This window comes from Proteus sp. fly-1013, from assembly GCF_040140245.1.
Classification (GTDB): Bacteria; Pseudomonadota; Gammaproteobacteria; order Enterobacterales; family Enterobacteriaceae; genus Proteus; species Proteus mirabilis_B.
On sequence record NZ_JBEEWD010000003.1, the window covers coordinates 346029 to 403699 of the forward strand.

The window sequence follows — 57671 nt, forward strand, 5'->3', positions numbered from 1 at the left end:
GGCACGTTCATTTGACGACCGCCAACCGCAGGGCCGTAGTTGCGACCTGTTGCATCCACAAATTTACCATTTGCAGGGCTTGTTGGATTACGCGAACTAAACAGAGGTTGTGCTGGCGCACCGCCACCCATTAAGCGACCCATCATATAACCCGCCATTAATGGCATAAAGAAGCTACCACCGGAGTTAGCTTGAGCCATTTGTGAGCTGTCTGGGCTTAAATTATTGGCATTTTCAGTACTAACAGGCTGTCCATCAATAGACGCTGTTTGAGTACATTGTGCATCACCGAATTCAGCTACGCAGTCTTCTAATGTTGCGTATTTAGGTGCGGTACGCTGTGCTTCTTGCAATGCAGTGCGATAAGAGTCTTCACACTGTGCTGCTTGTGACGGATTCGCTTGAGCACATTCTTGTGCGTTCATATACAGTGAAACTGTCTCATCGCTCTCTTCACATCCTGAAAGCGCGAATACAGCAGTGATGGCGATTGCAACAGGCGCCAGACGATAAGGACGAAATGCTTTACGGAAAGCATCACGATTAATCGATTTGGTACGTTTCATTGGCATATTGATAAGATCCATAAAAGGTAAAACGTTCAAAATAAAAGCTAGGATAGGTTAAATAGTCTAGAAAATAAATAAGAAACGCCTAATCATCAGGGATAACCAGAAATTTGTGATCTTTATAAGGTTAAGGGTAATGAAATTAGGTAAATCCTCTCTTTTTAACCTAATTGTAATTAAGGTATTTGTTAATACAAGAATATAGATATTGTCGAGATCTTAATTTAATCCATAACACAATATCTTATGTGAAGAGAAAGCATAAAAAAAACCGCTTATCAGTTTATCGCTGAAAGCGGTTTTTTATAAGTGGCTAACTTCTTAATTCAGGATTAAGGCGCAACGTTAAGAGCAGGGCTTGTTAACGGGCGGATAATGCTGTCTGGTGAAGTGGAAATTTCTGCACCTAATGCATTATTTAACTGAATTAAATCATTTTCATTTAAGGTACCACGAGCATATTCAATATTTAATTGGTTAATTAAATAGTCATAACGCGCGTTAGATAATTTCTGTTTTGCATCGTAAAGCGTTGTTGTGGCATTCAGCACATCAACAATAGTACGAGTACCCACTTGATAACCCGCTTCAGTTGCATCTAATGAACTTTGCGCAGAAACAACGACTTGTTGGTACGCTTTAATGCTACTGATCGACGCAGAAATATTGTTATAAGAAGAACGAGCGATTTGGACAATCGAACGATAAACCGATTCTAATTGTTCGCTTGCACTAGTAAAACCATATTGTGCTTGTTCAACTTGTGAGCTTGTTCTGCCACCGGTATATAGAGGGATGCTAACAGACAGACCAATACTATTTTGACCATTGTAACTATTGCGACTATTACCCGCTGTTGCTGGAGGTAATGCGCTACCGTGACTATGGCTATTTGATACGCCAGTTGATGCATTTAAATCTACTGTTGGTAAGTGACCTGATTGCGCTAAACGAATATTTTCGCGCGCTAAATCTTGACCTAAACGTGCACTTAATAAACTTAAGTTACGCTCTTCAGCATCTTTTAGCAGTTTCTCAATAGAGTCTGGTGAAGTTGTTGAAAAACGACCAATATTGAGTGAGGCAAGATTAATGTAATAGATACCACTGACTTGGCGTAGTTTTTCTAATGCATTATCTAATTGATTTCGACCAGCCACTTCTTGTGCCAGTACGCTATCGTAATTTGCACGCGCATTTTGTACGTCAGTAATTGCCACTAAACCTACGTTAAAACGCTGAGTTGTTTGATCTAACTGACGGTAAACTTGTTCTTTTTGCGCTTCAATAAATGACAGTGAATCGATAGCACGCAAAACATCAAAGTAAGCGGTCGCGGTGTCTAAAATCAGTTTTTGCTGACTTGTTTGGTAAGTCACATCGCTCATGCCCGCTGTTTTTTCTTGAATGTTTAATTGGCGCCATAAAGCCATGTTAAACACACTTTGAGTCAGCGTTAAACTTGCACCAATAGAATTAGATTCGGTATCTCTTGCATCACGGTAGCCGCTTTTATAATCTGCAGATGCACCTAATCCTAATTGTGGTAATAATGAGCCACGAGCTTCATTAATTTTTTCAAAAGCTTGATTTCGTTCAGCTAATGATTTGCGTAACTCAGGGTTACTGTCCTTTGCTTTTTGATAAACTTGAAGCAGATCCTCAGCCTGACTTGCAGTGCTGAATCCTGCCAAACTCATCGTGACCAAAAGAGAGAGCAGTTTTTTCATTTTAATTCCTTGTTGCAACAGTTTCGCTGAGTTGCCTCTGTTAATCTTGATTGGGGATAATTCTAGCAGATTGTTTCCCTAAGTAGGGGTAGCCATTTGTGCCATATCCTTTTATTTTAGATTAACTTTACATGAATTGTTGGCAAATTTCTTTAAATCTGTATTAAACGTAAGCAATAAAAAGACTCTTAAATGTAACTTAAGGAACATTGTATGAAGAAAAGGGAAAATACACCATTTTTATACGGTCGTGAAGATGTGAAATTGCTCAATCAGAGAGATTTATATAAAGGCTTTTTTCGCATGACCGAATATCGCTTTAAACATCGCCTTTTTGAAGGAGGATGGAGTGAAGAGGTTAAACGTGAGGTTTTTGAACGAGGCAATGCTGGTGTTTTGCTCGCTTATGATCCCAAACGTGATGAAGTGGTGTTAATTGAGCAAATTCGTATTCCTGCGTATGAAACCAGCGAGACACCTTGGTTGCTTGAAGTGGTTGCGGGTATGGTCGAACAAGGGGAAAGCCCTGAAGATGTTGTTAGACGTGAAGCCCAAGAAGAAGCGGGAGTTGTTGTTGGACGATGCGAACCTATTGTGAGTTATCTTTCAAGCCCTGGCGGTACAAGTGAAAGAATGCATGTCTATGTTGGCGAAGTGGATGCAACAACGGCAAAAGGTATTCATGGGTTAGCGTGTGAGAACGAAGATATTCGTGTTCATGTCGTGAGCCGAGAACAAGCCTATTGTTGGGTTGAAGAGGGCGTTATTGATAATGCAGCATCTGTTATTGCTCTGCAATGGTTACAACTTCATCATATTGCACTAAGAGAGCGTTGGTCAGTAATTTAATACACTAATCAATCTTTAAAGGATGTTTTTAGTAATATTATCAAGTAGAGTAACTATCTCTAAGTATACGATATCAAATGAATTAAATTGTAAAATGAAGTGAAAAAAACGTGATTGAAAGCGAGAATATTTCTCACTAATCTTTTGAAATGTGTATTGGTTGGCAGATCTTTACTACGAAAATACGTTAACATAACGGCTAATGAGAGTGAAACAAGGAAACCTTTTGGAAAGCCAGCTTGAATTATCGGTGAAACACAAAAACACCGTAAGAATATTACAAATCACAGACACCCACCTCTTTGCTAATGTGGAAGATACTCTGCTGGGTATAAATACCTATCGTAGCTACCATGCGGTATTAAATGCGATTAGAGAGCAGGGTCTTGATGTTGACTTGATTGTTGCGACAGGTGATTTAGTTCAAGATCAAACCTTTGAAGCTTATCAGCATTTTGCTGATGGTATTGCGACGCTAACACCTCCTTGTGTTTGGTTGCCGGGTAATCATGACTATCAACCTGCGATGATTGATGCTTTAAATCAGGCAGGAATTTTGTCAGCAAAACAAGTGTTGATTGGTGATAATTGGCAAATGCTATTATTAGATAGCCAAATTCAAGGCGTTCCTCATGGTGAGTTATCAGATTGTCAGTTAGATTGGCTAACGCGCTGTCTTGAAAGCCAAAAGCACAGAGATACGATTATCTTGTTACATCATCACCCTATGCCTTCAGGGTGTACATGGTTAGATCAACACAGTTTAAGAAATTCTCAAGAATTGGCTGAGCGTTTAAAAGATCACTCTCAAGTAAAAATGATGCTTTGTGGCCATATTCACCAAGAAATGGATGAAATGTGGAATGGTATTCGTTTGTTGGCGACACCTTCTACGTGCATTCAGTTTCGCCCTCATTGTACAAATTTTACATTAGATACAGTTTCTCCGGGCTGGCGCTATTTGGAAATGTCACTTTCATCTGATGAGAAGGGCAAAATTGACACACACGTTTATCGTTTAGCGGGTACTGAGTTTTGTCCTGATCTTGATGCGGATGGCTATTAAGTTATGCCTCGTATTCTTTACTTACATGGCTTTAATAGCTCACCTAAATCAGCAAAGGCGCAGGCTTTTCGCCAATGGCTTGAAGTGACTCATCCTGAAATTGAATTGTTAGTTCCTCAATTGCCACCCTACCCTCAAGAAGCCGCTCAGTTAATTGAAACGTTAGTTAAAGAGAGTGCCGATGACAAACTTGGATTAATTGGCTCATCATTAGGAGGCTATTTATCTATTTGGTTATCTCAACGTTTTAACTTACCTGCGGTTGTTGTTAATCCTGCGATACGACCGTTCGATCTTTTGCAAGACTTTTTGGGGGAGAACGAAAATCCTTATACACATCAAAAATATAAGCTAGAACCTCATCATATGGATGAGCTGCTTGCTTTGCGTATTCCCACAATCACATCACCTGAACTTATTTGGTTGCTTCAACAAACTGGAGATGAAATACTTGATTATCGTCAAGCTGTCTCATATCTTGGCGCGTGTAGGCAAACCATAGAATCGGATGGAAACCATGCTTTTGTGGGTTTTGAACGTTTTTTTCCGAAAATTATTCAATTTTTAAAGATAATTTAGCCTTTCGGTCGATTAACCTGTAAAACGTAGGTTGATGTATCTAGCCGAAAATTAATATCATATTGCCGCCAACACCTGTTATTATAAACAGTATTTTTCTAACAGCGAACCGCAGATTAAAACAATGACTCAATCAAGTTATAACGCAAAGGATATTGAGGTTCTTAATGGTCTAGAGCCTGTACGTCGCCGTCCGGGGATGTATACAGATACAACAAGACCGAACCATTTGGCACAGGAAGTGATAGATAATAGCGTGGACGAGGCGCTTGCGGGACACGCATCGAAGGTCGATGTCATTTTATATGAAGATCAATCTATCGAAGTTATCGATAACGGGCGAGGAATGCCGGTCGATATTCACCCTGAACTTAAAGTCTCTGCTATCGAGTTAATCCTAGCTCACCTCCACGCCGGAGGAAAATTCTCTAATAAAAACTATCAATTTTCTGGCGGGTTGCATGGTGTGGGGATCTCGGTTGTTAACGCCCTCTCAAAGCGTATTGAAGTAACTGTTCGTCGTGATGGTAAAATTTACCAAATTGCTTTTGAAAATGGCGATAAAGTTGAAGAGTTACACGAAATTGGCACCTGTGCAAAACGAGACACAGGAACGAGTGTACATTTTTGGCCTGATGGCTCTTATTTTGATGTTCCTCGTTTTTCTTCTAAAAGTTTATCTCACGTATTGAAAGCCAAAGCGGTACTGTGCCCAGGTGTTAATGTTTCTTTTGTTGATAAAGTAAATAACACCCAAGAGAACTGGTGCTACGCTGATGGTTTAACCGATTATTTAAGTGAAGCTGTTGCTGAATTTGTTCGCCTTCCTGAAGAGCCATTTACTGGCAAATTTGAAGGTGATAATGAAGCCGTTGAGTGGTCTATGTTATGGCTGCCTGAAGGTGGCGATCTACTCACTGAAAGCTATGTTAACTTAATTCCAACGGTACAAGGTGGTACACACGTAAATGGTTTACGCCAAGGCGTGTTAGATGCCATGCGTGAATTTTGTGAATTCCGTAATTTACTACCAAGAGGCCTTAAGTTAACTGCCGATGATACATGGGAGCGTTGTGCTTATGTATTATCAGTGAAAATGCAAGATCCTCAATTTGCAGGGCAGACTAAAGAGCGACTCTCCTCAAGACAAACCAGTGCGTTTGTTGCAAATGCAGTAAAAAATGCTTTTAGCTTATGGCTAAATCAGAATGTTCAAATCGGTGAATTACTTGCTGAAATGGCAATTAGTAGTGCCCAACGTCGTATGCGAGCCGCTAAAAAAGTAGTGAGAAAGAAACTCACTTCAGGGCCTGCATTGCCGGGTAAATTGGCTGATTGTACTTCTCAAGATTTACGTTATACCGAACTGTTTTTAGTTGAAGGGGACTCTGCAGGAGGCTCAGCTAAACAAGCGCGAGATCGTGAATATCAAGCGATTATGCCTCTGCGCGGTAAGATCTTAAATACATGGGAAGTTTCTTCAGATGAAGTGCTAGCGTCACAAGAAGTCCATGATATTTCCGTAGCGATTGGTATGGACCCTGATAGTGATGACTTAAGCCAATTACGTTACGGTAAAGTTTGTATCCTTGCGGATGCTGACTCAGATGGTTTACATATCGCAACCTTACTGTGTGCTTTATTTGTGCGCCATTTCCCTGCTCTTGTTAAGGAAGGGCACGTTTATATGGCGATGCCACCACTTTACCGTATCGATTTAGGTAAAGAAGTTCATTATGCCCTTGACGAATCAGAAAAAAATGCCATTTTACAACGACTAAGCCGTAAAAAAGGAAAACCTAACGTACAGCGCTTCAAAGGATTGGGTGAGATGAACCCACTTCAACTGCGTGAAACAACGCTTGATCCTAATACGCGTCGTTTAGTGCAATTGGTGATTGATGATGAAAACTATCAAGAAACCCTAGGCATGATGGATATGTTGTTAGCGAAGAAACGCTCTGAAGATCGCCGAAATTGGTTACAAGAAAAAGGCGATGAAGTTGACATCGAAGTGTAATGGATACCACAAGAGTCTGAGGAAAAAATTGAATGAGTGAATTGACTCATGATGGTGTAGAGCGCCAACCGCTCCACTTATTTACAGAAAATGCCTATCTCAACTACTCCATGTACGTCATTATGGATCGTGCATTGCCTTTTATTGGAGATGGGCTAAAACCCGTGCAACGTCGTATCGTTTATGCGATGTCAGAGCTTGGTTTAAGTAATAACGCAAAATTTAAAAAGTCAGCCCGTACAGTTGGTGACGTGCTAGGTAAATATCACCCACATGGTGATGGTGCATGTTATGAAGCTATGGTGCTTATGGCTCAACCATTCTCTTACCGTTATCCGTTAATTGATGGACAAGGTAACTGGGGGGCACCAGATGATCCGAAATCTTTCGCCGCGATGCGTTATACCGAATCACGCCTTTCTAAATATTCACAAACATTATTGAGTGAATTAGGACATGGTACGGTAGATTGGATACCTAACTTTGACGGCACGATGCAAGAGCCGAAAATGTTGCCAGCACGCTTACCTAATATTGTGCTTAATGGTACAACCGGTATTGCAGTTGGGATGGCAACGGATATTCCACCGCACAATGCGCGTGAAATAGGACAAGCTTTAGTGATGCTTTTAGATAATCCTGATGCAGGGTTATCTGACGTGATGCAATATGTTCAAGGCCCTGATTATCCGACTGAAGCTGAAATTATTACTGCTCACGATGATATCAAAAAGATTTATAAAACAGGACGTGGCTCTGTCAGAATGAGGGCTGTGTGGCAGAAAGAAGAAGGATGTGCGGTGATCACTGCATTACCTCATCAAGTTTCTGGTGCCAAAGTTCTTGAGCAAATTGCCGCATTAATGCGTGCTAAAAAACTACCTTTAGTTGAAGATTTACGTGATGAATCTGATCATGAAAATCCAACTAGACTTGTTATTGTTCCTCGTAGTAATCGCGTCGATTTAGAACAAGTGATGTACTACTTGTTTGTGAATACTGATTTAGAGAAAAGTTATCGCGTTAACCTAAATATGATTGGGTTAGATAACCGCCCGGCAGTAAAAGGATTACTGACTATTTTAAACGAATGGTTAGTTTATCGTCGCCAAACAGTCACAAACCGCTTAAATCACCGTTTAGAAAAGGTTTTACGTCGCTTAGAAATTCTCAAAGGTTTATTAATTGCTTATCTCAATATTGATGAAGTGATTGAAATTATTCGTCATGAAGATGAGCCAAAAGCAGAATTAATGCGTCGCTTTGAGTTATCCGATATTCAAGCCGAAGCTATTTTAGAGTTACGTTTACGTCATTTAGCCAAACTTGAAGAGATGGAACTAAAAGGCGAAAGTGATGAGCTTGAAAAAGAACGCGATAGCATTGAGAAGTTGTTAAGTTCACCACGTCGTTTAAATACTTTACTGAAAAAAGAGATTGAAGCCGACGCAAAAGAATTTGGTGATGATCGTCGTTCGCCAATCCGTCCTCAAGAAGAGGCGAAAGTGGTAAATGAACAAGATATGTTGCCATCAGAGCCTGTCACCATTGTATTGTCTGAAATGGGTTGGGTACGTAATGCGAAAGGACATGATATTGATCCTAGTGGCATGAGTTATCGTGCAGGGGATAGTTATCACAGCGCAGTACGTGGTATGAGTAATCAGCCTGTTTTATTCCTTGATTCTACGGGACGTAGTTATACCTTAAGTCCAAATGATATGCCTTCAGGGCGTAGTCAAGGCGAACCATTAACAGGCAAGTTAACTTTCCCACCTGATGCCAGCGTGAAATACATGTTAGCGGGAAGTGCGGGGCAAGAGTATTTACTGGCGACAAAAGAAGGTTATGGTTCTGTTCTCTCTTACGATGAGATGGAGACGAAGAATAAGACAGGTAAAGGGCTACTAACAGTTTCTGAAGAGACTGAATTATTAGCTCCGTTCTTAGTTGATCCTCAAAAGAAAAATGAGCAGTACTGGTTTATTATCATTACCGATAAAACACGTATTCTAGCCATTTCAGCAGAACAGCTAAATGAAATGAATAAAAAAGGGCGTGGTACACGTCTTGTTGCTTTAGGGAAAGAGCAAGGTGATGTGATTGAACAAATGCTGTTCGCACCTAAAGATGAAGCATTAATCTTTACTGTTGATGGTCAGCAAGAAGTACTTAAAGCAGAAGAGATCAACTATTTTAGCGGTAATGCGGGTGATGAACCTATTCCGTTAAAACATCTACATCCTGAAGCTGTTACCGTTATTATGTCTGAAAAAGGGCTTATTCGTTGCCAGAAAGGACATAATATTGATGCTAAATCGGCTGGCTTTAAAGCCGGTGATGATTATTTTGATGCTGTTGAAGGTATGAGTAATCAACCGGTACACTTGATTGATACAACAGGTCAAAGCTATACCGTTGATGTTGATGCATTACCTTCTGGTCGTAGCAAAGGCGATGCGCTAACTGAACGATTAAAAGTTCAGAAAGGTGCACAATTACGCCATGTTGTTATGGGCGAAAGTACTGATAAGATCTTAATGGCATCTGATGCCGGTTATGGTTTTATGTGTCAGGTTGATGATTTAACTTCTAAAAATAAAGCAGGTAAATCACTACTGACTTTACCTGAAAATGCATTACCATTACCGCCACAACGCTTGAATAATGAGCTCACCGATCTCATTATGATCATTACTAAAGGCGGTAGAATGCTGATTTTTGAAGCCGCAGAATTACCAACGATGGTAAAAGGAAAAGGAAATCAGATGGTTTCTATTCCAGCCTCACAAGCAGCAAGTGGTGAGGATAACGTTGCTTGGTTACGAGTATTACCTGAAAATGCCTCTGTGACACTGCATTTCGGTAAACGTAAAATGACAATGTCGATGAATGAGCTAGTTAGCTTTAAAGCAAAACGTGGACGCCGAGGAACCTCTTTACCTCGCGGTGCTCAAGTTATCGATCATATTGATATTGAAACAAATTAAATCTAATACTTCATTGTTATTGAGTGGGTCTGTTGACCCACTTCTATTTAGGACGCTAAAACTTATGTTAGCCATTATTCGAGGCATTATTGTCATTCTTTACACCATTATTGTGGTGACGTTTGGAATGATTTATTGCATGTTTTCACCAAGAAATCCAAAACATGTAATGACTTACGGACGAGCATTTGGCAAGTTATCTCGTGTTTTTGGGATTAAGCTTGTTGAGCGTTTTCCAAAAGAAGCGGAAAGCTATGGCCCAAGTATTTATATCGGAAACCATCAAAACAATTTTGATATGGTGACGATGTCAAATGCAGTACAACCTAATACCGTGACAGTGGGTAAAAAAAGCTTAATTTTTATTCCTTTTTTTGGTCAGTTGTATTGGATAACGGGTAATATTTTGATCGATAGAGCAAACCGCTCTAAAGCACACGGGACTATTTCACAAGTTGCTGATCAGATTAAATCGAAGAAGATTTCTGTGTGGATGTTCCCTGAAGGAACGCGTAGCCGTGGTCGTGGCCTTTTACCATTTAAAACAGGTGCATTCCATGCCGCAATTCAAGCAGGTGTGCCTATTATTCCGGTTTGTGTCTCTACAACGCAGGATAAAATTAAGTTAAACCGTTGGAATAATGGCTACGTTATTGTTGAAATGTTGCCTCCAATTGATGTTTCAAAATACACCAAAGATCAAGTTCGAGAATTAGCAGAAGATTGTCGTCAAATTATGAAAGCGAAAATCGAAGAGCTAGATAAAGAAGTTGAAGAAATGAATAAGCGTGATTTTCCCGGTAAATTAAATTAACGTTTACGCATTATCTAAATAATACAATATAAGCCTAATTTTCAGGCTTATATTGTTATACTCGTCATACTTCAAGTTGCAGCGCTGTTGGCTGCATTCATTCGCACTAGTCACATACTTATGATACTCGTCATACTTCAAGTTGCAGCGTTGTTGGTTGCGTTTATTCGCACTAGTCACATACTTATGATACTCGTCATACTTCAAGTTGCAGCGTTGTTGACTGCGTTTATTCGCACTAGTCACATACTTATGATACTCGTCATACTTCAAGTTGCAGCGTTGTTGACTGCGTTCATTCGCACTAGTCACATACTTATGTATGCTCCTAGCGACTTATTCACTTGTCGCCTAGCTGCATCTTGAATTATTTAGAGTATATATTTGATAGGGCATTTGTTGTGTGTATGCTTTATTTGAATTATTTAAAACATAGATTATCAACTATTTTTAGGATTTATGTCACATCCGCGCTATTATGCTCCCGTAATTTCATTTAAGTCCTTTTGTCTTTAAATCACAGCAGCTTTTTTCCTGTCACGGCATTTTTGATTATGCGATAGGAATATTTGTATTTTGTTGCGGAGAAAGTATGTCATTTAGTCGTCGCCAGTTTATTCAGGCTTCAGGCTTAGCGGTATGTCTGGGCTCAATATCTTCTTCTGTTCGTGCTGAATCAGTCAATGATAAACAATTACCTATACCGCCATTGTTGGAATCTCGCCGTGGTCAGCCTCTTTTTCTGACTTTGCAAAATGTACATTGGGCATTTAATGGCACACAAAAAGCGGAAGTTTGGGGGATCAATGGCTCAACACCGGGACCGACAATCAAAGTCAAAAGTGGCGATGATATAAAACTTATTTATAGCAACCGTCTTAATGAAGCAGTATCAATGACGGTGAGCGGTTTATTAGTTCCGGGGACTCAAGTCGGTGGTGCAGCAAGATTAATGTCACCCGGTGCTTATTGGTCGCCGGTATTGCCTATTCGCCAGAAAGCAGCAACATGTTGGTATCACGCCAATACTCCCTTTAAAATGGCACCTCATGTTTATAATGGATTGGTGGGAATGTGGATTGTGGAAGATGAAGAGAGCAAATCCCTTCCTTTACCAAAACATTATGGTGTGAATGATTTTCCTATCATTATTCAAGATAAACGTATCGATAATTTTGGTACGCCACAATACGATAAAGAAGCTGCTAGTGATGGTTTTTATGGCGATACATTATTAGTCAATGGACGTGAAGATCCTTATATTGAAGTCTCAAGAGGATGGGTCCGCTTACGTTTAGTTAATGCATCTAATGCTCGTCGTTATGAACTAACCGCAAATGATGGTCGCTCACTTTACCTTATCGCTTCTGATCAAGGGCTATTAACATCTCCCGTAGAGCTGAAATCAATTCCGATGGCTCCGGGTGAGCGACGTGAAATATTGGTTGATATGTCCGAAGGTGGAGAAGTGACAATTACCGCAGGGCAAAGTGCTGGCTTTATGGATAGGCTCCGTGGTATTTTTGAACCTTCAGATTTACTACGTAACGCCAATGTATTAACCATTAAACCAACCGGATTAATGTCATTAATGACAGACAAAGCACCTGCACAATTAGCAGTAGATGACACACAAATCACCACCTCTATTCAGCCTAGAACCATCCAACTGCATAACAGTCCTCCGGGAATAAATAATGCTCGTTGGGAGCTTTCAAGAATTGATTTAGTAGGCAAGCAAAATGGGTGGGAACGTTGGCTTGTAACAGTACCGACACCACAGCCATTCCATATTGAAGGTGCCCGTTTTAAAGTGATTAACCATAATGGTCAGAAGCCTGCACCTGCGGATTTTGGTTGGAAAGATACTGTTTGGATCGAAAACCAAAGTGAATTGCTGGTGGAATTAAAACAGCCTTCTTATTCACATTTCCCTTTCCTGTATTATAGCCAGTTATTAGAAAATGCAGACAAAGGTATGGTAGGACAAATGGAAGTCACACCTTTGGAATAAAAACTGAGTATTAGCACTAATTTAAATTAAAAGAAAAACAGTATTTTTAAAATAAAGATACTGTTTTTTTTATATTAAAAATAATGTGGATTATATTTTTTAGACTAAAATTAAATAGAGAAAAATATTCTCAAAAACAAATTGTTAATCAATTTGATATTTTTGTTTATTTATTTAAGTTCTCTTTATTAAGTTTATTTAAATATTGTTATTAATGAGGTTAATATTGAAAGAGGTTAATTTTGACTGTTTGTAATATAATAACAAGTGATCTAATTTTGTTTAATTTATCTGTTAATTTGTGATTCCGTAGTCAATCTATCTATTTTTCTGGCATGAAATCATATTTTTGAGATGCCCTTCAAGTAATTATTTCTCTAGAAACTAGAGAATCTTCGCGTCTTTTATTTTTGATCCTTAATTAATGTTATTAAATTTTAATATAACTGAAGGTACAGAATGAACAAAGAAATAGCTTTAAGTCACCATCACAAAATGAATAAAAAAAATAAAATAAATAATAATATATTTCAACTTTCCATTGTTGCATCAGCACTGCTTTTTTCTGGATATTCCGTAGCATATTCAGAAGCTGGGCAATTAGGCGATACCAAAAGTTGGGAAAGCCAAGAGTATCAAAAAGACTGGGGGCTAGCTGCTATGAATGCCTCTAGTGCTTATGCACTTGGTTTTCATGGGCAAGGTGCCAAAATCGGTGTAATGGACTCCGGTGCTTTATTATCACATCCAGAATTGAATGATGCTCGTTTTCATGCCGTGAAAGCCAAAGGTCAATATGGCACAACGGGTATGCGTTATCCTCAAGAATTGGGTGGGCATTATGAAAAAGGTCAAGCTTTTGATGTTGATGGAGGCTGGATCAAAGGTGTGAATGATACACACGGAACACACGTTACAGGCACGGTAGGTGCAAACCGTGACGGTAATGGTATGCATGGGGTGGCATGGGGTGCTGATGTTTATTTAGGAAATACAGGCGCAACAGACAGCAATAACTACGGTCCTTATCAAGATTACACCTACTTCTATACTGGCTGGAAAGCCATGGTCGATGCAGGGGCTCAAGTCATTAATAATAGCTGGGGAACCAACCCTCGTATTATTAACGCAGATAAAACACTTGGCCCTGATGGTGGTAATACAACTGTTCATATGCCAGTAGATACCACTGCGCAAACGGAATACGAATATTTCTACTTTAAAAAAGTCTATGGCGATAAACCATCCTTTGTTGATGCGGCTTATGATGCAGTAAAAGGCACTAATGTTGTTCAAGTTTTTACAACGGGCAACCGTGACTTTGCTCAGCCTTATTATCGTCCTCTTTATCCTTACTTTAATCCTGAAGCAGAAAAACATTGGATTGCGGTTGCGGGTCTGAAAGAAAATGCAGATCAATCAGGCTATGAGCTGGTGAAAGTCTTTAATGAAGCCGGTAATGCGAAGTGGTGGACAGTAGTTGCTCCAGGTTGGGGCGTTTATTCGTCAGTTGTTGATGAAGAGGGAAATGCAGGTTGGGATACCTTCAGTGGTACATCAATGGCGGCACCTCACGTTACAGGCGCAATGGGTGTATTGATGTCGCGTTACGAGTCAATGAATGCGATGCAAGTTCGTGATGTGATGTTTACAACTGCTAATCATCGTAATCCAGATGGCTCTTTATATGATAGCTGGACTGCTGCTGAAGGTACGCCGGATGTGCGTTATGGTTGGGGTACCCCAGATTTAGATAAAGGGATGTATGGTCCGGGTCAATTCTTAGGTAAATTTGAATATAACTTAAGTATGACACCGCTTGATGTCTGGACAAATGATATTTCACAAACTGCGTTAGATCTTCGTGAACAAGAAGATTTAGCATGGCTGAAAGACTATCAAGAGAAGGGGATTGCGGCTGGTGGTGATTACAATCTAGGAACGGATTTTGTTGTCAATGATGGTAATCCAGACCCAACTTCCCATATTGTTAGCAAAGAAGATGCTGAAAAATGGCGTAAAGAGTATTACCAAAAACGTGCTGATGCTATTCAAGCCAAAATTGATGCTGGTTTGTATGATGGTGCTTTAATTAAGAAAGGCGAAGGCACATTGGTTATGACTGGCGATAATACTTATCGTGGTGGCACAACAGTCGAACAAGGAACGTTATACGGCTTTACCGAATCATTTGGCACTGAAGCTGTTAATGTCAACGGTGGTAAATTAAGTGTTATTGATCGCTATAACGATACTTTCACACAAAAAGGCCAATTAGCATCGAATGAGAGCCATAAAGCTAACATTAATATCAACGATAAGGGGACGTATTTAGTTACCGTTGGACATGATGTTAATGTCGGTGATATGGCATTAAATAAAGGTGCAAGTTTAGATGTTGGTGCTGATAGTGAAGGTCAATTAAAAGATATCTATCTTAATAATACTGTCGCGACAGGAACCGTTAATGCGGACAATTTAGTTGATAATCGTACTAAAACTAAAATGTTAGCAAATAACAATCCAAATAGTGATTATGCATTATTTGATAAAAATGTTTCTGTAAAAGACAACACAATTACAGGTACATTAAGTAAGAAAGAAAATACCTCTTTAGCCACATTTGCTAACAATGAAAATGGCCGCTCTATTGCGAATACATTGGATAGCACAGGTCGTGGCGATTTATTCAATGCAGTATTACCAATGAATGAAAGAGATCTGAGCAAGACTTATAATTCATTGGGCAGCGATATGTACCTTAATGCTAACAGTGCAAGTGTAGTGAATGTGTTAGGTTTAACTCGCACAGTGAAAGATCAAGCAATGGGTATTGGTCAAGGCCGTTATGCTAAATTGGATAATAGCAATGCACGTATTTGGATGACTGGTATTGGCCAATGGGGCAGTGCTGATTATGGTCATAGCAATATGGATGTTGATTTCTATGTTGGCTTATTAGGTGCAGAAATTGATGTGACCGAGAATACCAAAGCAGGTTTATTCTTTGGTGCGGGTTCAACCAAATATAAAGGTAATGAACACGGTAAAATAGACAGTAACGATATCCATATTGGTGCTTATGGTGTGTCTAATCTGTATGACGTGGCTTCATTAAACTATGGTTTCACACATACTAACCAAGATAGAGATGCAAAAAGAACACTTTGGATAGGACAAAATGCAGGTTATAACTCTACAAGTTATGATGCAAAAATTACTCAAATTTTCTTAGAAGGTGCTTATACTCAATTTAATACAAATCAGTACTCTATTGAGCCATATGCCGGATTCAGCTGGTTGCGTGTATCAACTGATGATATCAACGAAAATGTCGGTAATATGAAATTTATCACTAAGACTGATTCACAAGATATTCAAGTCGGTACTATTGGTTTACGTGGTGGATATCCATTTATGGCTGGCAACGTTAATATGGCTTTAAAAGGCGATATTTCTGCAAGTCATTTATTTGGTGATAACCGTCCTGAATCACGCCTCTTCTTATCAAACTCTGGTGATGCAACATTACGTGGCGGCAAACTGGATAATCTATTTGGTGTTGGCTTAGGTGTTGATGCGCAATTAAGCAAATCAACAACTTTCGGACTTTCTTACCAAGGTCAATATAATAGTGATGTAAGCTCAAGTGGTATCAATGCAACACTGAAAGTTAATTTCTAAATCTTATTTGTTGTTTTTTGATATTTAAAGCCCTTAGTAATAAGGGCTTTTTTTTGTATTAAAATGTAGATAAATAAGGGATTGTTTTACTATGAGATAAGGAGTCATCATGAAAATAAACAATACTCGTTTTCAAATTAACTTAATAAAATATACCGATATAAATAAAAAAGAAAATCATAAAATAAAAAATGAAATTAATAGTGTTTTAAATAACTTCAATAATTTTTATGTGGGAGGGAAGAGTAAAACTTTTTTATCTAAGTTGTCTTTTTTTATAAAGAAAATATTTAATTTAAAGACTGATTTGACTTTTTTATTAGATAAAGGACAACATGCTAAGATAAATAATTTATCCACTCTTTTTGACAGAGATGTGAAAATAAAAATTAATAAATGTAGACTAATAAAATCTGACTTTGTTAGTTTTAAGAAAGAGACATTAGAATCATTCTTTTTAAGTTTAAATATAGCAGTGAAAAATGATTCTTATGATATGGCTAAAAAAATAATACAAAAATATCTTTATGAAAAATCCAAAACGAAAGAAGACTTCATTACTATAATGAGTATCTCTTTAGATGTGATTAATAATTATGAAAAAGAAAAATTTGAACAATTGAATATACATAATCCAGAATGCGCTAGTATGTTAAATTATATTAACTTTAATTATAGGCAATGTATTGACTCTGCAATAGATTATGCTTGTAAAGAGCTTGATAGAAAAACATCACATAAAATGAGTAATTCAATAATGTATTTAGTTAATACAATGCATGATATTTACTCGATGGAAATGGAGAAAAATCTAATTATAAATATAACTAAATTTTTTATTGATAAAGCAAAAAAGTGTAATGTTGGAAATTATAATAATGATGGTTTTATAAAATCAATATTAAATCTCTTGGAAAATAAATTGAAAAATAATGAGGGCGTAAAAGAATTTGTGGATAGTATGCTTGAGTCAGGATTATTAGAGTCCAATGATATTACTAAATCGGAAGAAAAAACAGCAGGGGATGAATATTTTATATCTGAGTTTAATCGAAAAATGAAAAGTTTCTTTAGTAAGAATAACAATGGTGATGAAATAAAAAATAATATTGCCAATGTTATTAGAGATAATTATGAAACAATTTTAGATAAAATGAGAAATAAATCTAATCGTCTTGAGAATGAAATGGTTTTGCTGGATGTTATTGATTATTTAAAGAGTGATAATGATTTAAGTTTAAATTTACTATAAATAAGTTATTCCTCTTTAATAAATTTTATTAAAGAGGTTTTTTATTTAACTCAACGCGACTTTAATACCTAAACCAATCAGTACAACACCTAACACTTTATCAATTCCTTTTTGGATTTTATTAAGCACTTTTCTGACAGGCGCGCTTTGAATTAATAAAACCAATAAAGGCCAGTAAACTACGGCTAAGCCCCAAATAATAAAGGCATACCACAATTTTTCACCAATGCTTGAATCGACACTTAACACCTGAGTGAAAACGGCAAGAAAGAACAAGGTGGCTTTAGGATTAAGTAAATTACAGAGGAAACCTTGCATAAAGGCTTTCTTAAAGCTGATTTGCGAATGTTTATCTGAGTTTTCATCAATCGAATGATTAGATTTTGAGAGCAAACTCTGAAAACCAATCCAGAGTAAATACGCGGCTCCGGCATATTTTAAAATGGAAAAAAGCCAAGGTGTTGTTGTGATAAGAACGGCAATACCTGCAACACAATATGACATATGCACAAGTAATGCTGCCACAATTCCCATTGCAGTCATCATTGCTGCAGATCGTTGATAACGCGCCGCATTTTTTACAACGAGAAAAAAGTCAGGACCTGGTGAGATCATACCGAGTAAAGCAATTGTAAAAACAACTAAAGAAGTTTCAAGCATAATAGCGCCTTGTATATAACAATATTATAATGATTGAATCTTATATGATTAAGTTAACACTTCGAGTATAAAGCAATTATTTATTATCAAGGAAGCATAATTTGTATCGACTCAGGTTTTAGCTTTACGTATAGTGTGAACAGTTTTTTCCCATCTTTACCCGTAGGTGTGTAAATGAATATTAGTTTAATCGCAGCATTAGCGATGGATCGCATTATTGGTATGGAAAAGGCAATGCCTTGGACATTACCGGGTGACCTCGCATGGTTTAAAAAGAATACGCTAAATAAACCCGTTATTATGGGCCGGGTGACTTATGAGTCTATTGGACGTCCTTTACCGAATCGTCTTAATATTGTTTTAAGTAGCCAGCCAGGAACAGATAGCGATGTTGTTTGGGTTAAATCTGTAGAAGAAGCTTTGCAAGCTGCTGAAAATCATGAAGAAATCATGGTGATAGGTGGTGGTAAAGTGTATGAGCAATTCCTGCCTATGGCAAATACACTCTATCTAACCCACATCGATGCTGAAGTTATCGGTGATACAACATTCCCAGATTATGAGCCTGATGAGTGGGATTCTACCTTTATGGAATACCATGAAGCAGATGAAAATAACTCACATAACTACTGCTTCGAAATATTAAAAAGAAGAAAATAACAAGAATTAAATAAAAAGGGAGATTAAATATCTCCCTTTTTATTATTCCTATTTTATTAATATAAAAATAATAAAAAGTAAGATTTATTATTCTACTTAAATATTCCTTTTTATAAAAAGAGCATTATTTTAAACCAATCATTATTTATATTTTAATAAACTCATTTTATAAGAATAATATATGAGATATTAATCAATATAGAGATTTTTTATTTTCAATATCGTGTTTTTTTATACTTATTTTGCCGTGAAAAAAAATAACATATTGATTATTAATGATTAAATTTATAGTTATTTTTAGGTGTTCGTTTTTGTATATAAAATGTTCTCTTTAGAAGAAAAAAGAGAAATTTAGGTAATATGTGAGGATAAAATCAACATAGCGCAAAAGGCAATGTCGCCATTTTTGCGCTTGAAGCAGGGAGGGGATAATAAGTGAGTTATTTGGGAGCAGATAGACTAGGTTGAGTGAAATACTGTTTGTCTTCCCAACGTAAGCAAGTGAGATTTCCACCCCAACAACATCCTGTATCTAACGCATAAACATTATCAGGAGTACCTTTCCCTTCAAGAGAGGCCCAATGTCCAAATATAATGCTATAACCTTCAGGTAATTGGCTTGGTAAATCGAACCAAGGCTTTAATGGTGCGGGCGCTTCTTGTGGTTTATCTTTGCAAATCATATCAAGCTGACCATTAGGAAAGCAGTAACGCATACGAGTGAGCGCATTAGTGCTAAAGCGCAATCTCGCTAGACCTGAAAGCTCTGGTGACCAGTTGTTTGGTAAATCGCCATACATTGAGTTAATAAACAAAGGGTAGCTATCACTACTTAAAATAGCTTCAACTTCACGAGCGCACATTTTGGCTGTTTCTAAATCCCATTGTGGCGTGATCCCTGCGTGAGCCATGATGATTTTCTTGTCTTCATCAACTTGCAGTACGGGTTGGCGTCTTAGCCAATTAATTAATTCATCTGCATCTGGCGCATTGAGCAAGTCATTCAGCTTATCTCTTGGTTTATTGCGGCTAATTTTTGCAAATACACCTAAAAGATGAAGATCATGATTACCCAAGACGAGTTTAAGTGAAGTACCTAAGCTTTTTACAAAGCGCAAGACTTCAAGCGAGTCAGGGCCTCGTGCAACAAGATCACCCGTTAACCACAATGTGTCTTGTGTAGGATCAAAACTGACTTTATCAAGAAGGTGGCGCAGTTCATGGTAACAGCCATGAATATCACCAATTAAATAAGTTGCCATAATTAGTTTATCAATGTTGGAAGTGCAAGGCGGAAAACGGGGATCTCTATTTGAAATAATCGACCATCAGTGTCAATCATTTCATAATGACCTTCCATTGTTCCCATCGGTGTTTCAAGAACGGCACCACTGGTATAGCGGTATTGTGTGCCGGGCTCAATAAGCGGCTGTTCGCCGACAACACCTTCACCACGAACTTCAGTGGTATTACCTTGTGCATTGGTGATCAACCAATAGCGGCGCAGGAGGCGAATTGCACATTTATTCAAATTATGAATTGATATGGTATAAGCAAAAACATATCGTTCATCTTCAGGGGAAGATTGGCTTTCAATGTAAACGCTTTGTACCTGTATCGCCACTTTTGATGAGGTGAACATAGTGCCTCCTGTCTCTGGCTTTATCTTATGCTTGTGAGTCTTGCTTTTGTGATAACCAGTTTGCCACTTTGCAGTATTGCTCAACAGAAATATTTTCTGCTCTTGCAGTTGGGTCGATATCAAGTGCTATCATATCTTCTGCTGTGAGTAATCCGCCTAAGCTATTACGTAGTGTTTTACGGCGTTGATTGAATGCTTGAGCGGTAATACGGCTAAGCATTGCAATATCCGTTACTGGGTATGGCTTTTCTTTGTAAGGGATCAAGCGAACAACCGCAGAATCAACTTTAGGTGCTGGTTTAAATGAAGTTGGTGGAACTTCAAGTACAGGGATGATTTGGCAATAATATTGCGCCATCACACTTAAGCGACCATAAGTTTTACTACCGTGACCAGCAACAAGGCGATTAACCACTTCTTTTTGCAACATAAATGTCATATCAGAAATTGCGTCAGCAAAACTGAATAAGTGGAACATGAGTGGAGTAGAAATGTTATAAGGCAAGTTACCAAAAACACGCAGAGGCTGCTGACGCTCTTTTGCTAATTGTGCAAAATCGATTGTCATTGCATCTTGCTGAATAATGGTCAGCTTGTCTTTTAATGTAGGATGAACTTCTAAACGAGCGGCTAAATCACGGTCAATCTCTACAACCGTCATTTTATCCATTCTTGCGCCTACTGGCTCTGTAATTGCACCTAAACCAGGACCAATTTCAACAATGGCTTCACCGGGTTGAGGATAAATGGATTCAACAATACTTTCAATAATATAGCTGTCTGTTAAAAAGTTCTGCCCGAAGCGTTTGCGGGCAAAGTGCCCCTGATGGACTCTATTATTCATTACAATTCTGTATCATATTAATGGCTAAATTTAATGCGGTGCAAAAACTGCCAGCATCTGCGCTTTTCGTACCTGCAAGCTCAAGGGCGGTGCCATGATCAACAGAAGTACGGATAAAAGGAAGGCCAAGAGTTATATTCACGGCGCGACCGAAACCCTCATATTTTAGCACAGGTAATCCCTGATCGTGATACATCGCAAGCACCGCATCAGCATGTGTTAAATATTTAGGTTGGAATAAGGTATCAGCAGGATAAGGTCCATGAAGATGAACTCCTTGCTGACGTAATTGTGTTAATGCAGGCTCAATAATATCAATTTCTTCACGTCCCATATGACCGCTTTCTCCTGCATGAGGATTAAGGCCACAAACGTAAATTTGAGGTTCTGCTATACCAAATTTGGTTTTTAAATCGTGGTTTAAAATGGTGATAATTTCATGCAGAAGCTCACCTGTAATTGCATCCGCCACATCTCGTAGTGGTAAATGTGTGGTTGCCAATGCGACTCTTAATGTATCTGTCGCCAGCATCATGACAACACGTTCACAATGGCTACGATCAGCAAAAAACTCAGTGTGCCCTGTAAAATGCACACCCGCATCATTGATAATACCTTTATGAACCGGTCCTGTCACAAGTGCTGAAAATTCGCCATTTAGGCAGCCATCACAAGCACGAGCTAATGTTTCTACAACGTATAATCCATTGCGCGTATCTAATGTACTTGGAATGACATTAGTGTGCAGTGCGATTGGGAGTACACAAATTTGACTTGGTGTGTGCGCTTGAGGTGGCGTGGCAGGATCGTATTCAACTAATGAAAGAGGCAGGTTTAACAATTCTGCTCTTGTTTTAAGTAATTGAGGATCAGCACAAACAACCCAAGGTAAATCCCAACTCATTTGTGCTAATGAGATAATAAGGTCAGGACCAACCCCGGCTGGTTCGCCGGGGGTGATAACAAGTGGTTTTATTTGCTTAGTTTGCATTATTCTCGTTCATTATTTTCACATAAGCCCCAACTCGTAGCTCTTGCATCCAGTTTTGTACTTCTTCATTAAATTTACGGTTGAAGAGTAAACGGTATGCTTGTTCTTTATTTGCGGCATCTGTTTTATCAACACTACGTGTGTCTTCTAATTCAATTAAATGCCAGCCAAAGTTTGAGCGAACAGGTTGGCTTAATTCATTTTTATTTAAGCGCATTAACGCATCACGGAATGCCGGATCGTAAACATCAGGCATTGACCATCCTAACTCACCGCCACGTAATGCTGAACCTGGATCTTCAGAGTACTCTTTTGCTGCATCAGCAAAGGTCATTTTACCACTGCGAATATCGGCAGAGATCTGCTGTAACTTGGCATAGGCTTGCTCATCATTCATGATTGGTGAGCTTTTTAGCAGAATATGACGGCTTTTAACTTCTGTAACGGAAAGGGTATTAGTTCCACCACGAATATCGTTTACTTTGATAATGTGTAAGCCAACACCAGAGTGAAGAGGTCCTACGATTTGGCCTTTTTGCGCATTTGCTAATTCTTTAGCAAACAGAGTTGGTAATTCATCAATAGATGCCCAACCCATATTACCGCCATTTAAAGCTTGTGGATCAGCAGAATAAGTCGCAGCTAATTTGCCGAAATCTGCACCATTTTTAAGCTGATTCATAATGCGAGTAATGACTTGTTTCGCTTTTTCCATTTCTGCTGGTGCAGGGTTTTCTGATAATGGAATTAAGATATGGCTCAGGTTTAGATCAATACTTTGACTTGCTTGGCCTTCGATTTGCTTAGCAAGAGAATCAACTTCTTGAGGTAAAATAGTAATACGACGACGCACTTCATTGTTACGAACTTCTGCTAACATCATCTCTTTACGAATATCTTGGCGATAATCGTTGTAAGAAATACCATCGGCTGCGAGGCGCTTTTTCATTTGATCAAGTGAAATGTTATTTTCAGCAGCAATGCCTTGAATGGTAGATTCTACCGCAGCATCAGGAATATCAATTTGCATTTGCTGTGCCATTTGCAAAATGATGTTATCCATGACCAAACGCTCTAGAATTTGTTGGCGAAGAACTTGCTCATCAGGCATTTCCTGACCCGCGCTTTTCGCGTTCATTTTGACCGTCTGTAACATTCTATTGACGTCACTTTCTAGAACGACACCGTTATTGACGATAGCCGATACACGGTTTAATTCTTGTGCAGCAAATGTTGTTGAGCTGGTAGCTGCACCGACCGTGATCATTAAGCCGATAAACAGCGTTTTCCAATTTTTCATAAGTTTCCCATTATGTATTTTCCGCATCTTATTGCGGGGTGACATATTCATTCAGCCAATTCCGTAGTCTGATTAAATCAGAATGCTCTTTGATAAGGTAAGATACCGCGTTCAAGCATTTTCTGGCTACCCAAACTATGATTGTTACTTAGGCCTCTGAGTTCCACATTGACAGACCATTTATTATCAATATCGCTGTGGTCAACTTTCCAGCCAACAATTTTTCGTTCATAACCCACATTCACAGCCCAGCAACAGGTATTGTATTGTAGACCAACCATTTGGCTAACAGGTTCTGATTCTTTGGTATCAAAGTAATAAGCACCGACAAGTCCCCAACGCTCTGCTAATGGCCAACTTCCTACGACACCGACTTGTGAAATGCCTTTTTGGTATTCAGGAAGTTTATTAATACCACCATCATAAGGGCGAACACGTGTTGCTTGGATATAGTCACGATCAACATAACGATAGCTTAACTGTAGAAGGTGATCGCTATCTGCGCGATATTCCATAACGGCATCGCCCATTGAGACGCTACCTAAGCGACGGTCATATTGTAAACCACCACGCATACCCACAGTATCCGTGATCCGCCAGTAGGCATCACCCGCCCATACCATTGAACCTGTTTCATCTGTGCTATTGATAATTTCGTTACCAATAGAAGATGGGCCTGTTCTTGGACGCTCAAAGAAGTAGATTTGACCTACAGAAACGTTAAAACGTTCAACTAATTCGCTATCATAAAAACGCGAAGTTACACCAGTGGTTAATTGGTTTGCAGAAGCAATGCGGTCTAAACCACCATACATTCTATCGCGGAAAAGTCCGCCATAGTTGGATTGTAATAATGCAGAGTCAAAGTTATTGATATTTGACTGATCTTTATAAGGAACATAAAGATACTGCACTCGCGGTTCAAGGGTTTGCGTAATATCGTTTGTTTGGTATTGACGCTCAAAAACCACTTTCATATCAGATTTAAACTGCGGCAGTACACGATTAACACTGTCATCTAATTTCTGGTTAGCGTACTTTTTCTTATAAGCGTCAGGAATATCTTGATCGTAATGAGTTGCCATTACCTTCAATTCATTATTAAAGCTTGCCCAACCCGTAGATGCAGGGAGTGAAATCGTTGGCTCAATATGGAAACGATTTGCTTCAGGCGTGTTATCTCCGACACTGGTAAAGCGAACAAATTGAGCGTAAGTACGGAAATCAAACGGCCCCATATCATTCTTGTAATAATTGAGATCAAGCTGTGGCTCTGCACGATAAGCTCTTGCATCTTTATTATCAGAGAAGACTTGGAACTGTTTAGTGGTTAATGTGGCATTCCAGTTCTGTTGTGCATAACCCGTACTAAATTTCTGAGTTGCATAACCATCTGTAGTGTTACCATATTGAGAGGTGAAATCAGTGAAGTATTTGTTATCACTGACTTTTGTGTAGTCGATATTAAATCGCCACACATTATTCATGACTCCACTGTGTCCCCAGTAGAATAACCAGCGATTTGCTGTATCACGAGGAAGATAGCCCGCTTTATTTTCGTCTTTATCTTTATTGTATTGGCTATCGTGATTAATCCAATCAACAGCAATGGTACCGCGTCCCGGAGTGGTTAAATAACGGAATTCGTTATCTAATTTTAAACCACGACGACTGATATAGTTGGTACTGATGGTCGCATCATAATTAGGGGCGATATTCCAGTAATAAGGCAGTAAGAAATCAAAGCCTGAACTACGGGAATAGCTTCCGTTAGGAATTAAGAAACCAGAACGGCGTTTATCACCAATCGGTAATTGAAGATAAGGGCTATAAAAGATAGGCACATTGGCTACACGAAAACGTGCATTCCAGATTTCAGCGACTTGTTCTTCACGGTCTAAAATAACCTCTGAGCCGACAACGCTCCAGCTACTATCTCCCGGTAAACAAGACGTGAACATGCCTTTGTCCATAATGGTATAGCGGTTTTCGCCACGCATTTGCATTTTATCAGCGTAACCACGGCCTTGACGGCCAACCATTTGGTAATCACCTTGTTCGATGTCCGTATCTTTATTATTAAGATTAGACCAAGCACGAGGGCCTTTTAAGATGATTTGAGGATCATCATAAGACACATTTCCCGTTGCTGTGACCATTCTTAATGGCGTTTCTCCTTCAGTTTGTGTCAGTTCAACACTGTCGGCACTTAAGGTTTGGTTTCCCTGTTTAATATCAACATTACCTTTATATTTGACCATGCGAGGATATTCACCTTGCATATCATTTGCGGTAATGGTGACAGGCAAGCTGTTAGGATCGCCTTGTACTAATGGTTTGTTATAAACAGGAACTCCCAGTAAACATTGGGAGGCAAGATCAGCATAAGCAGGCTGACCGTATATTGTGGCCCAAACTAGGGTGGCCAGCAGTGTGGGATAACTTTTTTTCATAAGTATTTATGTGCTTCCGTCATCAGTGGCTTCGTGCTGATAAACAGCTAGAAACTAACGCAGGGAGTTATGCGACACCAGCCCAACGTTCTGAACATTGTTCTAACGGTAACCGAAAAATAGGCGTAAGCCTCATTTTTTCGATGTTTCTGTGTTGAAATAGGGTTATAGCCTTATTAAAAACAAAAAAACACCGCGCTGATGCGGTATTTCGTGCTGTATAACAACGCTAAAGTTATTCGTTTGGTCACTCATTTTACTTTAACACAATTTAAACGAAAACAGCATTACCTCTGTCCAAAGAGAAACAGTAAATCGCTTCATTTTAAGAAAAAGTCTATTTAGAGGTTGCTTGGTGTTAGGTGTGCAAGCAAATGAATAGTATGATAATGCAAAATTGCTGTCAGAGCATTGAAGATTTGAGGAGTCTATGCGCTATTGGGGAAAATTATTAGGCCTTACCATTGGTAGTTTTGCAGGAATAGGCTTTTGGGGCATTGTTATTGGTGTTTTTCTTGGACACCTCTATGACATGCAACGAAGTAAATTAGGAAGTGGTAGGCGCTATACGCGTGATAGACAAGCTTTTTTCTTTGCTGCAACCTTTCAAGTTTTAGGACACCTGACTAAATCAAAAGGGCGAGTGACTCAAACTGATATTTCTCTTGCCAACGAATTAATGGATCGCATGAATTTGCATGGTGTGGGTCGCCAAGCTGCGCAACAAGCTTTTAGAGAAGGTAAATCACCTGATTTTCCATTAAGAGCCACATTGCAACGTGTTCGACAAATTTGTGTGGGACGTCGCGACTTACTTCAGATGTTTCTGGAAATCCAATTACAAGCTGCTTTTGCGGATGGTCAACTGCATCCAAATGAAAGGAAAATGCTGTTTATCATTATCGATGAGTTAGGTTTTTCGCGTGCACATTTTGAACATATATTAGCAATGATGCAGGCTGGTCAGAATTTCCATTATCAAAATGGACAGGGTTATCAGCCTCAACCTCAAGGCCCAACGCTCTCTGATGCGTGTAAGGTACTTGGTGTTGATGAGAATGATGATGTTAAAACCATAAAGAGAGCTTATCGAAAATTAATGGGTGAACATCATCCGGATAAACTTGTCGCGAAAGGTTTACCGCCAGAAATGATGGAAATTGCAAAACAAAAAGCACAGTCTATACAAGTTGCTTACGATTTGATTAAAAAAGAAAAAGGATTTCGTTAACATCTTGTAAAAGAAGATGAGAAAAGAGAGAATTATTCCGTGATAGAGATAACTTAGGTTGAGTTGAGTTTATTATTTATCACGGTAAAATATAAGTGAAATTTAATTATTTCATTCTCTCTTCTCTTAAAAAAGGAACTATATCCATGTCAAACGTCCGTGTTCTTGTTGGGGTTATGGGATTAGCGCTTTGCCTGCTCCTTGCTTCATTGAGTTCAGTGACTGTTTTAGTGTCATAAGACACTAAAAATCGGCAAGGCATTCAAAATGTATCGGGGATCGGAAAGCAGGATGCGTAATAAATAATTCCTGAGCATGTAACTGCAGGCGAGGTGCCATCGCTCTTGCCTGCGGGTGTGCATAAAAGCGATCCCCTAAAATAGGATGCCCCAACGCTAGCATATGTACCCGCAATTGATGTGAACGCCCAGTAATGGGTGAGAGTTTCACTCTTGTTGCATTCTCTTCATATTCCAACACTTCATAAAAAGTTTGCGCCGCTTTCCCTGTTTCATGACAGACTTTCTGTTTTGGTCGATTAGGCCAATCACAAATCAAAGGTAAATCAACTAATCCTTCTTCTTTTTCGACATGTCCCCAAACGCGAGCAATATAGGTTTTTTTCGGCTCACGTTCGCGAAACTGGCGCTTTAGTTCGCGCTCTGCTTCTTTATTGAGTGCAACAACGATAACGCCACTGGTTGCCATATCAAGGCGATGTACACACTCAGCATTAGGAAATTCTGCTTTAATACGCGACATAATACTGTCGTTATGCTCTGGCGCTTTGCCCGGTACTGACAATAATCCGCTGGGTTTATTGACGGCAATAATATGCTCATCTTGATATAAAACATGTAACCAAGGATCAGTCGGCGGGTTATACACTTCCATCATGGTGGATATCTCATCAAAACAACGGGGAGTAAAATACTCCCCGCTTTAACGGTAATTATTGGTGGGTAACGACAATTAAGCGAATTGAGTCTAAACGCCACGTTGCTTCATCTAAATGATTAAGAATATGAGCACGTTCATTTTCAATTGCTTCGACTTCATCATCACGAATATTTGGGTTTACGGCGCGTAAAGCTTCTAAGCGCGATAATTCATGAGTCAACACGCGATCTGCTTCTTCTTTCGCTTTTTGGATAAGTCCTTTCGCTTCGACTTCCATTAAAGGTTCAGAGGCTTTAAGTACATGGTGGACTTCACTTTGTACTGCATTGACCAATTTGCTCGAAGTATGACGATTAACGGCATTTAATTGGCGGTTAAAGCTTTCAAACTCAACTTGAGATGCAAGGTTATTACCTTTCAGATCAAGTAATAAGCGAACTGGTGTTGCAGGTAAGAAACGACTTAAATGAAGATGTTTAGGCGCTTGTGCTTCTACGACATAAATCAGTTCAACTAACAGCGTTCCCACAGGCAATGCTTTATTTTTTAATAAGGAAACGGCACAACTTCCTGTATCACCAGATAAAATTAAATCTAAGCCATTACGGATAATTGGGTGTTCCCAACTGATAAATTGGGTATCTTCACGAGATAGCGCTTGCTCTCTATCAAAGGTGATAGTGCAACCATCTTGCGGTAATCCAGGGAAATCGGGCACTAACATGTGATCAGATGGCGTTAAAATAATTAAGCTATCACTACGATCTTCTTGATTAATACCGACGATATCAAACAAATTCAGTGCAAAGTTCACTAATTCAGGATCGTTATCTTGTGCTGCAATTTCACCCGCTAACTCAACACCGACTTCACCACCGTTAGAGTGCATTTCTAATAGGCGGTCGCGGCCTTGCTCAAGTTTGAGCTTCATTTCATCATGCTGTTTACGACAAGCGACAATAAACTCATCAAAATCAGCTAACTCATTAGGCTGTGCAAGGTAATTAACGAGAGCATCATATTTGCTGTCATAAATAGTACGACCGGTTGGGCAAGTATGCTCAAAGGCATTTAAGCCTTCATGATACCAGCGTAATAATACGGATTGAGCAGTCCCTTCAAGATAAGGAATGCTAATATCAATGTCGCGATTTTGACCAATACGATCGAGACGACCAATACGTTGTTCGAGTAAATCAGGGTTAAATGGCAAATCAAACATAACCAGTTGATTAGCAAACTGGAAGTTACGTCCTTCAGAGCCTATTTCTGAACATAGTAGAACTTGTGCGCCTTCTTCCTCAGAAGCAAAATAAGCAGCAGCACGATCGCGTTCAAGTAATGACATACCTTCGTGGAAGACTGCCGCACGAATACCTTCACGCTCACGTAAAACTTGCTCTAATTGCAACGCGGTTGCTGCTTGAGCACAAATTACCAGTACTTTTTCATTGCGATTTGCAGTTAAGAAACCCAGTAGCCATTCAACACGAGGGTCGAAGTTCCACCACGTTGCGTTTTCACCTTCAAATTCTTGGTAAATACGTTCAGGATAAAGCATCTCTTTTGCGCGAACTTCAAGACTTTTTTTAGCTGCCATAATCTCAGCCACTTTAATCGCAGTTTGGTATTGCGTTGGTAGTGGCATTTTGATCGCATGAAGTAAGCGATTAGGGAAACCTTTAACACCAGAACGTGTGTTACGGAATAACAAACGACCCGTTCCATGTCTGTCCATTAACATATGGATGAGTTCTTGGCGAGATTTAGTACGTTCTTCACCTTGTGTATTTGCCGCTTTCAGTAATGGCTCAACATCTTGCTCGCTGATCATTTCACTGATGATATTTTGTTGTTCGGTATTTAAATCATCTTCTGATAGCAAAATAGTGACAGCATCGGCAACAGGGCGATATTTTTGTTGCTCATTAATAAATTCGTTGTAGTCATGGAAACGACTTGGATCAAGGAGACGTAAACGTGCAAAGTGGCTTTCTTGACCTAACTGCTCTGGGGTTGCAGTTAATAGCAATACAGAAGGAATAGATTCAGCTAACTCTTCAATTACTTGATATTCACGGCTTGGCGCATCTTCGCTCCAAACAAGGTGATGAGCTTCATCGACAACTAACATATCCCATGTTGCTTCGACTAAGTGTTCAAAACGTTGCTTGTTTTTACGTACAAAATCTAAAGAACAAATGATCATCTGTTCTGTTTCAAATGGATTATCGCTATCTAATAAAGATTCGCTATAACGGCTATCATCAAACAGAGAGAAACGTAGATTGAAACGGCGTAACATTTCAACTAACCACTGATGTTGTAAGCTTTCAGGTACAATAATCAACACTCGCTCAGCACGACCATCCATTAATTGCTGGTGGATGATCATACCTGCTTCAATTGTTTTACCTAAACCAACTTCATCAGCTAATAATACGCGGGGGTTATGACGTTTACCCACTTCATTGGCGATATAAAGCTGATGAGGGATAAGACTTGCACGAATACCACGTAAACCACTTTGTGCTTGCTTAAACTGCTCGCTCATAAACTTACGTGCGCGGTAGCGTAATGCAAAGCGATCCATGCGGTCGATTTGACCTGCAAAGAGGCGGTCTTGCGGCTTATTAAAAGTGAGTTTGTTATCTAAGAACACTTCACGTAATTGTGCAGGCTCTTCAGTGTCTAAACGTACACCATGGTAGATAAGTAGGCCGTTATCTTCTACAACGTTATCGATGGCGAGCTTCCAGCCTTCGTGACTGGTGACGGTATCTCCTGCATTGAACATCACCCGCGTTATTGGTGCATCATGACGGGAGTAAAGGCGGTTTTCGCCACAGGCAGGAAAAAGTAAGGTGACCATACGGGCATCAACTGCCACAACAGTACCCAGTCCAAGCTCGCTTTCAGTATCGCTAATCCAACGTTGACCAAGAGTAAAAGGCATATATATAAACTCAGCTCTCAAATATATAATTTAGGAATTATTAATGAATGCAGTATTGCGGTGTTGTCATTAAAATCTGCGGGATAAAAAGGGCTTACTCTTTGAACAAAGAAAAGCTAATTATCACCAAAGGGGCGTTATGTTAATAGATGCAAAGCAAACCGTCACCTGCAAAATGACACAACTTAAAATGAGAGTGTCATTTGCCCATTTAACAAGGTTGAAAAATCATCTTGTATAAAAGGTAGGATGGCATCTGCAATAGGCATTAACTGCTTGTTGATATAGTGCTCGTAATCAGGTGCAGCGGTAATGTGCTCTAATGGTTCAGGCCCCAAGAGGGTAATTATATAACTAATCCAACCGCCTTGCTGATATTGTTGAGGTCTATTTTTGGATAAATTATATTCGTCAGCTTTACGTGCTGCTTTGACATGAGGGGGGACGTGGTGCTGATATTCTGATAATTTTCGACGTAACCGTTTACGATACACTAATCTCTCATCATATTTTCCCGCAAGCGTATCTGCGACATAATCACGAATAAACTGCTGATAAGGTTGCTGATGAAAAATGCGCGTATAAAGCTCTTGTTGAAATTTTTGAGCGAGGGGCGTCCAATCTGTTCTGACGGTTTCTAATCCTTTAAACACCATCTTATCATTGCTGAGTCCGGCGTAGCGTTTCTTGCTACCTGTTTCCATACCTCGAATAGTGGGCATTAAAAAGCGACGATAATGGGTTTCGTATTCTAGTTCTAATTTGCAATCTAGTTGGTAGTTTTCAAAAAGATGTGTTTTCCACCACTGGTTAACATCTTGTACTAATTGAGACCCAATCTGTTGTGCTTGTTGTTCTGTGTGAGGTGATTTCAGCCAAACAAAGGTTGAATCCGTATCGCCATAAATAACTTGATAACCTTTGACTTCAATTAATTCTCGTGTTTTTTTCATAATTTCATGACCTCGTAGCGTAATAGAAGACGCTAAACGAGGATCAAAAAAGCGACAACCCACAGAGCCTAAAACACCATAAAAAGCGTTCATAATAATTTTGAGAGCTTGAGAGAGTGGGGCATTTTTATGTAATTTCGCGTTATCTCTTTCATGCCAAATTTGCGACACAATAGCGGGTAAACAGTGTAACTCTCGCGAAAATCGTGCCTGACGAAATCCAGAAATAGAAAATTTTTCATCAGGTTGGTGCATTCCTTCAATCATGCCTACGGGATCGATTAAAAAAGTACGAATAATAGAGGGATAAAGGCTTTTGTAATCAAGCACAACAACAGAATCATACAATCCGGGAGCCGAATCCATAACAAAACCACCGGGGCTATGCTCTTCTGGTTTTTCACCTTGATTAGGCGCAACATACCCAATGCGATGCATTGAGGGGAGATAGAGATGGGTAAACGCAGCCACAGAGCCGCCACTTCTATCAACGGAAAGCCCCGTAACACAAGCTCTCTCCAATAAGAATGCCATAAGAGATGTCGCATCAAAGATACGGTTCACTAAGACACAGTCTTGCCAATTATAATAAGCCAGTGCGGGCTTATCTTCTTTAAAGCGTCGATTAATTTCGTCCATTCTGGCATAAGGTGTATCGATGGCTTTGCCTTCACCTAATAGTGTTTGAGCAACAGATTCGAGGCTAAAAGAGGGGAAATTCCATGTCGCCATTTTCAAAGCATCGATACCATCGATAATTAAACGACCTTGAGCAGAAGCAAAAAAATGGCCTTTTTTAAATCCATGCTCTCGCCATTCTAACGGACTGTTTTGGCGACCTAATAATAAACTGACGCCATAACGTTGGGCATGTGTGTACAAAATACGCAGATCAAACTGAATTAAATTCCAACCGATAATCGCATCAGGATCGTAATGTTGCATCCACTCATTTAACTTTTCAATTAAACGCAATCGGCTACTGACATAACATAAGCGATAGCCTTCCGGTTGCTGACTTTCACTCTCTATGGGCAACTCATCAGTAAGCATAAACACTACATCATCACCACAACCGGCAAGCCCAATAGAGTAAAGCTCACCAAACTCACTGGTTTCGATATCTAAAGAGACCGTTCGAAGCGCAGGTCGATAATCGGGGGCTGGTTTTAATGTAGTAATATTATTTTGCTGATAACGAAACCAAACTGGTGCGGTGATAAAGCGCTCCATCATATAACGTTCATGAGGGCGGATATCCGCTTCATAAAGGCGAATATGGTGCTCTTTAAGTTGTTGCTCAAGTTGGACAAGTTGGCGATATTGTTTGCAATAAACACCAAAAACGGGCTGTCTTTCGAAATCTTTTAAATCGAGAGGGCGAATTTCAATATCAGGATTTTTATTAACGAGAGAACGCAAAACAGTTTCATGTTGGCGGGCAACAAAGCCAATTGCGCGTTGCATAGGAACAGTAATTTTACGCGGGCCATTATCCGTAGCCAGCCAATAAGAGACGACAATACCTTTCGGTGTGTCGCTCCAGTGGCGAGTAAGAATAAAGCCTTGTTCCGTATGACCAATCATGAGCACCTAATAAATACCAATAATTCACTAAAGATGTGTTTATTATAGTCAATATAGTGGTTATTTATACAGTTAATTTTGGCTGGGATTAATTAAACGGAATACCTAAAATAAGTGATTGATCCACTTCACCATTTATTAGTGATTGTGTATTTCCATCATACACAATCATACCATTATCTATCACAATCGCTCTTGAGGCGATTTTCGCTGCATCTTCTAAGCTATGAGAAACCATCAATAAGGTTAACGCTTTTTCACGGCAAAGTTGCTCGAGTAGTGCCAACATCTCAATGCGTAAAGCGGGATCGAGTGCAGAAAAAGGCTCATCAAGTAACAAAATAGGTTGTTCACGAACAAGGCAACGAGCAATGGCAACACGTTGACGTTGACCACCTGATAATTGAGAAGGTAAACGTTCAAGATATTCACTAAGAGCCACTTGCTCAGCTCGACTCTCTAATAGGGCTTTTTGATCTTCAGATAGCTTTAATCCTGGATTTAATCCTAAGCCAATATTTTGCCTTACGGTCAAATGAGGGAATAAATTATTATCTTGAAATAACATAGAAATAGGGCGTTTTGCCGGTACTGTTTTTGTATGATCTTGCCCGTTAAGAAACAGGCTTCCCTTTTCTGATGGCAAAAAACCAGCAATTAAACTGAGTAATGTACTTTTACCTGCACCACTTGGACCTAATACAGCAATGCGTTCTCCTGCATTAACCGTTAGATTAAATAAGAGATGTTGGTGTTCATAGGTGTAAGCAAGGTGCTCTAATTTAATCATGAGATTTTCCAGCTAATCGTTCTATTAGGCTAAAAAGAGAGAAGCAAAGTAGCAATAAGATCATGGCCGTTACTGCACCATCTTGTGTGTGGTAAGCGCCAATTTGCTGATAAAGATAGAAAGGCAATGTTCTAAATGTTTCATTACCAAATAGGGCAACAATACCAAAATCACCAATAGAAATAACACAAGCAAAGGCAAGCGCTTGTGAGATTGGTTTTTTTAATGCACGTAGTTCTATCCAACGAAGCCGGTTTATTCCTTGCAAATTCAGTGACTGACATAAAAGACCATAACGCGAAGCGATATCATTCATCGGATTTTCCAGCACTTTTAAAGCATAAGGTATGGCAATTAATGCATTGGTTAAAATCACTAAAATATAAGGTGATTCAGGTAATCCAATTGTATTGTTTAATAACAGAAAAAATCCTGTTGCCAACACAATGCCCGGCATCGCCAGAATAATCAAACCACTCATTTCCATGGTTTGTCCGGCTTTTTTAAAATGGCGTAAGCGAAGCTCTCGGCTACTCCATAGCAACATCATTGTTAATACAACGCAGACAATACCCGCACCAACGGCAATAATCAGTGAAGTTGTAAAAGCTTGCCAAAGTATAGGTTGTTGTATAACACGTAGAAATTGGCTATTAAGACCATCAGTGATCACGGCCAAAATGGGTGGCACTAAAAAGAGGATCGCAAGGATGATAATCAAACCATCGGTTATTTTGCTAAATATTGGATCATAGGGATCACGCCAATGCAGTTTTTGACTGCTTCCCACAAAAAGAGTGCCTTTTAGCTTTTGGCTGATAAGCACTAACCCTAAGCAACAAAAAAGCTGGATCAGGGCTAAAAGCGCAGCACGATGTAAATCGTAGTCATAACTTAATGCTTGATAAATAGCGAGTTCAACCGTTGTGGCTGCGGGGCCTCCGCCTAAAGCCAACACCGTAGCGAAGCTTGCAAAGCAGAGCATAAAAATTAGTGACGCTGTGGGGAGCATTTGTCGCCATAAATAAGGAAATTCCAGAAAGCGAAAACGTTGCCAGCCATTCATGCCTAATTGTGAGGCTAATTGGCGTTGCTCTGATGAGATGCTTTCAAGTGCTTGCAATAGCATTCTGGTTGCTAATGGCATATTAAAAAAGATGTGAGCTAATAAAATGCCTTGCAAACCATAAGGCGTAAATTGGTAGTCGATCCCTAGCCATTCACAAATTTGAGCAATCCATCCTACTCTGCCATAAACCGTTAAAATGCCAAAAAGGGCGACTAAAACAGGTAACACAAGGCTCATTGCACATAGGCGTAAAAAGAGTGTTCGCCCTTTAAATTGGCGTCGATAGAGTGCTTTGGCGAGCCAAATAGCAGGTAATATTGAAAATAGTGCAGATAAAAAGGCTTGCCAGAAAGTAAAGCGAACGACATGCCATAAGTATTCATCAGCAAAAATAGAGGACAGTTCACCACTTGGTGCATTAAACCACAATGCGCCAAATGACAATAACGCCACAATAAGCAGTAAACCCGAGGCACATAGCCCCGGGATAAGCCATCTTCCCATTAGCGACTGACCGCAGATTGCCAATTACGAGTCCATGTCTGGCGCTCTTTTGCGACAATTTCAGCATCAAATTGCAATGATTTTTCAGGTTTAGGCATCAAAGAATAGACTTCAGGTAATGGCATATCTATAACAGGATACATCCAATTGGTAGTAGGTATCGTTTCTTGGAATGCAGGGGTTAACATGAACTGCATAAATTGCTGTGCTAATTCAGGTTGTTTGCTCGATTTGAGTTTCGCGGCAACTTCGACTTGTAAGTAGTGTCCTTCATCAAAAATCGCTGCGGCATAGTTATCTTTTTTATCCGCTAGAATGTGATAACCCGGGGATGATGTGTAACTAAGCACAAAATCACCTTCACCTTTTAAGAATAAGCCATAAGACTCACTCCAACCCTTAGTGACTGTCAGTGTTTTCTCTGACAATTTTTTCCATTCAGTAGCGGTGTTTTCAGGATAAAGCGACTGCATCCATAGCATTAAACCTAAACCTGGAGTACTGGTACGAGGATCTTGATAGAGGATCTTCCATTGTTCTTTGCTGTTTAGCAGTTCAGCCATGCTTTTTGGCGGATTTTGGACACGGTTTTTATCATAAATAAAAGCAAAGTAGCCGTAGTCATAAGGCACAAAAGTATCGTCAGTCCATTTTTCAGGTAAAGTCAGTTTGGATGTATCGATATTACTTGGTGCAAAAAGTCCGGTTTCTTTTGCTGCGTGGATCAAATTGTTATCTAATCCTAAAATAATATCCGCCTTACTTTTATCACCTTCCATACGTAAGCGATTAAGTAGAGATACGCCATCAGACAGAGCAACCAGTTTTAATTCACAATCACATTGCTGTTCAAACGCTTTTTTTATTGCAGGTCCCGGACCCCAATCTGCGGTAAATGAATCATAGGTGTAAACCGTGAGTGTGGGTTTTTGTGCTAAGGCTTGAGTCGAAAAAGTGCTCATAATGCCCAGTGCGCCGAGCAGGAAAGTAAAGCGAAGCGATTTAGTTAACACGTTTAGTTCCTCAGTAAAAGTCAGGTAGGATCTGAGGAGTGAGGATGGCAAACCATTGAATATTGCAACATCCTGACTCAAATCCCTACGCCAGTATTAGCTGGATCAGGTTCCACGAGTTTTTCTCAGCCTAGAAAGGCACCCCGTTGAGACTTTCCCATTGTAGATAAATACGCGCGTCATGCAAAGTCTGTTGATAGAGGTTTACCGTCTGTGAGTAGTATGAAACAATGAGTTATCTTTCAAATTTGGTTATTGAGGTAGTCTAGTGATCGATGATGATGGCTACCGCCCGAATGTAGGGATTGTAATTTGTAATCGGCAAGGGCAAGTGCTTTGGGCTCGTCGCTATGGGCAACATTCATGGCAGTTTCCTCAAGGAGGAATTAACCCTGGAGAATCGCCAGAGCAGGCAATGTACCGAGAGTTGTTCGAAGAAGTTGGGTTAAGTCGCAAGGATGTCAAAATTCTTGCCTCCACACGTAACTGGTTACGTTACAAGTTACCTAAGCGTTTGGTGCGTTGGGACACAAAACCTGTTTGTATTGGACAAAAACAGCGTTGGTTCCTTTTGCAGTTAACAAGTAATGATAAAGACATCAATGTTCAACAAAGCAAAACGCCAGAATTTGATGGCTGGCGTTGGGTGAGTTATTGGTATCCAGTTCGACAAGTCGTCTCTTTTAAACGCGATGTTTATCGACGTGTAATGAAAGAGTTCGCACCAGTAGTCATGCCATTGCAAGAACAAGTGTCTTTACCACGTCCATCGTATGGATATCGGCGTAAAAGGTATTAGATAACACTATGCTGACACGTTTGCGAGAAATTGTAGAAAAAGTGGCTATGGCAGCAGGGCTTCCAGAAGCGCTTGAACTCTTAGTCAAGGAAACGTGTCAGGCAATGCACACGGATGTGTGTTCTATTTATCTTGCCGATAAACAACGTAGTTGTTTTTATCTTATGGCGACCAAAGGGTTAAAAAAACCTAGAGGGCGAGCCGTTAGCCTTTCATTTGATGAAGGCGTTGTTGGTGAAGTGGGCCGTCTTTCAGAACTTATCAACCTCGCTGATGTTCGTGAACATCCTAGTTTTAAATACCTTCCTCAAGTTAAAGAAGACGATCTCCGCGCTTTCCTTGGCGTTCCTATCGTTTATCGTCGCCAACTCCTTGGTGTATTAGTCGTTCAGCAAAAAGAGCGTCGCTTATTTAATGAGAGCGAAGAATCTTTTATGGTGACGCTGGCGACCCAGCTTGGTGCCACATTATCGCAAGTACAAACTAAAGGACTTTTTGGGCAATATCGTCAAAGTCGTATTAAAGCACTTTCAGTTTCTACTGGCGTGGTTATGGCTTATGGCTGGCAAGAAGTTTCTCAACCTATTCTTGAAAATGTTTTTAAAGCCAGTGCCCTTGATATAAAAGCAGAATTAAATCGACTTACGGTGGCTTTAGAAGATGCGACCGCAGAATGTCGCCGTTTTAGTAAGCGCTTTATGGCGAATGCACAAAAAGAGAGCGCTGCTATTTTTGATCTCTACTCGCATTTACTTAACGATCCTCAGCTCAAACATAAAATGACTGCAATCATTACACAAGGATATGTTGCGGAATGGGCTGTCAAAGTAGTGGTTGAGAAAGTCGCCGCTCAATTTTCTAGCCTGAAAGATGGTTATATGCGAGAGCGAGCTTCTGATCTTAAAGCATTAGGGCGTCGGTTATTATTCCATTTAGATGATGATCTAAGCTCAACCAATATTTGGCCAGAACGTTTTATTTTGGTGGCTGATGAGTTAAGTGCAAGTTTATTGGCAGAACTACCAGAACAGCAACTTGCTGGTGTAATTGTTCGAGATGGTGCAACTCATTCGCATTCTGCCATTCTTGTTAGAGCAATGGGCATACCCGCAATTATGGGGGCGGATATCCAGCCTGAGCTTTTACATAATCGAATGCTTATTCTTGATGGTTATCGTGGTGAGATTTTTATCGAGCCCGAGCCTTTTATTACTCAAGAATATAAACAAATTATTGATGAAGAGAGCGTATTAAGCCAAATTGCAGAAGAGCAGCTTGAACAGCAAGCGGTTTTAAAAAATGGTGAGGCAGTTAGCGTTCAACTGAATGCGGGATTAAATATAAAATATGAACAACGCATTAGTGTTGGAATCGATGGCGTTGGTTTATATCGAACAGAAATCCCTTTTATGCTACAAAGTGGTTTTCCTTCAGAAGATGAACAGAAAAATCGCTACCGTGAGATCCTCTCTTTTTTCCCTGATAAACCCGTTGTATTACGTGCTCTAGATATTGGTGCTGATAAGCAACTTCCTTATATGCCAATTAATGAGGAAAACCCCTGCTTAGGTTGGAGAGGAATAAGAATATTGCTCGATCAACCAGAAATCTTCCTTATTCAGCTACGCGCAATGCTAAAAGCAAACCTCGAATTTAAAAATTTGAAAATATTGTTGCCGATGGTGACAAGTATTGATGAAATTGACGAAGCTAGAACATTACTGCTACGAGCATGTGATGAAGTGAGTCGAGAGCTAAAATGTGAATGTGCTCCACCTCCGTTGGGTATTATGCTTGAAGTGCCTTCATTGGTATTTATGCTGTCACAACTAGCCAATCGGGTTGATTTTATCTCTGTTGGAACAAATGATTTGACTCAATACTTACTTGCAGTCGATCGTAATAATACCCATGTAGCATTACTCTATGATAATTTGCATCCTGCGTTATTGCGTTCACTGAATTTGATTGCAACACAATGCCAATATTATCAGTTGCCAGTGAGTGTTTGTGGTGAAATGGCGGGTACGCCAATAGGGGCATTGCTGTTAATAGGGCTCGGTTTTAGGCAGTTAAGCATGAGTGGTCGTAGTTTACCTAGGGTAAAATACTTATTGCGCCATCTTGATCCTGTGATGTTACAGCCTTTTATGCAACAGGTGTTGCAAGCTGAAACAGCAACAGAAATTAAAAAATTGTCTTCTGAATTTATGGAACGGCAAGGATTAGGTGGATTAATTCGCGGAGGTATCTAGTAAGCCTTCGTATAAGCCTTTTCTATGTTGGTAATAAATGACCAGCACAGAAATTATTGATTAAGTGAAGTAGGGAATAATGAGTATAAGCTACCTTAAATTTCCAGAGATCGATCCTGTTATGTTTTCTATCGGGCCTGTGTCATTACACTGGTACGGTATGATGTATTTGGTTGGGTTTGTCTTTGCCTTATGGCTTGCAAACCGTCGAGCTGCAAAACCGAATAGTGGTTGGACTAAAAATGAAGTTGAAACATTACTTTATGTTGGTTTTGTGGGTGTGTTTATCGGTGGTCGTTTAGGTTATGTTTTATTCTATAACCTACCTGTCTTTTTAAATGATCCTCTTTACCTCTTTAAAGTGTGGGATGGCGGTATGTCATTCCATGGCGGCTTAATTGGGGTAATTTGTGCCATGATTTGGTTTGCTAAACGTACTAAACGTAAATTCTTCCAAGTAGCAGACTTTGTTGCACCATTAATTCCATTTGGCTTAGGGTTAGGTCGTGTTGGTAACTTTATTAACGGTGAATTATGGGGACGCGTCACATTCGATACACCTTGGGCTTTCTTATTCCCAACCTCGCGTTCTGCAGATCTCCAGCTTGTTGCCCAAGATCCAGCAACACTACTGCCAATCATTCAAGAATATGGGGTTTTACCTCGTCACCCCTCACAGCTCTATGAAATGCTGTTAGAAGGTGTGGTGTTATTTATTATTTTGAATATCTTTGTACGCAAAAACCGCCCAGTAGGCAGTGTGTCAGGTTTATTCCTTATTGGTTATGGCGCATTCCGTATTATTGTTGAATTCTTCCGTCAACCAGACGCACAACTAGGATTATTTGGTGGTGTGAGTATGGGACAAATTCTTTCAATTCCAATGATTTTGTTGGGTATTATTTTTATGGTATGGGCTTATCGTCAAGATAAAAAAACACCACAAAATCCAACACCTGCTCACAAATAGTGTGAGATAAATTTTTTATTATTAGCTAATTACAAGAGAGACAACATGAAGCAGTATCTGGCATTGTGTCAACGCATTATCGATGAAGGGCAATGGATTGATAATAAACGGACAGGAACCCGTTGTTTAACGGTGATTAATGCTGATCTGGAATATGATGTTGCAAATAACCAATTTCCGTTGATAACGACACGTAAAAGCTTCTATAAAGCTGCAATTGCAGAGTTGTTAGGGTATTTACGCGGTTACGACAACGCAGCGCAATTTCGTGAAATTGGTTGTAATACATGGAATGCAAACGCTAATGAAAATGGGGCATGGTTAAATAACCCTCATCGTAAAGGTGAAGACGATATGGGGCGTGTTTATGGCGTTCAAGGACGTCAGTGGCAACGCCCAGATGGTTCCCATTTTGATCAACTACGTAAAGTGATAGATAACTTGACTAAGGGTATAGATGATCGTGGCGAAATCGTAACGTTCTATAACCCGGGTGAAACTGAGCTAGGTTGTTTGCGTCCTTGTATGCATACACACACATTTTCATTAGTGGGTGATACGCTTTATTTAACCTCTTATCAACGTAGCTGCGATGTGCCATTAGGTTTGAATTTCAACCAAATACAGTGCTTTGTGTTATTAGCGCTGGTGGCTCAAATTACAGGGCATAAGCCAGGTAAAGCATTTCATAAGATAATCAATGCACATATCTATGAAAATCAATTACCACTGATGCGAGATGTACAACTAAAAAGAGAGCCATTGCCGCTACCAACATTACATATCAATCCAAAAATTAAAACGTTGGAAGATATTGAAACGTGGGTAACAACAGATGATTTTACCGTTGAAGGTTATCAATGCCATGAAGCGATAAAATATCCATTTACGGTTTAATTTTTCCTTTACATTTAAAGCCTCTGTTCAGTGATAAACAGGGGCTTTTTTATTTCTATCATTAACTTTAAATACAATAAACGAAAGTTAGCTCAATCTAACTGAAAATCATTTTTTGTATTTGTTCTGAAAATATTGTTACTGCGTCATTGTTCGAAAAAAACACTCTCTTTTATTTACCTTACAAAGGTTTAGCTGCATTCTCAATTGCAGGATCTAAAGGAGAAAAAATGAACAGTAACATGGAAATAAACCTAAATAGAAAACTTGAACAAGAGAGTGAATTTGGGATAAGCCTGTTTGAAATGCTTATTGTCATGATGATCACTTCTATTCTAAGTTACTTATCAATCACGACTTATCAGCAATTTACTCATCAACGTCAATTGATACATAGTGTGCGAGAAACCATCGCCTTTCTTTCTTATCAGCGACAACAAGCGCTACTGTTTAATATAAAAATTAGAATATCACTTCATTTATCACCCAGTAATAAAGTCGTCGCTATTCCTTTTCCTCTTCGACATTCACCTGAAAAACAAATAATTTTTCAATTAGCGTCTGGTATTCAACTTAAACAATCCACAGTTTCAAATTTTACGTTTGGGGGGCTCCGTCAAACCTTAAGACCAATGAGTTTTGTGCTTCAAAGTTCAGAAGGTGAAGTGAGCATTGTTATTTCATCTTTAGGCAGAATAAGAGCATGTAGCCAGAAAATTAAGGTATTTTCGCCATGTTAAAGCGATCAATATTTTCATTTTCATCTGGCATGATGCTGATGGAGTGTCTTTTTGCCATGGCAATTAGTGGTGTTCTATTTCTTTGTATTAGCCGAGCTTATCCTCAAATAATGAACACACTGATCTATTGTTACCAACAATACCAGTTAGATATTTTTTTAAGAGAACGGTTATTGGTACTAGAAACACAACTAAGGCGCACTGGGTATTGCAACGGTGATTGTACCCATGCATTGAAGTCAAAGAAGTTTCACACTTCACCCTTAAAAATAGGGCAGTATTCTTATCAAGCAAAAAACTCCTGCGTTATTTTCGCTTATGACGTAAACGGTAATGGTCGATGGGATGCGCCTTCTTCAAAAGAGAGTGATTATTTTGGTTATCGGCTTAAAAACGGGCAATTGGAGCAATTAAGAGGAGTACAAGATTGTACTTCTTCAGGATGGCAACGATTTTTTGAAAGTCATGAGATTGAAGTGACAGAGTTTATTTTACGCCCTTATTCAAGGCAACATCTTATTAAAGAGAAACGACTTTTTTATCTTTCAGTTTCTTTGAAATTTCATTTAAAACAATCACCTGCGGTGAAGTTACATTATCAGAATGACATTCGGTTAAGGAATATAGCCACGTTATGAGTATTGATTCAATTCACAATAAAAGTGAACAAGGATTTGCAAGTTTACTCGTGGTAATGGGGTTTATTGTTATGAGCTTATCGGCACTTGGAAGTTTTGCTTATTATTACAGACAGTCTCAACAAATAGTGATGCAAGAGCTACAAGCACGACAAGCTTTTTTATTTGCTGAATCCGCATTAGTGTGGGGAATAAAGCTGAATTGGGAAATTTCGTCGTTACAGTTAAATAAATGGCAATGCCGTCATTTTCATGCAGACCCTAAAATAAAAAGCTGTTTATTTTTGCTCTCTTTGGAAAAGGGCTTATTACAAGGGCAATCAGAAAGCTTAAAGAGTTATAAAATATATCATTATCAATGGATTGGTTTTTTGAAGGACAAAAATAAATCTATTGTTGCACATCCAAATGGATGGCTAGATTATTGCCCATTAGTGCATAAGGAGTGTGCGTTATAGATAACAGTCAAAATAAATCAGAAAATGGCTCTATTTTACTTAATACAATGTTTATATTACTGTTTTTTAATATTAGTTTTGTCGCTATTATAGGGTATAGTCAATCATTAAAAGCTGATTTTCAGCAGTTAATTCAAATTCAGCAGGTAGGGCAGGAACTTTTTGTTTTATTTGAACAAATGTCTGATAAATCACCTGACTATTTCGCATCTAACCGAAAAATAATGACACGCTCACTTTTACACTCTGAAGGTTGTCAGCAGATAGAAGGTTATGTTGCCAATCATGTATTACCTGCAATAAGGCTGTATTACTGGTCATGCTATTAATAAGATGAGGATCTGATGTTTCATATATATCACTCAAATCAGTTGTCATTACTAAAGTCACTTATGGTGCACTTTATGCAGACCAGACCACTTTCTTCTCCTTTTGAACAAGAAGTGATCCTTGTACAAAGTCCCGGAATGTCTCAGTGGTTACAAATTCAGCTTGCCGAAAGTTTGGGTATTGCTGCTAATATCCATTATCCATTACCAGCGACCTTTATTTGGGAAATGTTTACTCGGGTATTATCAGGTATACCTAAAGAAAGCGCTTTTTCTAAAGATGCCATGACATGGAAATTAATGGCATTGCTTCCTGAATTTTTATCTCATGAAGAATTTAAACCTTTATTGCATTATTTAAATGATGATGAAGATAAACGTAAGCTTCACCAGTTAGCGGGGCGTGTGGCTGATTTATTTGACCAATATTTAGTTTATCGTTCAGATTGGCTAGCTTCGTGGGAAAAAGATGAGTTAATCGAAGGGCTGAGTGAAAATCAACGCTGGCAAAAAATATTGTGGGTAGCATTACAGCAATACACAAAAGATCTTAATCAGCCTCAATGGCATCGTTCTAATCTTTATCAACAATTTATCTCTACATTAAATAATGCAGAAGAAGGGCAGCTTCAGCACTGTTTTCCACCTCGTATTTTTATTTGTGGAATTTCAGCGTTACCTCAAGTTTACTTGCAGGCGTTACAGGCTATTGGACGTCATACCGAGATCTATTTACTTTTTACCAACCCTTGCCGTTACTATTGGGGAGATATCCAAGATCCTAAATTTCTCGCTCGTCTTAATAGTAGAAAACCACGCCATTATAAACAATTACATGAATCCCCTTGGTTTAAAGATGAAATAAATGCTTCTTCGTTATTTAATGACGAAGGTGAGCAAAATATTGGTAATCCGCTATTAGCATCATGGGGAAAATTAGGTAAAGATAATCTTTATTTCCTCTCTGAACTTGAATACACCGATGTGTTGGATGCGTTTGTTGAGATCCCAAGAGACAATTTACTTCATCAATTGCAAGCCGATATCCTTGATTTAGAAGATTTTTCACAATTAGGTACAACACTTGAAACTTATGAGTGTAGTGAAAATAAACGTGTGATTTCGCCAGATGATTATTCACTGACTTTTCATGCTAGCCATAGTCCACAGCGCGAAGTGGAAGTGCTACAAGATCAATTACTGCATTTGTTAGAGCAAGATCCTGAATTACTGCCGCGTGATATTATTGTGATGGTTGCGGATATTGATAGCTATACACCTTATATTCAAGCTGTGTTTGGTAATGCGCCTTCAGAACGTTATCTTCCTTTTGCTATTTCAGATAGAAAAGCACGTCAAGCACACCCTGTATTACAAGCTTTTATTACGTTATTAGAGCTTCCTCAAAGCCGTTTTACTGCCGAACAAGTATTGGCACTACTCGAAGTTCCTGCTTTAGCTGGGCATTTCTCTATTTTTGAAAATGAATTAAAACTACTGCGTCGTTGGGTTGATGAGTCAGGTATACGCTGGGGATTAGACGATGAGAATGTGGCTTCATTCTTATTACCTATTACGGGTAAAAATACGTGGGAGTTTGGCTTACTGCGAATGTTGCTTGGCTATGCGATGGAAAGTGAAAATGGTCCTTGGAAAGGCGTTCTTCCTTACGATGAATCCAGTGGATTAGTCGCTGAACTTGCAGGGCATCTCGCTGATTTTCTTTATACATTAAGCGATTGGCGTACACGTTTGAGTGAAACTCGTTCATTAGAAGCTTGGCTAGAAGTTGGACAACAATTAGTTGATGCCTTTTTTGAGTCTGATGAAGAAACGGAATTAGTCTTAGCGCTTATTATCCAACAATGGCAAAAAGTGATTGAAAACGGATTGAAAGCGCAATATCAAAATGAAATTCCGCTAGTTCTTATTCGTGATGAATTAACAGTGCGGTTCGATGATGAAAAAATCAGTCAACGCTTTTTGGCTGGTAGTATTAATTTCTGTACATTAATGCCTATGCGCTCTATTCCCTTTAAAGCGGTGTGTTTATTAGGCATGAACGATGGTATTTATCCTCGTAATATTCAGCCGCTAGGGTTTGATTTAATGGCGGAAAAGCGCCGTCGTGGTGATAGAAAACGCCGTGATGATGACCGCTATTTGTTCCTTGAAGCGCTTAGCTCAGCTGAAAAATACCTTTATATCAGCTATATTGGAAAATCGATACGTGACGATCGAGAATGTAATCCATCCGTCTTAATCAAAGAATTACAAGATTATATTGGGCAAAATTTCCGTCTACCAGAGGATGGTGGACTTAATGTCGATGACAGTGCGGCTCGTGTAAATCAGCGTTTATTAACACAACATAGCCGTGTTCCTTTTGCTCAAGAAAATTTCCGCATAGGCGCTTCCTTTCGTTCTTATGCCTCTGAATGGCTACCTGCTGCTAGTGGGCAAGGAGAGGTTCATCAAAGTTTTACTGAGCCACTTAATGATGATGACACAATAGATAACGTCTCTGTTGATGCTCTGGCTCGTTTTTATCGTCATCCTATTCGTGCTTTCTTCCAACAAAGATTAAAAACAAATTTCGTTATTGAAGAAACAGAATTACCCGAAGAAGAGCCATTTGTGATAAATGCGCTTCAACGTTATCTATTGAATCAATGGTTATTAAAAGCATTGATTGATCAAACCTCAACAGAAGCACTGTTTGAGCGAATCAAAGCAGCAGGGCAACTTCCAGCAAGTGCTTTTGGTCAAATCTATTGGGAGCAACAAATAGAAGAATTACTTCCTTTAGCTGAAAAGATAAGAAGTGAACGATTAGCCACACATTCTGTCACATTAGAGCAAAGCTTTAGTGCAATGCCATTGATTGGTCGTTTAAATGAGGTACAAGCTGATGGTTTATTACGTTGGCGACCTGCCAGCTTAACCGCTAATGACTTATTGCAACTTTGGATTGAGCACCTAGTGTATTGCTTGAAAGGGGGAACTGGAGAGAGTCGTTTTTACGGTAGAAAAGAGACTCAATGGTGTTTATTACCCGTTGATCCTGAGTTTGCCTATGCAACATTAGATAAGTTAATCAGTGACTATAAACAAGGGTTAAACAGCCCATTAGCGTTATTTGCGAAAAGTGGCTGGGCTTGGTTACAAGCTTGCTATGATAAAAAATCACAAGAGTTTTTACTTGATGATGAAGAGACACTTGAAAAAGCAGAATTAGTACTGATGCAACATTTAACGGATAGCTATAATCGAGATGGTGAAATGAGTGACATGTATGTTCAGCGTGCTTTCTCTCAATTAGACGAGCTTTTTTTACAAACAGTCAAACAAACGGCATTAACACTATTTAAACCAATAATTCCATTTCTGAAAAAATAAGGGAGCTCATATCAGATGAGAAAATACTTCTCGCAACTATGGATCATGTTGCTATTGATGCTAGTGAGTATCAACAGCTTTGCTGCTGATCCTCTCTGGCAAGTATTGCCTGATAGCATTGAAAAAAGTGAGAGCGATCCACGGCAATATCAAGCGATTAAACTACCTAATGAAATGACTGTATTACTGGTTTCTGATGAAAAAGCAGTTAAATCATTAACGGCTGTTGCATTACCTGTTGGAGCATTAGAAGATCCAGATAGTCAGCAAGGTCTTGCGCACTATTTAGAGCATATGGTGCTAATGGGATCGGTGAAATATCCTCAATCAGGCAGTATGTCTGAATTCCTACAAAAGAATGGTGGCTCTCATAATGCGAGTACAACGACTTACCGTACTGCGTTCTATTTAGAAGTAGAAAACAGTGCCATTAATGAAGCGGTAGATCGCCTTGCTGATGCTTTAGCTGAACCTTTACTTGATCCTAAAAATGCAGATCGTGAACGTAATGCAGTTAATGCTGAATTAACAATGGCGCGGGCACGCGATGGCATGCGTTTTTGGCAAGTCAGAGCAGAAACTTTAAACCCAGCACATCCAAGTTCTCGCTTTATGGGGGGGAATCTAGAGACATTAAGTGATAAACCAAATAGTAAGCTTCAAGATGAATTGATTAAATTCTATCAGACACACTATTCTGGCAATTTAATGAATGGTGTTATTTATAGTAATAAATCACTTGATGAATTATCTAAATTAGCCGCAGAGACTTTTGCTCGTATCCCGAATAAAAAGGCTGACGTACCTGTTACAACAGTACCTGCTATGACGGATAAAGAAAAAGGGTTAATGATCCATCTTGTACCTGCTTTGCCGCAAAAAACCTTACAGATTGAATTTGGTATTGATAATAATGTTGCCGATTTTCGTAGTAAATCTGATGAATATATTGGTTATTTAATCGGTAATCGTAGCGCGGGCACATTGGCAACATGGCTACAAGATCAAGGCTTGGCTGAAAGTATTAGTGCCTCTTCAGAGCCTTATATTGATCGTAACCAAGGCTCATTTACGATTTATGTCGCGTTGACAGATAAAGGTTTAGCGCAAAAAGACAAAGTGATTTCTGCTATCTTTTCATATATTCGTTTAATTCAAACAGAAGGCATCAGTCAGCGGTACTTTAATGAAATTGCGAATGTATTAGATCTCTCATTCCGTTATGGCTCTATTGTAAGAGATATGAATTACATAGAAGGTATTTCGGATATGATGCTGCGTTATCCAATCAAAAATATCCTAGATGCAGACTATATTGCTGATAATTATGACCCTTCAGCTATCCTTTCTCGTCTTGATTCTCTTACACCAGAGAAGGCTCGTATTTGGGTAATTAGTCCTAATGAACCTTCTAACAAACAAGCCTATTTTGTTAATGCGCCTTATCAGGTTGATAAAATCACAGATAAGCAATTAAAAACATGGCAAGCATTATCAGACGATATTTCATTATCACTGCCAGCACTTAACCCTTACATTCCTGATAATCTTTCACTGATTGATGCGGACAGCAAAATCATCAAACCACAATTGTTGTGGCAAGATAAAAGCGCTCGCTTGTTTTATATGCCATCGCACTATTTTTCTGATGAGCCTAAAGCCAGTGTGACATTAAGTTTAGTGAATAAGAAATCAGACATTACTGTTAAGCAGCAAGTGACGCAAACCTTAACTGACTATCTTGCTGGTTTAGCATTAAGTGAATTATCTTACCAAGCTTCTGTTGCGGGAATGAATATCTCATCCTCATCAGGGCAAGGCATTGATTTTTCAATGAATGGGTATACACAACATTTACCAGAATTAGTTAATGCGACACTGAAAAGCTATATGAGTTTTGAATCAACTCAAGAAGAACTAGATCAGGCTAAATCTTGGTATCGTGAACAGCTTGAAGTGACTCATAACTTAAAAGCATTTGAAGCCGCTATGCTGCCAGCTCGTCGATTAAATACGATCCCGTATTATGAAGAAGCTGAAAAAATCAAAGCATTAGAGTCAATTACGCTACAAGATATTATTGATAATCGCCGTGAAGTCATTAAAAACGCGGCACTTCAAGCGCTGATTATTGGTAACTTAACGCCAGAGCAAAGCCGCGATATTGCTAAATCTGCACACGAATTATTAGGTAATCAAGGTACAGAATATTGGATCGGTGAAACATTAGTATTCAATAAATTAAATGCGGTTGAATTCCAAAATAAATCGAAGAGCACTGATAATGCATTAGGTGAGCTTTATATCCCAACAGGTTATAGCCGTCTTGAAGGTCAGGCAATTTCTTCAGTGTTAGCCTCTGTTATCAAACCTTGGTTCTATGATCAATTAAGAACAGAAGAGCAACTAGGTTATGCTGTATTTGCTTATCAAGGCACTATGGGTGAGCAATCAGGTATCGGCTTTTTACTACAAAGTAATGCAAAACCGCCTGTCTACTTAAATGAGCGCTATAACGCATTTTATCAACAAGCTTACGAACGTTTGAAAAAAATGAACGAGGCTGATTTTAATCAGTATAAGCAAGCGATTATTACTGAAGTTAAACAGCCACCTCAAACATTCTATGAAGAAGTTTCTCTTTATCGAAATGACTTCCATCGTAATAACTTAAAATATGATGGACGTGAAAAATTCTTAGCTGAGCTTAATAAAGTTACATTAAAACAAGCTATTGAATTTTATGAAAAAGCAATTATAAAACCTAACGGATTTATTTTTGTTTCTCAAGTTATTGGTAAAGATGGCAAAGATGCTGATTACGCAGAAAATAAACAATGGAAGCGTTACACCACAGTGAGTGAATTACAAAAAACCTTACCTGTTGAGGAAATTAAAGAGTGAGTGAAGTGATACAGGCACAGCCATTAAACCCGTATACGCTTCCTCTGTACCAAAGACGCCTCATTGAGGCGTCTGCTGGAACAGGAAAAACTTATACAATAGGGTTATTGTATTTACGGTTGCTTCTTGGATTAGGCGGAGAATCTGCATTCTACCGCCCTCTCAGTGTTGAAGAGATTTTAGTTGTGACATTTACGGATGCGGCGACAGATGAATTACGAGCACGTATTCGTAAAAATATCCATGAACTAAGACTTGCCTGTATCCGTCACGATGTTGAAAGTAGTGATAATACTTACCATGAGTTACTCAAACAGATACCTAATAAAGAGCTAGCTGCACAGTGGTTGCTAGAAGCTGAACGTCAAATGGACGAAGCGGCTATTTACACCATTCATGGCTTTTGTCAGCGTATGTTGGCAAACAATGCATTTGAATCAGGAGTCTTGTTTGAACAAGTCTTGATCCAAGATGAATATGAGCTCAAAAAACGGGTATGTGCTGACTTCTGGCGTCGTCATTGTTATCCACTTTCTTATGATGTTGCTAATGCAGTAAGCCAGATTTGGTCTGGTCCAGAACAACTGCTTTATGAAATACAGCCTTATTTACAAGGTGAAATGCCTGAAATCGAAGGTGTGGCATTAGATAGCGAAAATGAATCAGTAAAAGAGCGTCATCAAGCGGTTATTGAAGCAATTAATAATGTTAAAACTCGTTGGAATGAACATCATCATGAAGTTGAAGCATGGATAACCACTTCAGGAGTTGATAAGCGTAGTTACAGCAGTCGTTTCTTACCTAAATGGATTGAAGAAATCACTCTGTGGGCGTCAACACTAGAAACTAAAAGCTATCAATTACCTGATTGTTTAGTTCGTTTTTCTCAAGAAACATTGAATGAGAAGTCGACTAAAGGTCCAGCGCCAGAGCATATTCTGTTCGTTGAAATTGAACGATTAACAAAGCAGAGTTTGACTTTGCGTGATGTTATTTTGGTCAACGCGATCCCTGAAATACGCCAAGGTATTGAAAATGAAAAAATGCGTCGTGGCGAAATGGGATTCGATGATTTATTAACACGTTTAGATAGAGCATTGAAACGTGAAGGTGGTGAAGCTTTAGCGCAAGCCATTCGTGAACGCTATCCAGTTGCAATGATTGATGAATTTCAAGATACAGATCCTCAACAGTATCGTATTTTTGATGCGATTTATGGTGAGTATGAAAACAGCGGTTTGTTGTTTATCGGTGATCCTAAACAGGCAATTTATGCTTTCCGTGGTGCGGATATTTTTACTTATATTCAAGCTAGAAAGCAGACATCTCATCACTACACATTAAACACTAACTGGCGCTCTGCACCGGGTATGGTGAATGCAGTTAACAAACTTTTTATGCGTTCGAATGCTCCATTTTTATTTGAGCATATCCCTTTTATTGAAGTAAGTTCAGCTGAAAAAAACCAAGACATGGCTTTTATTTACCATGATAAACCGATTTCTCCTTTTAATTTTTGGCTTGCTGAAGGTGAAAGCGTTTCTACGGGAAATTATGAACAAATCATGGCGGCACAATGTGCTGCACAAATTCGTGATTGGTTATCAGCTGGGGATCAGCAACAAGCTTGGCTGATTGAACAAGATACAAAAAAATCGGTTACATCTGCTGATATTATGGTGTTAGTGCGTAGCCGTAGAGAAGCCGTACTTATTCGTGACGCACTGAATTTACTTTCGATACAATCGGTGTTTTTATCCAATCGTGAAAGTGTATTTGAAACCAATGAAGCTAAAGATCTACTTTGGTTATTACAAGCAGTTGTAACGCCGGAGAAAGAGCGAGTTTTAAGGGCATCTTTAGCTAGCCGATTATTTGGTTTTAGCGCGAAGCAAATTGATGATTTGAACCGCAGTGAGGCGCGCTGGAATAGCTACGTAGAGAAATTTGCTGATTATTATATACTATGGCAAAAGCGTGGTGTTTTACCGATGTTGCGTAAAATCATGATGGATAATCAGATTGCGGAAAACTTGCTCGCAAGCATTGATGGTGAGCGTCGGCTTACAGATATCATGCATATCGGTGAACTATTACAAGAAACATCATTACAACTTGATAGTGAACACGCCCTTATTCGTTGGTTAGCACAACAGATTTCTCATCCCGATGCGCAGTCTGAAAGCCAACAAATGCGTTTGGAAAGTGACCGAAATCTTGTACGGATTTGTACTATCCATAAATCTAAAGGCCTTGAATATCCTATCGTTTGTTTACCTTTTGCTTGTAATTATCAAGAGCAGAAAGGGGCGCTTTATCATGATAGAGAGAAATTTTACGCAAAATTAGATATTTTTAGCCGACCTGAAAGTTTGCGTTTAGCAGATGAAGAGCGCTTAGCTGAAGATTTACGCTTACTTTATGTCGCATTAACACGATCTAAATTCTGCTGTTATGTTGGTGTTGCTCCTCTTGTTAAGGGGACTAAACGTAAGTCAGGGCTTACCGATCTGCATAAAAATGCTTTAGGGTATTTATTGCAACAAGGCGAAGAAGGTAATAGTGAATTATTACATCAATCAATCCATGCCTTATTAGATGAGAATATCAGTGTAACAACGCTTGATAATATGTCTGCACATCGTTATCAGCCTCAATTATTGGCTGAAACAAAACTTGAGGTCGCTATATTTAAACGCCAGATCCACGATAATTGGCGTATAACGAGCTATTCAGGGTTAACCTATCAGCATTCAAATCGCAGTTATCATTTCGATTTAGGTGATATTGAGGCTTTGGTGCAATCTATCGCACCAGGGCTTGATACAGATGCTAAAGGTGAAAAGCAACAAGGAGAGGTTGATGAAAATTCGATTCATCATTTCCCTCGTGGTGCAGTAGCAGGAACGTTCTTACACAGTTTGCTGGAAGTATTAGATTTTTCACAACCTATTGATGAACTGTGGATGCAAGGACAATTGACTGCTCAAGGTTTTGATGAAAAGTGGGCTCCTCTTTTAGTTTCATGGATGGAAACGCTATTTCATACACCTCTTAATACTCAAGGATTGTGTCTTGCTGATATCCCAAAATCACAACAACTTGATGAATTACAATTCTATTTGCCTATTGAAAAAGAGGTATCATCAACCCAGTTGACTCAATTAATTAGCCAGTTTGATCCACTATCAAAACGTTGTCCAGCTTTGCAATTTCAACAAGTAGAAGGAATGCTCAAAGGCTTTATCGACTTAGTCTTTTCTTGGGAAGGTAAATACTATGTTGTGGATTATAAATCGAATTGGTTAGGTGAATCGAGTGAGGATTACACACAAGAAGCGATGATGAATGCAATGATGGATCATCGCTACGACTTGCAGTATCAACTCTATACCTTAGCGTTACATCGTTTTTTACAACAGCGCATCCCTGATTATGATTACCAAAGCCACTTTGGCGGAATTTATTACCTCTTCTTACGAGGTATAGACAAAGCGCATCCCGGAAATGGAGTTTATGCTTATTTACCTGATGAGGCTTTTGTTTTGGCTCTAGATTCACTATTTACAGGTAAAAGTAGCAAACTTGATGTAGTCGGTGAGAAATAAAAATGATCAAACTATTAGAACAAGCGATTACACAAAACTTATTACGGCCTTTAGATCTTCGATTTGCACAAATGCTGGTGGAAGATGAAAACCCTATTTTACTGTTTATATTTGCTTATTTGAGTGCTCAAACTGGAGCGGGTCATGTTTGTTTACCATTGAGTATTATTCAAAAAGATCAACTGTTTGATGGTAGACAAAAGGAGTTTGCACAAGAAATTTGGCAAAAAATGGGTAAGCCTTCTGCTAAAAAAATAGTAGAAGAATTGACTCATTGTCATTGTGTTAATCAAAGTGGCGATGATTCTCCCTCACCCATTATTTTAGATAATGAACTTCTTTATCTACAAAGAATGTGGAGCTATGAAGAGAAAGTTGCTCGTTTTTTTAGGCAAGAGCATGCCATTGTTGATATTGATGAGAATGAATTAATTAAAGTACTCGACCAACTTTTTCCAACAACGAAAGAAAGCCAAGAAACAAATTGGCAAAAAGTGGCTGCGAGTGTTGCTATTACAAGCCCTACCTCTATTATTTCTGGGGGACCTGGAACAGGGAAAACGACAACAGTTGCTAAAATTTTAGCGGCTTTTGTGATGCTTACATCGAATGAAAAGCCGATTATTCAATTAGCGGCTCCTACCGGTAAAGCCGCTGCGAGATTAACGGAGTCTTTAGGTAACGCTTTGGCACAACTTAATTTAAGCGAAGAAGAAAATAAGTGGATGCCAAAACAGGCACAAACTATTCATCGTTTATTAGGCGCTCAGCCTGAAAGCCAGCAAGTGCGTTACCATAAAGATAATCCATTACAGCTTGATATTTTAGTTGTTGATGAAGCATCGATGGTTGATTTACCTATGATGGCGCGTTTGATTGATGCACTTCCACCAAAATGCCACGTTATTTTCTTAGGTGATAAAGACCAACTAGCTTCTGTTGAGGCGGGCGCTGTATTAGGTGATATTTGCCGTTTTTCTGAAGATGGTTTTAGTCAAAAAAGATTTGATCAAATTAATCATTTGACCCAAGGTGAACTGGCTAAATCTACCGACATTATTCCTGTCTCTCAAACACCCGTTTCTGTCGTCAGTGATTCTCTGTGTCTGCTACGAAAAAGCTACCGCTTTGGTGAGGATTCAGGGATAGGGCAACTTGCTTTCGCGGTTAATAAAGGACAGACCAAAACAGCCATTGCGTTGTTGAAAAAAGCAGAGGTTAGCCCACAACAGCTTGAAATCGCATTAGAGCCTCAAGATGTGAGCTTTATTGCTTTAGAGTCAAAAGAGAGTTATTTACTGATGATCCAAGATGCTGTTAATGCCTATCGAGAGTATCTCACTTTAGTTTCTCAAAAAGCATCACCTGATATTATTCTTAATGCATTTAACCAATACCGTCTATTGTGCGCGCGAAGAGAAGGCCCTTTCGGTGTAAGTGGTCTAAATGACAGAATTGAAATGTTATTGCATCGTCAGCGATTGATCCGCCGTCCTACAAATAGTTATCAAAGTGATTATATTGGACGCCCCATTATGATCCAACGAAATGACAGTACGTTAGGTCTGTTTAATGGTGATATTGGTATTATGCTCAATAATGATGAAGGTGAAATGAAAGCTTTTTTCCAACTACCTGATGGAAAATTGAAAGCGATCCAACCTAGCCGATTACCACAACATGAAACTGCGTATGTAATGACAGTGCATAAATCACAAGGTTCGGAATTTACCCATACAGCGTTAGTACTGCCCGATAAATTTTCACCTGTTGTTAGTCGTGAATTATTGTATACCGCATTAACACGGGCTAAACAGAAGCTTTCTCTTTATGCCTCAGAGTTGATGGTGAAAATGGCAATACAAACACGTATTCAACGTCGAAGTGGATTAATTGATAAGTTACGTTATTAGTCGTTAGTTAATAATGAAAATAATAAAAGACAGGCATTGAGAGGGATACCTGTCTTTTTTTTATATTTGGCAATTACTCTTTATGTAAATCTAAAATCAAAATTTTAGAACGACGTTGGTAATTATAAAGTGCTTGTTTTTCAATCGGTAGCTTATCAATTTCAGCTGGTTCAAATCCTTTTTCTTGAAACCAGTGTATGCTGCGAGTTGTCAAAACAAACAGCTTTTCTAACCCTAATTGCTTAGCATGTGCTGAAATACGTTGTAGCAAAACTTCACCACGACAAGAGCTGCGATAATCAGGGTGTACTGCAACACAAGCCATTTCACCAATTTTTTCTGATGGGTAAGGATAGAGTGCGGCACATGCAATAGTCATATTATCGCGTTCAATTATGGTGAATTGGTCAATTTCAATTTCCAATTGCTCTCTTGAACGTCTGACTAAAATACCTTGTTGTTCTAATGGGCGAATAAGTTCGAGTATGCCACCAATATCATTAATATTCGCTCTACGAACTTTTTCTGCACTCTCCATGACGATTTGAGTACCAATACCATCACGAGAGAATAATTCTTGAATAAGAGCACCATCAGATTGATAACTTAGTAAGTGGCTGCGCTCTACACCACGACGGCAGGCTTTAACTGCTCCCCGTAAGAATCTCACTGTACCTGAATGGTAATCACCTTCCGTTTGTAGCTCTCGAATTTTATCTTCAGCTTGGTTAGGCAATAGTTCAGAAACAATGTGTCCTTCTTCATCGACAACACCTTGGAATGAGCAAAAACCAATTATTTTTTGTGCTTTAAGCTTTATCGCAAGTTGTGTTGCTACTTCTTCTGAAGTGAGATTAAAGCTTTCTCCCGTCACAGATACCGCAACTGGGCCAATTAATACAATGGCATTACTGTCTAATTGGCGATGAATAGCTTCTTCATCGATACGACGAATTTTTCCGCTATGACAATAATCAACACCATCATCAACCCCTAATGGTTGTGCGATAACAAAGTTACCACTAACAACATTAATATGTGCACCTTGTAATGGCGTATTGCTTAAACTCATTGATAGGCGAGCCGTAATATCAAGTTGCAATGTACCTGCAGCTTGTTTAACGATTTCCAAGGTTTTGCTATCTGTGATGCGTGTATATTTATGATAAATTGGAGATACTTTTTGCACTTCAAGAGCTGTATCTATTTGTGGGCGAGCACCATAAACAACCACTAAACGAATGCCTAGGCTGTGCAACAACCCAATATCGTTAATGATAGATGGGAAGTTTTCGTGAGCAATGGCTTCGCCACCCAGCATAATGACAAATGTTTTGCCTCTATGTGCATTAATATACGGAACCGAGTGGCGGAATCCATCGACCAATTCGGTGCTACGCTCTTTCATAAAACCCTCTCAAGTGAATTTTTATTCGCATTTAATGTATTTTTATTCTTTTTGGAGAGGAATGGCAAGTAAAATCCTATCTTATTGTTTTCCCTGAAGGCAGAATATTCGTGTAAAAGTGAGTAATTGTGCTGTTTTTAAGTGACAGTGAAGTGTGGATTGGGTAAAGTTTTTCGTTCTTAACTTTTTTTATCTCTTTTTAGAGTTTATTGACGTTAATCGTTTTTTTGGAA

The 57671-nt window shown here is 39.1% G+C and carries 40 protein-coding genes, 1 pseudogene and 1 riboswitch (1 of these 42 only partly in view); of the genes and pseudogenes, 25 read left to right on the forward strand and 16 right to left on the reverse strand.

Annotated elements, in window-relative coordinates:
• Window positions 1-572, reverse strand: the 5' portion of a protein-coding gene (locus tag ABN236_RS08215) for a DUF1190 family protein (protein ID WP_072070058.1). It extends 157 nt beyond the left edge of the window; only the first 572 of its 729 coding nucleotides appear in the window; the start codon lies at window positions 570-572; its stop codon lies beyond the left edge, outside the window.
• Window positions 573-901: 329 nt separating this feature from the next.
• Window positions 902-2299 (reverse strand): outer membrane channel protein TolC, encoded by a 1398-nt coding sequence (tolC, locus tag ABN236_RS08220; RefSeq protein ID WP_088494649.1) that lies wholly within the window; start codon window positions 2297-2299, stop codon window positions 902-904.
• Window positions 2300-2512: 213 nt separating this feature from the next.
• On the opposite strand from tolC, the gene nudF reads away from it, so the two are divergent.
• From nudF to ABN236_RS08265, 10 genes and pseudogenes are all read left to right on the forward strand, one after another.
• The gene (gene nudF / locus ABN236_RS08225; protein WP_088494650.1) at window positions 2513-3148 is read left to right on the forward strand and encodes an ADP-ribose diphosphatase; all 636 of its coding nucleotides are present in this window, start codon (window positions 2513-2515) and stop codon (window positions 3146-3148) included.
• Window positions 3149-3374: 226 nt separating this feature from the next.
• On the forward strand, window positions 3375-4214 hold the full coding sequence (cpdA, locus tag ABN236_RS08230) for a 3',5'-cyclic-AMP phosphodiesterase (RefSeq protein WP_311755313.1): 840 nt from the start codon (window positions 3375-3377) through the stop codon (window positions 4212-4214).
• Window positions 4215-4217: 3 nt separating this feature from the next.
• On the forward strand, window positions 4218-4793 hold the full coding sequence (gene yqiA / locus ABN236_RS08235; protein ID WP_088494652.1) for an esterase YqiA: 576 nt from the start codon (window positions 4218-4220) through the stop codon (window positions 4791-4793).
• A 124-nt stretch (window positions 4794-4917) separates the two neighbouring features.
• The gene (gene parE, locus ABN236_RS08240) at window positions 4918-6813 is read left to right on the forward strand and encodes a DNA topoisomerase IV subunit B (protein ID WP_088494653.1); all 1896 of its coding nucleotides are present in this window, start codon (window positions 4918-4920) and stop codon (window positions 6811-6813) included.
• Between the two features lie 32 nt (window positions 6814-6845).
• Window positions 6846-9026: pseudogene (gene parC, locus ABN236_RS08245) on the forward strand (DNA topoisomerase IV subunit A); the annotation flags it as partial.
• A gap of 327 nt (window positions 9027-9353) precedes the next feature.
• On the forward strand, window positions 9354-9803 hold the full coding sequence (locus ABN236_RS19340; protein WP_502929624.1) for a DNA gyrase C-terminal beta-propeller domain-containing protein: 450 nt from the start codon (window positions 9354-9356) through the stop codon (window positions 9801-9803).
• Window positions 9804-9867: 64 nt separating this feature from the next.
• Complete coding sequence (locus ABN236_RS08250) at window positions 9868-10617, forward strand: 1-acylglycerol-3-phosphate O-acyltransferase (protein WP_088494655.1); 750 nt, start codon at window positions 9868-9870, stop codon at window positions 10615-10617.
• A 592-nt stretch (window positions 10618-11209) separates the two neighbouring features.
• Window positions 11210-12631, forward strand: coding sequence for a cell division protein FtsP (ftsP, locus tag ABN236_RS08255; protein WP_349473757.1), 1422 nt, complete (start codon window positions 11210-11212; stop codon window positions 12629-12631).
• A gap of 459 nt (window positions 12632-13090) precedes the next feature.
• Complete coding sequence (pta, locus tag ABN236_RS08260; protein ID WP_349473758.1) at window positions 13091-16315, forward strand: autotransporter Pta; 3225 nt, start codon at window positions 13091-13093, stop codon at window positions 16313-16315.
• A gap of 109 nt (window positions 16316-16424) precedes the next feature.
• Complete coding sequence (locus ABN236_RS08265) at window positions 16425-17567, forward strand: hypothetical protein (RefSeq protein WP_349473759.1); 1143 nt, start codon at window positions 16425-16427, stop codon at window positions 17565-17567.
• A 45-nt stretch (window positions 17568-17612) separates the two neighbouring features.
• Here the strand turns inward: ABN236_RS08265 and ABN236_RS08270 are convergent, their stop codons facing one another.
• Window positions 17613-18227 (reverse strand): LysE family translocator, encoded by a 615-nt coding sequence (locus tag ABN236_RS08270; RefSeq protein ID WP_349473760.1) that lies wholly within the window; start codon window positions 18225-18227, stop codon window positions 17613-17615.
• Between the two features lie 174 nt (window positions 18228-18401).
• Here ABN236_RS08270 and folA point away from each other — a divergent pair, with 174 nt between their 5' ends.
• Window positions 18402-18887 carry a type 3 dihydrofolate reductase gene (gene folA, locus ABN236_RS08275; RefSeq protein WP_088494660.1) on the forward strand — a complete coding sequence of 162 codons (486 nt, stop codon included), beginning with the start codon at window positions 18402-18404 and terminating at the stop codon, window positions 18885-18887.
• Between the two features lie 440 nt (window positions 18888-19327).
• Here the strand turns inward: folA and apaH are convergent, their stop codons facing one another.
• From apaH to lptD, 6 genes are read right to left on the reverse strand one after another with little or no spacing between them, the layout of a single operon-like run.
• Window positions 19328-20149 carry a bis(5'-nucleosyl)-tetraphosphatase (symmetrical) ApaH gene (gene apaH / locus ABN236_RS08280; RefSeq protein WP_349473761.1) on the reverse strand — a complete coding sequence of 274 codons (822 nt, stop codon included), beginning with the start codon at window positions 20147-20149 and terminating at the stop codon, window positions 19328-19330.
• 2 nt (window positions 20150-20151) lie between these two features.
• On the reverse strand, window positions 20152-20529 hold the full coding sequence (gene apaG / locus ABN236_RS08285; RefSeq protein ID WP_006535978.1) for a Co2+/Mg2+ efflux facilitator ApaG/CorD: 378 nt from the start codon (window positions 20527-20529) through the stop codon (window positions 20152-20154).
• 25 nt (window positions 20530-20554) lie between these two features.
• Window positions 20555-21373: a 16S rRNA (adenine(1518)-N(6)/adenine(1519)-N(6))-dimethyltransferase RsmA gene (gene rsmA, locus ABN236_RS08290; protein WP_088494662.1), complete on the reverse strand. Its 819-nt coding sequence runs from the start codon at window positions 21371-21373 to the stop codon at window positions 20555-20557.
• Complete coding sequence (pdxA, locus tag ABN236_RS08295; RefSeq protein WP_349473762.1) at window positions 21366-22364, reverse strand: 4-hydroxythreonine-4-phosphate dehydrogenase PdxA; 999 nt, start codon at window positions 22362-22364, stop codon at window positions 21366-21368. Before pdxA ends, rsmA begins: the two co-directional genes overlap by 8 nt.
• Window positions 22354-23691, reverse strand: a complete 1338-nt coding sequence (gene surA, locus ABN236_RS08300) for a peptidylprolyl isomerase SurA (RefSeq protein ID WP_088495989.1) — start codon at window positions 23689-23691, stop codon at window positions 22354-22356. The genes pdxA and surA overlap by 11 nt, the downstream gene beginning before the upstream one ends.
• Window positions 23692-23741: 50 nt before the next feature.
• Window positions 23742-26117 carry an LPS assembly protein LptD gene (lptD, locus tag ABN236_RS08305; protein ID WP_349473763.1) on the reverse strand — a complete coding sequence of 792 codons (2376 nt, stop codon included), beginning with the start codon at window positions 26115-26117 and terminating at the stop codon, window positions 23742-23744.
• Between the two features lie 8 nt (window positions 26118-26125).
• On the opposite strand from lptD, the gene ABN236_RS08310 reads away from it, so the two are divergent.
• Together ABN236_RS08310 and djlA are read left to right on the forward strand one after the other, a co-directional pair.
• Window positions 26126-26275, forward strand: coding sequence for a hypothetical protein (locus tag ABN236_RS08310; RefSeq protein WP_162556638.1), 150 nt, complete (start codon window positions 26126-26128; stop codon window positions 26273-26275).
• Between the two features lie 272 nt (window positions 26276-26547).
• Window positions 26548-27348: a co-chaperone DjlA gene (gene djlA / locus ABN236_RS08315; RefSeq protein ID WP_349473764.1), complete on the forward strand. Its 801-nt coding sequence runs from the start codon at window positions 26548-26550 to the stop codon at window positions 27346-27348.
• Between the two features lie 243 nt (window positions 27349-27591).
• Here the strand turns inward: djlA and rluA are convergent, their stop codons facing one another.
• The 6 genes from rluA to thiB all read right to left on the reverse strand — a co-directional run bounded on the left by rluA (window position 27592) and on the right by thiB (window position 37069).
• Window positions 27592-28245, reverse strand: coding sequence for a bifunctional tRNA pseudouridine(32) synthase/23S rRNA pseudouridine(746) synthase RluA (gene rluA, locus ABN236_RS08320; RefSeq protein WP_006535967.1), 654 nt, complete (start codon window positions 28243-28245; stop codon window positions 27592-27594).
• A 55-nt stretch (window positions 28246-28300) separates the two neighbouring features.
• Window positions 28301-31204, reverse strand: coding sequence for an RNA polymerase-associated protein RapA (gene rapA, locus ABN236_RS08325; protein WP_349473766.1), 2904 nt, complete (start codon window positions 31202-31204; stop codon window positions 28301-28303).
• 185 nt (window positions 31205-31389) lie between these two features.
• Entirely contained in the window at window positions 31390-33744 is a 2355-nt protein-coding gene (locus ABN236_RS08330; protein ID WP_349473767.1) for a DNA polymerase II, read from the reverse strand.
• 88 nt (window positions 33745-33832) lie between these two features.
• The gene (gene thiQ / locus ABN236_RS08335) at window positions 33833-34534 is read right to left on the reverse strand and encodes a thiamine ABC transporter ATP-binding protein ThiQ (RefSeq protein ID WP_088494668.1); all 702 of its coding nucleotides are present in this window, start codon (window positions 34532-34534) and stop codon (window positions 33833-33835) included.
• The gene (gene thiP / locus ABN236_RS08340; RefSeq protein WP_502929622.1) at window positions 34527-36107 is read right to left on the reverse strand and encodes a thiamine/thiamine pyrophosphate ABC transporter permease ThiP; all 1581 of its coding nucleotides are present in this window, start codon (window positions 36105-36107) and stop codon (window positions 34527-34529) included. Before thiP ends, thiQ begins: the two co-directional genes overlap by 8 nt.
• Complete coding sequence (gene thiB, locus ABN236_RS08345; protein WP_201161583.1) at window positions 36107-37069, reverse strand: thiamine ABC transporter substrate binding subunit; 963 nt, start codon at window positions 37067-37069, stop codon at window positions 36107-36109. Before thiB ends, thiP begins: the two co-directional genes overlap by 1 nt.
• A 115-nt stretch (window positions 37070-37184) precedes the next feature.
• Window positions 37185-37276, reverse strand: a riboswitch (TPP riboswitch).
• 112 nt (window positions 37277-37388) lie between these two features.
• Here thiB and rppH point away from each other — a divergent pair.
• From rppH to recD, 12 genes are all read left to right on the forward strand, one after another.
• Window positions 37389-37919, forward strand: coding sequence for an RNA pyrophosphohydrolase (gene rppH / locus ABN236_RS08350; protein WP_036934096.1), 531 nt, complete (start codon window positions 37389-37391; stop codon window positions 37917-37919).
• A gap of 8 nt (window positions 37920-37927) precedes the next feature.
• The gene (ptsP, locus tag ABN236_RS08355) at window positions 37928-40174 is read left to right on the forward strand and encodes a phosphoenolpyruvate--protein phosphotransferase (RefSeq protein WP_088494671.1); all 2247 of its coding nucleotides are present in this window, start codon (window positions 37928-37930) and stop codon (window positions 40172-40174) included.
• A 79-nt stretch (window positions 40175-40253) separates the two neighbouring features.
• Window positions 40254-41144, forward strand: a complete 891-nt coding sequence (gene lgt, locus ABN236_RS08360) for a prolipoprotein diacylglyceryl transferase (RefSeq protein WP_349473769.1) — start codon at window positions 40254-40256, stop codon at window positions 41142-41144.
• 45 nt (window positions 41145-41189) lie between these two features.
• Window positions 41190-42041 (forward strand): thymidylate synthase, encoded by an 852-nt coding sequence (locus ABN236_RS08365; RefSeq protein WP_088494673.1) that lies wholly within the window; start codon window positions 41190-41192, stop codon window positions 42039-42041.
• A 230-nt stretch (window positions 42042-42271) separates the two neighbouring features.
• Window positions 42272-42781, forward strand: a complete 510-nt coding sequence (locus tag ABN236_RS08370) for a potassium:proton antiporter (RefSeq protein ID WP_349473770.1) — start codon at window positions 42272-42274, stop codon at window positions 42779-42781.
• Window positions 42775-43419 carry a prepilin peptidase-dependent protein gene (locus ABN236_RS08375; RefSeq protein ID WP_349473772.1) on the forward strand — a complete coding sequence of 215 codons (645 nt, stop codon included), beginning with the start codon at window positions 42775-42777 and terminating at the stop codon, window positions 43417-43419. Before ABN236_RS08370 ends, ABN236_RS08375 begins: the two co-directional genes overlap by 7 nt.
• Complete coding sequence (locus tag ABN236_RS08380) at window positions 43416-43877, forward strand: DUF2509 family protein (RefSeq protein WP_349473774.1); 462 nt, start codon at window positions 43416-43418, stop codon at window positions 43875-43877. The genes ABN236_RS08375 and ABN236_RS08380 overlap by 4 nt, the downstream gene beginning before the upstream one ends.
• Window positions 43865-44206, forward strand: coding sequence for a hypothetical protein (locus ABN236_RS08385; protein WP_227718973.1), 342 nt, complete (start codon window positions 43865-43867; stop codon window positions 44204-44206). Before ABN236_RS08380 ends, ABN236_RS08385 begins: the two co-directional genes overlap by 13 nt.
• Before the next feature lie 15 nt (window positions 44207-44221).
• Entirely contained in the window at window positions 44222-47605 is a 3384-nt protein-coding gene (gene recC, locus ABN236_RS08390) for an exodeoxyribonuclease V subunit gamma (RefSeq protein ID WP_349473777.1), read from the forward strand.
• Between the two features lie 15 nt (window positions 47606-47620).
• Window positions 47621-50509, forward strand: a complete 2889-nt coding sequence (gene ptrA / locus ABN236_RS08395) for a pitrilysin (protein ID WP_349473778.1) — start codon at window positions 47621-47623, stop codon at window positions 50507-50509.
• Complete coding sequence (gene recB, locus ABN236_RS08400) at window positions 50506-54117, forward strand: exodeoxyribonuclease V subunit beta (protein WP_349473780.1); 3612 nt, start codon at window positions 50506-50508, stop codon at window positions 54115-54117. Before ptrA ends, recB begins: the two co-directional genes overlap by 4 nt.
• A gap of 2 nt (window positions 54118-54119) precedes the next feature.
• A complete protein-coding gene (recD, locus tag ABN236_RS08405) occupies window positions 54120-56030 on the forward strand; it encodes an exodeoxyribonuclease V subunit alpha (protein ID WP_349473782.1) in 1911 nt (636 codons plus the stop codon).
• 73 nt (window positions 56031-56103) lie between these two features.
• On the opposite strand, the gene argA is transcribed toward recD, so the two are convergent.
• Window positions 56104-57438: an amino-acid N-acetyltransferase gene (gene argA / locus ABN236_RS08410; protein ID WP_088494679.1), complete on the reverse strand. Its 1335-nt coding sequence runs from the start codon at window positions 57436-57438 to the stop codon at window positions 56104-56106.
• Window positions 57439-57671 lie beyond the last annotated feature (233 nt).

Coding starts and splice junctions, on each gene's coding strand:
- tolC (WP_088494649.1), bottom strand. CDS start 2,299: ATGAAAAAACTGCTCTCTCTTTTGGTCACGATGAGTTTGGCAGGATTC.
- nudF (WP_088494650.1), top strand. CDS start 2,513: ATGAAGAAAAGGGAAAATACACCATTTTTATACGGTCGTGAAGATGTG.
- yqiA (WP_088494652.1), top strand. CDS start 4,218: ATGCCTCGTATTCTTTACTTACATGGCTTTAATAGCTCACCTAAATCA.
- parE (WP_088494653.1), top strand. CDS start 4,918: ATGACTCAATCAAGTTATAACGCAAAGGATATTGAGGTTCTTAATGGT.
- ABN236_RS19340 (WP_502929624.1), top strand. CDS start 9,354: ATGGCATCTGATGCCGGTTATGGTTTTATGTGTCAGGTTGATGATTTA.
- ABN236_RS08250 (WP_088494655.1), top strand. CDS start 9,868: ATGTTAGCCATTATTCGAGGCATTATTGTCATTCTTTACACCATTATT.
- ftsP (WP_349473757.1), top strand. CDS start 11,210: ATGTCATTTAGTCGTCGCCAGTTTATTCAGGCTTCAGGCTTAGCGGTA.
- pta (WP_349473758.1), top strand. CDS start 13,091: ATGAACAAAGAAATAGCTTTAAGTCACCATCACAAAATGAATAAAAAA.
- ABN236_RS08265 (WP_349473759.1), top strand. CDS start 16,425: ATGAAAATAAACAATACTCGTTTTCAAATTAACTTAATAAAATATACC.
- ABN236_RS08270 (WP_349473760.1), bottom strand. CDS start 18,227: ATGCTTGAAACTTCTTTAGTTGTTTTTACAATTGCTTTACTCGGTATG.
- folA (WP_088494660.1), top strand. CDS start 18,402: ATGAATATTAGTTTAATCGCAGCATTAGCGATGGATCGCATTATTGGT.
- apaH (WP_349473761.1), bottom strand. CDS start 20,149: ATGGCAACTTATTTAATTGGTGATATTCATGGCTGTTACCATGAACTG.
- apaG (WP_006535978.1), bottom strand. CDS start 20,529: ATGTTCACCTCATCAAAAGTGGCGATACAGGTACAAAGCGTTTACATT.
- rsmA (WP_088494662.1), bottom strand. CDS start 21,373: ATGAATAATAGAGTCCATCAGGGGCACTTTGCCCGCAAACGCTTCGGG.
- pdxA (WP_349473762.1), bottom strand. CDS start 22,364: ATGCAAACTAAGCAAATAAAACCACTTGTTATCACCCCCGGCGAACCA.
- surA (WP_088495989.1), bottom strand. CDS start 23,691: ATGCGGAAAATACATAATGGGAAACTTATGAAAAATTGGAAAACGCTG.
- lptD (WP_349473763.1), bottom strand. CDS start 26,117: ATGAAAAAAAGTTATCCCACACTGCTGGCCACCCTAGTTTGGGCCACA.
- ABN236_RS08310 (WP_162556638.1), top strand. CDS start 26,126: ATGTGCTTCCGTCATCAGTGGCTTCGTGCTGATAAACAGCTAGAAACT.
- djlA (WP_349473764.1), top strand. CDS start 26,548: ATGCGCTATTGGGGAAAATTATTAGGCCTTACCATTGGTAGTTTTGCA.
- rluA (WP_006535967.1), bottom strand. CDS start 28,245: ATGATGGAAGTGTATAACCCGCCGACTGATCCTTGGTTACATGTTTTA.
- rapA (WP_349473766.1), bottom strand. CDS start 31,204: ATGCCTTTTACTCTTGGTCAACGTTGGATTAGCGATACTGAAAGCGAG.
- ABN236_RS08330 (WP_349473767.1), bottom strand. CDS start 33,744: ATGATTGGTCATACGGAACAAGGCTTTATTCTTACTCGCCACTGGAGC.
- thiQ (WP_088494668.1), bottom strand. CDS start 34,534: ATGATTAAATTAGAGCACCTTGCTTACACCTATGAACACCAACATCTC.
- thiP (WP_502929622.1), bottom strand. CDS start 36,107: ATGGGAAGATGGCTTATCCCGGGGCTATGTGCCTCGGGTTTACTGCTT.
- thiB (WP_201161583.1), bottom strand. CDS start 37,069: ATGAGCACTTTTTCGACTCAAGCCTTAGCACAAAAACCCACACTCACG.
- ptsP (WP_088494671.1), top strand. CDS start 37,928: ATGCTGACACGTTTGCGAGAAATTGTAGAAAAAGTGGCTATGGCAGCA.
- lgt (WP_349473769.1), top strand. CDS start 40,254: ATGAGTATAAGCTACCTTAAATTTCCAGAGATCGATCCTGTTATGTTT.
- ABN236_RS08365 (WP_088494673.1), top strand. CDS start 41,190: ATGAAGCAGTATCTGGCATTGTGTCAACGCATTATCGATGAAGGGCAA.
- ABN236_RS08370 (WP_349473770.1), top strand. CDS start 42,272: ATGAACAGTAACATGGAAATAAACCTAAATAGAAAACTTGAACAAGAG.
- ABN236_RS08375 (WP_349473772.1), top strand. CDS start 42,775: ATGTTAAAGCGATCAATATTTTCATTTTCATCTGGCATGATGCTGATG.
- ABN236_RS08380 (WP_349473774.1), top strand. CDS start 43,416: ATGAGTATTGATTCAATTCACAATAAAAGTGAACAAGGATTTGCAAGT.
- recC (WP_349473777.1), top strand. CDS start 44,222: ATGTTTCATATATATCACTCAAATCAGTTGTCATTACTAAAGTCACTT.
- ptrA (WP_349473778.1), top strand. CDS start 47,621: ATGAGAAAATACTTCTCGCAACTATGGATCATGTTGCTATTGATGCTA.
- recD (WP_349473782.1), top strand. CDS start 54,120: ATGATCAAACTATTAGAACAAGCGATTACACAAAACTTATTACGGCCT.
- argA (WP_088494679.1), bottom strand. CDS start 57,438: ATGAAAGAGCGTAGCACCGAATTGGTCGATGGATTCCGCCACTCGGTT.